The 57,671-nt window shown below is 46.0% G+C and carries 45 protein-coding genes, 4 tRNA genes, 1 rRNA gene and 1 pseudogene (1 of these 51 running past the window's edge); 33 read left to right on the plus strand and 18 right to left on the minus strand.

Annotated elements, in window-relative coordinates; all coding sequences use genetic code 11:
• Both rrf and DRW07_RS00010 read left to right on the plus strand, forming a co-directional pair.
• Window positions 1-96: ribosomal RNA gene (gene rrf, locus DRW07_RS00005) — 5S ribosomal RNA — on the plus strand; the annotation flags it as partial.
• Between the two features lie 254 nt (window positions 97-350).
• Complete coding sequence (locus DRW07_RS00010) at window positions 351-746, plus strand: DUF3718 domain-containing protein (protein ID WP_124025841.1); 396 nt, start codon at window positions 351-353, stop codon at window positions 744-746.
• Between the two features lie 85 nt (window positions 747-831).
• Here DRW07_RS00010 and DRW07_RS00015 read toward each other — a convergent pair whose 3' ends face one another.
• The 4 genes from DRW07_RS00015 to DRW07_RS00030 all read right to left on the minus strand — a co-directional run bounded on the left by DRW07_RS00015 (window position 832) and on the right by DRW07_RS00030 (window position 4,880).
• Complete coding sequence (locus DRW07_RS00015; RefSeq protein ID WP_124025842.1) at window positions 832-1,809, minus strand: bifunctional helix-turn-helix transcriptional regulator/GNAT family N-acetyltransferase; 978 nt, start codon at window positions 1,807-1,809, stop codon at window positions 832-834.
• Window positions 1,810-1,909: 100 nt separating this feature from the next.
• Window positions 1,910-2,914, minus strand: coding sequence for a cytochrome d ubiquinol oxidase subunit II (cydB, locus tag DRW07_RS00020; RefSeq protein WP_124025843.1), 1,005 nt, complete (start codon window positions 2,912-2,914; stop codon window positions 1,910-1,912).
• Entirely contained in the window at window positions 2,911-4,278 is a 1,368-nt protein-coding gene (locus tag DRW07_RS00025; RefSeq protein WP_124025844.1) for a cytochrome ubiquinol oxidase subunit I, read from the minus strand. Before DRW07_RS00025 ends, cydB begins: the two co-directional genes overlap by 4 nt.
• Window positions 4,279-4,331: 53 nt before the next feature.
• Complete coding sequence (locus DRW07_RS00030; RefSeq protein WP_124025845.1) at window positions 4,332-4,880, minus strand: GbsR/MarR family transcriptional regulator; 549 nt, start codon at window positions 4,878-4,880, stop codon at window positions 4,332-4,334.
• A gap of 357 nt (window positions 4,881-5,237) precedes the next feature.
• Between DRW07_RS00030 and DRW07_RS00035 the strand changes: the two genes are divergently transcribed.
• The 27 genes and pseudogenes from DRW07_RS00035 to DRW07_RS00165 all read left to right on the plus strand — a co-directional run bounded on the left by DRW07_RS00035 (window position 5,238) and on the right by DRW07_RS00165 (window position 34,073).
• Entirely contained in the window at window positions 5,238-6,434 is a 1,197-nt protein-coding gene (locus DRW07_RS00035; protein WP_124025846.1) for a tetratricopeptide repeat protein, read from the plus strand.
• Window positions 6,435-6,633: 199 nt separating this feature from the next.
• The gene (locus tag DRW07_RS00040; protein WP_124025847.1) at window positions 6,634-7,302 is read left to right on the plus strand and encodes an ABC transporter ATP-binding protein; all 669 of its coding nucleotides are present in this window, start codon (window positions 6,634-6,636) and stop codon (window positions 7,300-7,302) included.
• A complete protein-coding gene (locus DRW07_RS00045) occupies window positions 7,292-8,254 on the plus strand; it encodes an HlyD family secretion protein (RefSeq protein WP_124025848.1) in 963 nt (320 codons plus the stop codon). Before DRW07_RS00040 ends, DRW07_RS00045 begins: the two co-directional genes overlap by 11 nt.
• The gene (locus tag DRW07_RS00050; RefSeq protein WP_124025849.1) at window positions 8,247-9,233 is read left to right on the plus strand and encodes an HlyD family secretion protein; all 987 of its coding nucleotides are present in this window, start codon (window positions 8,247-8,249) and stop codon (window positions 9,231-9,233) included. The genes DRW07_RS00045 and DRW07_RS00050 overlap by 8 nt, the downstream gene beginning before the upstream one ends.
• On the plus strand, window positions 9,230-10,432 hold the full coding sequence (locus DRW07_RS00055) for an efflux RND transporter periplasmic adaptor subunit (protein ID WP_124025850.1): 1,203 nt from the start codon (window positions 9,230-9,232) through the stop codon (window positions 10,430-10,432). Before DRW07_RS00050 ends, DRW07_RS00055 begins: the two co-directional genes overlap by 4 nt.
• Window positions 10,429-11,676, plus strand: a complete 1,248-nt coding sequence (locus DRW07_RS00060; RefSeq protein ID WP_240630463.1) for an ABC transporter permease — start codon at window positions 10,429-10,431, stop codon at window positions 11,674-11,676. Before DRW07_RS00055 ends, DRW07_RS00060 begins: the two co-directional genes overlap by 4 nt.
• A gap of 183 nt (window positions 11,677-11,859) precedes the next feature.
• Complete coding sequence (locus DRW07_RS00065; protein WP_124025851.1) at window positions 11,860-13,065, plus strand: polysaccharide biosynthesis protein; 1,206 nt, start codon at window positions 11,860-11,862, stop codon at window positions 13,063-13,065.
• Window positions 13,058-14,269 carry a hypothetical protein gene (locus DRW07_RS00070; RefSeq protein WP_124025852.1) on the plus strand — a complete coding sequence of 404 codons (1,212 nt, stop codon included), beginning with the start codon at window positions 13,058-13,060 and terminating at the stop codon, window positions 14,267-14,269. Before DRW07_RS00065 ends, DRW07_RS00070 begins: the two co-directional genes overlap by 8 nt.
• A 1-nt stretch (window position 14,270) precedes the next feature.
• Window positions 14,271-15,443, plus strand: coding sequence for a glycosyltransferase (locus tag DRW07_RS00075; RefSeq protein WP_124025853.1), 1,173 nt, complete (start codon window positions 14,271-14,273; stop codon window positions 15,441-15,443).
• Window positions 15,440-16,597, plus strand: coding sequence for a glycosyltransferase family 4 protein (locus tag DRW07_RS00080; protein WP_124025854.1), 1,158 nt, complete (start codon window positions 15,440-15,442; stop codon window positions 16,595-16,597). Before DRW07_RS00075 ends, DRW07_RS00080 begins: the two co-directional genes overlap by 4 nt.
• Window positions 16,594-17,193 (plus strand): sugar transferase, encoded by a 600-nt coding sequence (locus tag DRW07_RS00085; protein ID WP_124025855.1) that lies wholly within the window; start codon window positions 16,594-16,596, stop codon window positions 17,191-17,193. Before DRW07_RS00080 ends, DRW07_RS00085 begins: the two co-directional genes overlap by 4 nt.
• Window positions 17,186-17,818 carry an acetyltransferase gene (locus DRW07_RS00090; protein WP_165870348.1) on the plus strand — a complete coding sequence of 211 codons (633 nt, stop codon included), beginning with the start codon at window positions 17,186-17,188 and terminating at the stop codon, window positions 17,816-17,818. Before DRW07_RS00085 ends, DRW07_RS00090 begins: the two co-directional genes overlap by 8 nt.
• Before the next feature lie 10 nt (window positions 17,819-17,828).
• Complete coding sequence (locus DRW07_RS00095; RefSeq protein ID WP_124025857.1) at window positions 17,829-19,025, plus strand: DegT/DnrJ/EryC1/StrS family aminotransferase; 1,197 nt, start codon at window positions 17,829-17,831, stop codon at window positions 19,023-19,025.
• The gene (locus DRW07_RS00100; RefSeq protein ID WP_124025858.1) at window positions 19,000-20,862 is read left to right on the plus strand and encodes a nucleoside-diphosphate sugar epimerase/dehydratase; all 1,863 of its coding nucleotides are present in this window, start codon (window positions 19,000-19,002) and stop codon (window positions 20,860-20,862) included. The genes DRW07_RS00095 and DRW07_RS00100 overlap by 26 nt, the downstream gene beginning before the upstream one ends.
• Window positions 20,859-21,368, plus strand: a complete 510-nt coding sequence (locus tag DRW07_RS00105; protein WP_124025859.1) for a polysaccharide biosynthesis/export family protein — start codon at window positions 20,859-20,861, stop codon at window positions 21,366-21,368. The genes DRW07_RS00100 and DRW07_RS00105 overlap by 4 nt, the downstream gene beginning before the upstream one ends.
• Window positions 21,368-23,428 carry a GumC family protein gene (locus DRW07_RS00110; protein ID WP_124025860.1) on the plus strand — a complete coding sequence of 687 codons (2,061 nt, stop codon included), beginning with the start codon at window positions 21,368-21,370 and terminating at the stop codon, window positions 23,426-23,428. The genes DRW07_RS00105 and DRW07_RS00110 overlap by 1 nt, the downstream gene beginning before the upstream one ends.
• Before the next feature lie 75 nt (window positions 23,429-23,503).
• The gene (murB, locus tag DRW07_RS00115; protein WP_124025861.1) at window positions 23,504-24,490 is read left to right on the plus strand and encodes a UDP-N-acetylmuramate dehydrogenase; all 987 of its coding nucleotides are present in this window, start codon (window positions 23,504-23,506) and stop codon (window positions 24,488-24,490) included.
• Entirely contained in the window at window positions 24,487-25,458 is a 972-nt protein-coding gene (gene birA, locus DRW07_RS00120) for a bifunctional biotin--[acetyl-CoA-carboxylase] ligase/biotin operon repressor BirA (protein ID WP_124025862.1), read from the plus strand. Before murB ends, birA begins: the two co-directional genes overlap by 4 nt.
• Entirely contained in the window at window positions 25,455-26,195 is a 741-nt protein-coding gene (locus tag DRW07_RS00125) for a type III pantothenate kinase (RefSeq protein WP_124025863.1), read from the plus strand. The genes birA and DRW07_RS00125 overlap by 4 nt, the downstream gene beginning before the upstream one ends.
• A gap of 109 nt (window positions 26,196-26,304) precedes the next feature.
• Window positions 26,305-26,380, plus strand: a tRNA-Thr gene (locus DRW07_RS00130).
• A 9-nt stretch (window positions 26,381-26,389) separates the two neighbouring features.
• Window positions 26,390-26,474: transfer RNA gene (locus DRW07_RS00135), tRNA-Tyr, on the plus strand.
• A gap of 31 nt (window positions 26,475-26,505) precedes the next feature.
• Window positions 26,506-26,580, plus strand: a tRNA-Gly gene (locus DRW07_RS00140).
• An 8-nt stretch (window positions 26,581-26,588) separates the two neighbouring features.
• Window positions 26,589-26,664: transfer RNA gene (locus DRW07_RS00145), tRNA-Thr, on the plus strand.
• A gap of 60 nt (window positions 26,665-26,724) precedes the next feature.
• Window positions 26,725-26,886, plus strand: a pseudogene (locus DRW07_RS00150) (GTP-binding protein); the annotation flags it as partial.
• Window positions 26,887-27,211: 325 nt separating this feature from the next.
• On the plus strand, window positions 27,212-30,337 hold the full coding sequence (locus DRW07_RS00155; protein ID WP_124026802.1) for an efflux RND transporter permease subunit: 3,126 nt from the start codon (window positions 27,212-27,214) through the stop codon (window positions 30,335-30,337).
• A 13-nt stretch (window positions 30,338-30,350) separates the two neighbouring features.
• Window positions 30,351-31,445, plus strand: a complete 1,095-nt coding sequence (locus DRW07_RS00160; protein ID WP_124025865.1) for an efflux RND transporter periplasmic adaptor subunit — start codon at window positions 30,351-30,353, stop codon at window positions 31,443-31,445.
• Between the two features lie 144 nt (window positions 31,446-31,589).
• The gene (locus tag DRW07_RS00165) at window positions 31,590-34,073 is read left to right on the plus strand and encodes a GGDEF domain-containing protein (RefSeq protein ID WP_124025866.1); all 2,484 of its coding nucleotides are present in this window, start codon (window positions 31,590-31,592) and stop codon (window positions 34,071-34,073) included.
• 19 nt (window positions 34,074-34,092) lie between these two features.
• Here the strand turns inward: DRW07_RS00165 and DRW07_RS00170 are convergent, their stop codons facing one another.
• From DRW07_RS00170 to DRW07_RS00180, 3 genes are read right to left on the minus strand one after another with little or no spacing between them, the layout of a single operon-like run.
• Window positions 34,093-36,456: a DNA polymerase II gene (locus DRW07_RS00170; RefSeq protein WP_240630464.1), complete on the minus strand. Its 2,364-nt coding sequence runs from the start codon at window positions 36,454-36,456 to the stop codon at window positions 34,093-34,095.
• A complete protein-coding gene (locus tag DRW07_RS00175) occupies window positions 36,443-36,916 on the minus strand; it encodes an Lrp/AsnC family transcriptional regulator (RefSeq protein WP_124025867.1) in 474 nt (157 codons plus the stop codon). The genes DRW07_RS00170 and DRW07_RS00175 overlap by 14 nt, the downstream gene beginning before the upstream one ends.
• A gap of 6 nt (window positions 36,917-36,922) precedes the next feature.
• Window positions 36,923-38,254, minus strand: coding sequence for an OapA family protein (locus tag DRW07_RS00180; protein ID WP_124025868.1), 1,332 nt, complete (start codon window positions 38,252-38,254; stop codon window positions 36,923-36,925).
• Between the two features lie 153 nt (window positions 38,255-38,407).
• On the opposite strand from DRW07_RS00180, the gene tyrS reads away from it, so the two are divergent.
• A complete protein-coding gene (gene tyrS, locus DRW07_RS00185; RefSeq protein ID WP_124025869.1) occupies window positions 38,408-39,610 on the plus strand; it encodes a tyrosine--tRNA ligase in 1,203 nt (400 codons plus the stop codon).
• A 27-nt stretch (window positions 39,611-39,637) separates the two neighbouring features.
• Here tyrS and DRW07_RS00190 read toward each other — a convergent pair whose 3' ends face one another.
• The 9 genes from DRW07_RS00190 to gltB form a co-directional block, all read right to left on the minus strand.
• Window positions 39,638-40,021 (minus strand): rhodanese-like domain-containing protein, encoded by a 384-nt coding sequence (locus DRW07_RS00190; protein ID WP_124025870.1) that lies wholly within the window; start codon window positions 40,019-40,021, stop codon window positions 39,638-39,640.
• Window positions 40,022-40,040: 19 nt separating this feature from the next.
• Entirely contained in the window at window positions 40,041-41,444 is a 1,404-nt protein-coding gene (gene ahcY / locus DRW07_RS00195; protein ID WP_124025871.1) for an adenosylhomocysteinase, read from the minus strand.
• A 153-nt stretch (window positions 41,445-41,597) separates the two neighbouring features.
• Complete coding sequence (locus tag DRW07_RS00200; RefSeq protein ID WP_240630465.1) at window positions 41,598-42,413, minus strand: helical backbone metal receptor; 816 nt, start codon at window positions 42,411-42,413, stop codon at window positions 41,598-41,600.
• An 11-nt stretch (window positions 42,414-42,424) separates the two neighbouring features.
• Window positions 42,425-43,411, minus strand: coding sequence for a cobalamin biosynthesis protein (locus DRW07_RS00205; RefSeq protein ID WP_165870349.1), 987 nt, complete (start codon window positions 43,409-43,411; stop codon window positions 42,425-42,427).
• 4 nt (window positions 43,412-43,415) lie between these two features.
• Window positions 43,416-44,126 carry a 5'-methylthioadenosine/adenosylhomocysteine nucleosidase gene (locus DRW07_RS00210; RefSeq protein ID WP_205665358.1) on the minus strand — a complete coding sequence of 237 codons (711 nt, stop codon included), beginning with the start codon at window positions 44,124-44,126 and terminating at the stop codon, window positions 43,416-43,418.
• Window positions 44,127-44,255: 129 nt separating this feature from the next.
• Window positions 44,256-44,837, minus strand: a complete 582-nt coding sequence (locus tag DRW07_RS00215) for a DUF2726 domain-containing protein (RefSeq protein ID WP_124025875.1) — start codon at window positions 44,835-44,837, stop codon at window positions 44,256-44,258.
• Window positions 44,838-44,944: 107 nt separating this feature from the next.
• A complete protein-coding gene (locus DRW07_RS00220; protein ID WP_124025876.1) occupies window positions 44,945-45,286 on the minus strand; it encodes a hypothetical protein in 342 nt (113 codons plus the stop codon).
• A gap of 109 nt (window positions 45,287-45,395) precedes the next feature.
• Window positions 45,396-46,811 carry an FAD-dependent oxidoreductase gene (locus DRW07_RS00225; RefSeq protein WP_124025877.1) on the minus strand — a complete coding sequence of 472 codons (1,416 nt, stop codon included), beginning with the start codon at window positions 46,809-46,811 and terminating at the stop codon, window positions 45,396-45,398.
• Between the two features lie 20 nt (window positions 46,812-46,831).
• The gene (gltB, locus tag DRW07_RS00230; RefSeq protein WP_124025878.1) at window positions 46,832-51,298 is read right to left on the minus strand and encodes a glutamate synthase large subunit; all 4,467 of its coding nucleotides are present in this window, start codon (window positions 51,296-51,298) and stop codon (window positions 46,832-46,834) included.
• Between the two features lie 487 nt (window positions 51,299-51,785).
• On the opposite strand from gltB, the gene arcB reads away from it, so the two are divergent.
• The 3 genes from arcB to DRW07_RS00245 are packed head-to-tail and all read left to right on the plus strand — an operon-like array spanning window position 51,786 to window position 56,209.
• Window positions 51,786-54,140, plus strand: a complete 2,355-nt coding sequence (arcB, locus tag DRW07_RS00235) for an aerobic respiration two-component sensor histidine kinase ArcB (protein ID WP_124025879.1) — start codon at window positions 51,786-51,788, stop codon at window positions 54,138-54,140.
• Window positions 54,133-54,657: a PH domain-containing protein gene (locus tag DRW07_RS00240; protein WP_124025880.1), complete on the plus strand. Its 525-nt coding sequence runs from the start codon at window positions 54,133-54,135 to the stop codon at window positions 54,655-54,657. Before arcB ends, DRW07_RS00240 begins: the two co-directional genes overlap by 8 nt.
• A 1-nt stretch (window position 54,658) precedes the next feature.
• Window positions 54,659-56,209 carry a PH domain-containing protein gene (locus tag DRW07_RS00245; RefSeq protein ID WP_124025881.1) on the plus strand — a complete coding sequence of 517 codons (1,551 nt, stop codon included), beginning with the start codon at window positions 54,659-54,661 and terminating at the stop codon, window positions 56,207-56,209.
• A 48-nt stretch (window positions 56,210-56,257) separates the two neighbouring features.
• Here the strand turns inward: DRW07_RS00245 and prpF are convergent, their stop codons facing one another.
• Both prpF and acnD read right to left on the minus strand, forming a co-directional pair.
• Window positions 56,258-57,400, minus strand: coding sequence for a 2-methylaconitate cis-trans isomerase PrpF (gene prpF / locus DRW07_RS00250; protein ID WP_124025882.1), 1,143 nt, complete (start codon window positions 57,398-57,400; stop codon window positions 56,258-56,260).
• Window positions 57,397-57,671, minus strand: the 3' end of a protein-coding gene (acnD, locus tag DRW07_RS00255) for a Fe/S-dependent 2-methylisocitrate dehydratase AcnD (protein ID WP_124025883.1). 2,329 nt of this gene lie beyond the right edge of the window; 275 of the gene's 2,604 nt are visible here — the last part of the coding sequence; its start codon lies off the right edge, out of view; the stop codon is at window positions 57,397-57,399. The genes prpF and acnD overlap by 4 nt, the downstream gene beginning before the upstream one ends.

Below are 57,671 nucleotides of genomic sequence, written 5' to 3' on the forward strand. Positions count from 1 at the left end.
GGTACCACCTGACTCCATTCCGAACTCAGAAGTGAAACACGTTAGCGGCGATGGTAGTGTGGGGTTTCCCCATGTGAGAGTAGCACATCGCCAGACTCCTATTCGAAGAACCCCGGTCTCAAGGCCGGGGTTTTTTACTTTCTGGCTACCCGCGTCGTACAGGGTTTCCTCTTGTGCGAGTAGGACATTGTCCCTGCCGGCTACGGGCGTCTTATTAAGTTATCATTCCACATACCTAAGTATTACCTCTGCTGTTTTTTTAGTCACCTCTGTGCGCTTTAATGCATCCAACGACAACGCACACAGCGTTACCAAATTTAACTTAATTAACTACTACAGAGGACTTAACCATGTTGAAAATAGTTAAAGCTTCACTAATCGTTACCGCCGCTACTGTTGGATTCGCTATGCCTGCACAAGCAGACATCAACGAGGCCCGTGCTAACATCTGCACCATTGTACAAGCTGATGACAAAGGCGAGCTTCGCAAGAAAATGCGTACAGTACAGTCAGACTATAGAATGAAATTACGCGACTACTACGACGGTATCACGTGTAACGGTCAAAGCCTTATCCGCACAGCGCTACTGAGCAACGCGGTAGAAACCGGCACCTTGATGGTGAAGAAAATGCCTAGCAGAACACTCAGTAGCCCAGAGCAAGACGGCAAAACCTTAAGTGCCTGGATTGCTGAGCAAGGCCTAGATTCAAGTCCAATCGCTGCTGAACTTCAAGAGCGTTTGTAATAGAACTGACAACAACCAGTTCAACATGGTTGCAGAGTCAACACTCTGCTACAAAAGGCGGCCCTCGCGGGCCGCTTTTTTACTTTTATCTTTCGATTCCTGTTAAATTCATGGCTACATTGCATCTCTCGTAGTGGCTACCGTACTTGCGCATAATCTCTTTGCTATGGATAAAGCCTAGTTTTTCATATAAGTGAATAGCGGCTTCACACTTTCTATTAGTAAGCAGGTAGATGCTATCGGCGTTGAGTGTCTTAGTGGCAAAATGTAGAACATGAATAAGTAATGCTTCTCCTATTTTTAACCCTCTTACTGTTGAAAGCACTCCCATTTTTGTGAGCTCATATTCGTTTTCTCCACTTTTTAGTAACGCACATGCGCCCACAATTCCATACAAGGGATGTTTGGCAAACCAAATATGCCCGCCCGGTTCAATAATAAACTGCTTTGGGTTGCGCAGTACCTGCTTGTCTATTTCCTCCAGGGTGAACATAGATTCAATCCACTCGGTGTTAATAACATCAAAATAGGGTGCATAGTTATCTTGAAAGGGGATAAACTCCACTTGTTGTCCATCCGTTATTAATGCTAAGTGGCTTTGACTTCTTTCGAGAAGGCTCTGACGGCTCAGAGCATGTTCGAACTTAACTAGTGACTGATAAAAATCATTATCAGCCTCCTTACAGAGATCTTGCGCCGCACGCTCAATCCCTTTCCAGGTAATATGCAGGTTGCTGATAGTCACCCAGCCTTTGGGAGTAAGCGCGATGATGCGTTTTCTTGAGTCTTTTTTATCTGAGTGAAATTCAGCCAGCCCCTCCGCAATGAGTTGCTTGCAGAATTGACTCAGCGCGGGTTGCGAGAGTTGTAAGCTGTCTGCAGCTTCAACAACACTGATACGTTCTTTTTTATATAACAATGCCAGTAGAGAAAACCACTTTGGCTGAACAGGGATGTTGAGATTTTTATAAACACTTTGTGCTTCTGCGTACATGCGATCACTCAATCGCTTCAAACGACTTCCAAGTGCTAGCTCTTCCAGTTCATCAAAAAAGTCTTCCATTGGTGATCCTATAAGCAGAAATATAAGTGCTAATGTAAAGATTAAAAGAAAAAAGGCGTAGAGTAAATATTTTTACTTTGATGCCTTTTTCTTCTTTTCTCTAGTAATAGCGTAAGTTATCCGCTTTTCCCCTGAATGCGTAATAAGCAACAAAGGTGTAAGCGGTAATAACGGGAATGACAAATACCGATCCTACAAACATGATCATTAATGAATCTCTGGCACTCGCCGCATCATAGAGGGTAATTTGGTTTGGTACGACAAATGGATAAAAGCTCACAGCTAGTCCAAAGAAACACATACAAAAAATCACTATAGTCATTACAAACGGTAACCAAGCTCCTTTGTCATCTTCCAATGGTAGGCGCTTTAAAACTTGGTAACCCAATACAAACATAGCGAAGCACACTAGTGGTATAGCTGCAAATAAAGAGGCGAAGGGTGGCGTACTCCAGATTTCGTACACATTAGTGTTAACCAGCGGATTAACCAGGCAAACAGCCAAAATACCACCAAAGGTAATTGTTCCAGCCTGTTTACTCCGTCTAATTGCAAACAGTTGTAAGGCGTTACTCGTTTTCATGATGAGCCAGTTATTGCCAATTAAAGCGTATGCGGCTACCACACAAACTCCACTAAAACAGGCAAACAGTAGGCTTACTGATGTGTATTCGAGTCCCATTATATAAATGCCTAACATGAAGCCCTGACTGAACGCGGCCAAAATAGAGCCCATTTTAAAACACCAATCCCAGCGTATTTTTTGGTGGGCCTTTACTTTGGCCCTAAAGTCAAAGGCAACACCGCGAAGAATAAGGCCGATCAGCAATACAGCAACAGGTAGATAAAGTGCCTTGAGAATTGCGCTATGTGCAGAGGGGAAAGCAACTAGGAGTAAGCCAACTGCCAACACCAGCCAAGTTTCATTGGCGTCCCAGAAAGGACCAATAGAGGCAATCGCCGTATCTCGCCATTCTTCGTTATGCATGGGCAGAGTGATTCCAACCCCTAAGTCATAGCCATCTAATATGGCGTAAAGCAAAACAGCGAACGCGGTTAGACCTGCAAAGATAAGTGCTAGGTTCTCGTGTGTAAACCAGTTCATGCTTTTGCCTCCTTACCTGTATAAGTCGCTTTCCTCTCCGGTAGGCCGGGCAAGGTTAAGTCGTACTCTTCGACGTCTACCGCTTTCTTTGCCAAGCCAAACAAGGTTTTGATATAAGCGACTAGCAAGACTGCATAAATAGTTAGATAGGCAGCAAGGGTAATTGCTACATTTTCACTGGCAATAGTGGTAACAGCGTCGGCGGTCTTTAGTACACCATGGACTAAATAAGGTTGGCGACCAATTTCAGTAACATACCAGCCAGCCAACGTGGCAACCCATCCTGAAAACGTCATAGCCATTAACGCTTTAAGCTGCAGGTTTGACAGTCGACCTTTACGTTTTAATGTCAGGCTACACCACCAGGCTATAGCAATCATTAACAGTCCAACGCCAACCATCACACGAAAGCTAAAAAATACCGGCGCAACGGGAGGATGGGATTCGAAATCGTTTACTCCCTTTAGCTCACCGTTAAGATCATGGGTAAGGATGAGACTTGCCAGTTTTGGTATTTCAATAGCGTAATGGTTTGTTCGCGCTTCTTCATCAGGAATGCCAAACAAGATTAATGGTGCGCCGTTGTTGGTCTCCCATGCCCCTTCCATTGCCGCTACTTTTGCGGGTTGATGCTCAAGGGTATTTAGCCCGTGAAGGTCACCAACAAACGCTTGCAAGGGGGCCAGCAAAGCGGCACTGAACAAGGCGGTTTTCATTGTAAGTATGGGCGCTTTTTTGTCATCTCCACGCCAAATGCGGTATGACGAGATCCCCGCTACTAAGAAACAAACGGTCAATGCAGACGACATCAAGGTATGTGAGAAGCGATAGGGAAAAGAGGGGTTGAAGATAATGGCAAACCAATCTGTTGCATGCGCAACACCCTCCCGCATTTCAAAGCCGACGGGTGTTTGCATCCAAGAGTTGAGCACTAGTATCCAAAAGGCTGACATGGTCGTACCAAAGGCCACCAAAAATGTCGCCGAGGTATGTAGCCAGCCGGGTACCTTATGAAACCCAAACAACATAATGCCTAACAAGGTAGCTTCCAGAAAGAACGCGGTTAAGATTTCATAGGCGAGTAAAGGCCCTGCTATATTGCCGATGGTTTCCATAAAACCTGGCCAGTTGGTTCCAAATTGAAATGACATGGTGATACCGCTCACCACGCCAAGGGCAAAGGTCAATGCAAACACTTTTACCCAAAAGCGATAAGCGCGCATCCAAACTGGATGTTTAGAAAAGTCATACCTAACTTTAAAGTAAAACAATAACCACCCTAGGGCGATCGTGATGGTGGGAAAGAGAATATGAAAGCTGATATTCGCAGCAAATTGAATGCGTGACAGCAACAACACATCCATGGCTTACTCCTTAAGTTTTTTTTAAAATCGATGCATAAACCACTCGCTTACATTTATTGTTGTTTTTGTAACAGCTTGTCTTTTATGTCTAATACTTTGCCAACACCCGAACCCAACTTCATGAGTGTGTCTAATTTCTCTGGTGACAATGACTGAAGACTTTGTGCCCACTGAGTAATGTTTTCTAGCAGGCGATATATTTCGTCAATTCTGACTTGTGCATATTTTTCTGCGTCGTTACCCGGATTATCCAAAAGAATATCTCTGAGCAGCGACAGTGTTGGGTCGATCTCTCGTTTTCTGCGTTCTTCAAATACGCGATTAGCCATGTCCCAAATACTGCCGTTGGTATGGTAGTAGTCTTTTCTGTCGCCGGGTTTGTGAAGCGTGTGAACCAACTGCCAGCTACTTAGCTCTTTTAAGCCCATGCTCACGTTGCCACGGGAAATATTCAAACATTCACCAATTTCATTGGCACTGATGGGCTCTTCAGTAATTACGAGAAGGGCATATATCTGGCCAACGGTGCGGTTAAACCCCCATCGACTACCCATTTCGCCAAAGTGAAATACAAATGATTCGAGCATTGGGGTCATTTTCATTGTTCTAATTTTACTAAAGGTTCAGAAATTTCTGAAACTTTAGTATATTGCTTGACGCAGATCAAGAAAACGTTGGCAATAAGAACTCAGTTTCTACTTTACGCAGCCTATGTTTTCTTTCTATTAGTGATGAAGGGTAGCGAGTGTTCGATGGGTTTATCATTGGTTAGGGCTGTTACAGGCGTGAGCAAGTACACGAAAAGGTGCTATCCAGATGTATCTCTGAAATGTGCCATATACACACGCCGACTCAAGGGTAATGTAAGTGTTTGAATGTCACTTCCGTAATGACCTTTGTGTATATTCGGCGTAGGATACATAAGCTATTGTCTAAAAAACGAGATAAGTAGAGGCAAGATGGTTTTCAAAATTCGGCAGCCATTTTACATAAAGGTCTTTATACTACTTGTTGTTATGATGCTAACAGGCTGCGCCAGCAAGCCAAATAGCAATCAAGTTACCGCGTATAAACCTACTCCACCTCCTCCATTAAGAGGGGAGTTGCCAACGCACCTGAACAAAAGTAATCCGGAAGGCCTGTTTTCATTAAATGAATTGCAGCGCAGTCAGTTTCACGCTTTCTTTTACGATGAGGATAATACAGACATTGCTCCTCATAAGCGGTTGGCGCACTACTTGGAATCTCAAATGAGTAGCTTTGATTACAAAGGACGCACATTAAAGGCAAGTCAGGCTATGGATGAGATGGAGGGCAATTGCCTTTCGCTGGCAATCGTGACTGCGGGATTGGCGCAAAGTGTTGGGTTAAAAGTACAATACCGCAGAGTAAACACACCACCTATCTATCAAAGAAAAAATAATATACTCACACTCTCCTCTCATGTTCAGACGCGTGTCTTTTCTCCAAACGTACCTCCTCACTCCGATTTCGCGAATATCATATTAGGTAGCTATGCGGTTATTGATTACTTTCCCAGTAGTGAGTACGTAGTTGGGAAAAGAGTTGCACAAAAGGACGCAATAGCAATGTATTACCAGAACTTAGCCGCTGAGAAAATGATGAAGAACCAAATGCAGGAAGCATTAGCGTATTTGTACAAAGGGCTTAGTATTGCACCTCAAAATGCAAGTTTGCTAAATGCTGTTGCTGTTGTTTATAAGAGACAAGGCTTCCTAAAAGATGCACTAAACGTATTTGCCTATGGGGTTGAGTACTCAGGAGGTTCCCTTGTGTTGTTTGAAAACTATGCTCAACTACTTGCATCAATAGGTCGCGTAGAAGAGGCCGAGGAAATTGCAGATAAGTATTCATTTGTAGATGATGACAACCCTTTTGTTTGGTTAGATTTAGCTGCTGAAAAGGAGAAAAAGGGGAATTGGCGCAAAGCATCGGCTTATTATCGAAAAGCCGTTGAAATGGGCCCCTATTTGCATGAGAGTCATTTTGGGCTCGCAAAGTCTTATTCTGCACTTGGCAAAGAAGCGGCGGCCTTGCGTCACATGAAAAAAGCGACTGCGTTGGCGCGTTACGAAGAGGAGCAACCTCTGTATTCCAAGAAGCTAGTCATGATGAAGCATCTACACAGAGGTTAGAGATTAAGCTAAACCTAACTTCATATAACTAAGAGGAAGCCGCTCGAATCAGGTATTAACAAACACTTACAAATTAGTTCACACTTGAGCGCTTTGTGCTTGTCTTCCCAAAAACGCAGGGTTACTGTCTATCAGAATTGACATGACAGAGTAGTGATAAACGCAGGCTGTCATATTGCCGGGTCAAAAAAGGAACCAAATGCTGGAATTACAGAACATTGTTAAGTCATTTCAAAACGGCGAAGAGATTGTTACCGCAATCAACAATGTCAGTTTAACGATCGAACAAAATGAATTTGTCGCTATTATGGGTAGCTCAGGCTCAGGTAAATCAACCTTAATGAATGTGCTGGGCTGTCTGGACACACCAAACTCTGGGACTTACCGGCTGGACAATAAAGATGTTGCCTCGCTCAGTGATGACGAGCTGTCTAAAATTCGCAATGAACACATTGGCTTCATCTTTCAGACGTTTCATCTGCTGCCTAAATTGGATGTTGTGGGCAATGTCAGTTTGCCACTTCGCTATTCAGATGTGCCAGCCGCCGAAGCCGAAGAAAGAGCGTTGTCACTGATTGATAAAGTGGGTTTAACACACCGGAAGCATCATAAGCCTTTTGAAATGTCGGGAGGACAGCGTCAGCGTGTAGCGATTGCCCGCGCCCTTATAAATCGGCCATCAGTTATACTTGCCGATGAGCCTACAGGCAATCTAGACAGCAAAACGTCATATGAAATCATGCAGTTACTCACAGAGTTGCACAAACAGGGGCAGACAATTGTGATGGTAACCCATGAAGATGACATCGCGGAGTATGCGCAACGCGTGATTCATATGAAAGACGGGGTGATTATCAATGATAAATAACAAAGTCCTCCTCGCACTGAGTCTACTTGTATCACTGAATACTCAGGCTGAAGAGTTACTGCTCACTGGCAGTATTAGTTCCTCGGCCAAACAAGTTGTAGTTGCGCCACAGGCGAGTCGTTGGCAAATCCAAATTCAGTGGATGGAAGAAGAAGGCAAAATTGTGCAAAAAGGCGAACCGGTTGTGGTGTTCGATGGTGCGTCTGAGCAAACCCAACTGCTAACACAGCAGGAAAATCTAGACCGACTAGAACTTGAGCTAAAGCAACTGGTGATTGAACAGGAACAGAATGTCATTGATGCCAAGGGTAGTTTGACCGTAGCGAAAATGCGAGTCGACAAAGCACGTATCGAAGCCTCTGTGCCAGACTCAGAGGTCAGTGCCTATGACAAAGGGCAATATGAATTGGCTTTGCAACGGGCGTTGCTCGAGCAGGTAAAGGCAGAAGAGGCCTATGCCAGAGCTAAGCAGGAACAAAAGGCAGAGCTGACAAAAAAAGAAGTCGATATTCTTAAAACCAAAGAAGAAATTGCGTATCTCAATAATATTCTTGGTCAACTTCGGGTTATTTCAGAATACACCGGACCCGTTAGCTATGCCATTCACCCCTGGTTTGGTGAAAAGGTGGCGCCTGGCATGAACGTCAGGCCAAGCTGGAATGTGGTTGATGTGCAATCAACAGAAAAGTTTCAAATTGAAACTTGGGTGCACGAATTAGACGCGATAGGCTTGTCAAAAGATACAACTGTTGAAATCGTGTTAGATGCCTATCCGGATAGAACATTCAACGGCACTATCGTATCGCTGAGCCCGCAAAGCGAAACCCGGCCACAGTGGAGTAAGAGTGCCTATTTCCCCGCTATTGTCCAATTTGATGGTTTGCCCGATGTTAAATTACAGCCAGGAATGAGCGTGCGAATTCATGTTAACAAGGAGGTTATAGATGCGTAGCCTTGTTTTAGTCTTGTCACTATTGGTAATGGCAGCTTGCTCAGAGCAAGCAGCAGAAAAGGCGGTAGAAAGCACACTGAAAAAAGGGGTTTATGCACCTGCCGAGTTAGTATCTTTGCAGGAAATATCATTGACGCCGCCCAATATTCCCCGTACTTGGGAATATAAAATTGAATTTCTGGCTCGGGAGAATGATCTGGTCAAAGAAGGCGATTTGCTAATTCGATTTGACGGGCAGCGTTTGCGAACGCAACTCCTTGAGCGTCAAAGTGAGCTCAATGCAGAGAAAAAAGAAGCTGAAAATAAAAAGCTGTCGAATGAAGCCAAGCTGGAACAGCTCATTCTTGATATGGCAGAAGCAAAGAAAAATCAGGATATAGCACGCAGAAAGGTTGAAATTACCGACGTGTCCCGTTCAGAAATAGAGAGGCGAAAGCAGCAGTCTGAATTTGTTATTGCTACAGAGCTTTATGAACAGGCCGTCGCTCGAGTAGAAAAACACAAACAAATCATGGTATTGGACGAGCAGGTTCAGCAAGCCAAAATTGATAAAGCACAAAGCCGGGTTGATCAGATCAATGACAGCATCGCCAAGCTAAGTGTCACCGCACCCAAAGCGGGTATGGTGACATTAATTCCCAATGGTGACGGTGATAAACCCGCTGTGGGCGACACGGTTTTCATGGGCGCGCGAATTCTGGCTTTACCTTCTTTAGAGATGATTGCTGTGAAGGTGGAGTTTGATGAATCCACCACGTCACAGGTGAATCTGGGTGATACGGTCAGAGTGACCTTAGACGGTTATCCAGAACGGCCCTTTGCTGGCCAGATTAGTGAAATTGGCCAATCTTACAGACAAAAATCCACCAATAATCAAAAAGTAGTATTTGATGCATGGGTAGAGTTAGAGCAAATGGATTTAAACATTATGCGGCCAGGCATGAAGGCCACAGTGGAATTGGCAAAGGTGGCGTCATGAGGTACGTTTTACTTCCTATTGCTTTGCTGTTTATCTCGGCTTGTGGTGAGCAAACTACGCAAACGACCCCGGTATTTGAAGTTGAAGCCTCAGACTTTGGTATTCAGGTAAGTGGTTTTGGTGAAATAGAAGCGGCGCAGTCTCAAAAGATATTTTCTCCCGGACGTCGCCCAATGACACTGGCTTGGCTAAAAGAAGAAAACAGCTATGTAGAAGCAGGAGACGTCATTGCACGCTTTGATGCCCAGCGTATCCAAAAGGACAGTCGCGCAGAAGAGCTGGAGCTATTGCGATTAGAGCAGGAAATTTTAAAAAGTGTGGCGCAACAGCGTGAGCAAAAACAAGAAGTCGAATCAGACCAAATATTCGTAGACCATGAATTTGACTTTGTAGAGCGTTTTGCCATTGACGATATCAACGTATATTCACAGCTGGAAATCATTGATACCTTTGCCAATAGGGATTTTTTGGAAGCTAAAGACGGGTTTCTCAACTGGAAAGAGAGCAGTATCGACCAGCAGCACGATAGTCAAATTGCCGTACTCGATATCCGCAAGTCAGGTGTAGGCAGCAAATTTGAACAGCTTCAACAAGCGTTATCTAGCCTCGAAGTGGTATCACCTTTCTCCGGTTTGTTGGTGTTCGAAAAAGACAGGCGGGGGGAGAAACCTGCAGTTGGTCAAACCATCTTCCCTGGAAGGCCAATCGCACAAATTCCTAACCTAGATAACATGCAAGCCAAAGTGTTTGTGCAGGCCAATGATGCGATAGATCTCGCGGAGGGGCAGTCCGTTGATATCGTTCTGGATGCATTTCCAGGTAAGGTTTTCTCTGGTGAAGTTAAACAAGTTTCTGGCTTCCCTCGCAGTATAGAACGTGGAAATCCTGTGACCTATTTTGAGTTGATCGTCACTTTGTTAGAGCAGGATAAAAACATGATGCAACCAGGTAGAAAGCTTAGTGCATCGATAAAAGTAAAAGCGCCCACGCCAACACTCGTGGTGCCGCTGCAAACACTGCACCACGAAGACGGCAATTCCTATGTGTTTTTACAGCAAGGAGACCGCTTTATTAAACGTCAGGTAACCAGCGGCAGGAAAAACCTTCACCTTGTTGAGGTGACCAGTGGTTTGGAAAGCGGAGACCTTATCGCGTTGGCTCAGCCGGCTAATTCAACGGTTGAAGGAGATGAAGGTTGAATCAGTATATCGTTTTAATTGGCGACGCCATTCATGAACTGTCGTCACAAAAGCTGCGTACATTCCTTACCTTACTGGGTATGATCTTCGGGGTCGGCGCGGTTATTGCCATGCTGAACATTGGTGAAGGTGCGGAAAAAGAGGCACTAAAGCTAATTGATTCGATGGGTGTTAACAACATTATTGTCAATGCTAGGTCATATGAAAAAGACGAGCTCAAAGAAATTCGCGAAGAATCGCTCGGGCTCAATATGGGAGATGTGGATGCCGCTCTCGCGACCTTGCCTTTTGTAGATGATTACAGCGCGTCGAAAAATATAGAATTACACGATGTATACAGTGACTATGCAAAGAGTGATGCGCAGGCCTGGGGAGTGACGATTAGTTACTTCGGACACGGCAATTTGCGTTTGGCGGCAGGGCGTTTTATCTCTACGCAGGACGAAAATGCGCTGGCACAAGTTGCAGTGTTGGGGGCCGATGCTGCTACTGAGTTGTTTCCAGCCAAAGACGCCGACGAGATGATTGGACAGTTTGTAAAAGTGAACCATGTTTGGTTAAAAGTCATTGGCGTATTGCAGGCACCTGAGGGGAGCAAAAATGAATTTCAGGGCGTGCAAATTGGCGGAGATCGCTATCGCATATTTGTGCCCTTGAGTACCAGTATCAATAAGTTTGCCAGTGATGTATTGGCCAGTCAGTTAGACAGTATTAAGCTGAATATTGCGAAAGGCACCGACCCCGTCATTGCTGCCCAGGCTATCGACAGCCTCATAGCAATGCGCCATGGAAGTCTCGACGATTACGAGTTGATTATTCCTGCTGCGTTATTAGAACAGCAAAAGCAGACGCAACAAATATTTAATATTGTTATGGCTTGTGTTGCTGGTATCTCGCTACTAGTCGGCGGTATTGGCATTATGAACATAATGCTGGCCAACGTGATGGAGCGTACAAAAGAAATCGGGTTGTTGCGAGCTGTTGGCGCGACGCAAAAAAATATTCGTCTTCAATTTATTGCTGAGAGCTTTACTATTTCTATATTGGGTGGCTTGTTAGGTATCTTTTTTGGATTGGTTCTCTCGGAGGTCATTGGTTTCTATTCTGGCTGGGCAGTAAGTTGGTCCTTGCCGGCAATCTTTTTGTCATTGACCATTTGTATGGTAGTGGGAGTTGGTTTTGGCGTGTTTCCCGCGGTTAAAGCGTCCAAACTAAATCCCATCGATGCACTTCACAGCGATTAACCCGTTTATTGTTTCTCAAAGAAAAAACGCCCCAATAGAGGCGTTTTTTGCATTTTTATTGTCGAATTTTTGACACAAAGTGTAGGAAAATCGTCAAAATTCCATTATTGTTCTGTTTGGAATAATAAAAATGTTGCATGGATGTAAAAAAATATTACAGCTTTTTGGGATCAATAATAATAAATGCGCTATACCCAGCTGTTTGATCGAACCGTTGGGCGGTTCGGCTCGACGGTTTCTTTGCTTGTCTTTCAGGCTACGGCATTCCTTGTGCCGTGGTTCGCTGTGTTGTGGCTGAGTCATACGGCCAGTATTAACAGTGTCGCAGATTTCAGTCTGCTTTTAGCCATCGTTGCGCCTTTGTGTTTGTTATTAGCCACGCCGTCCAGAAATTTCTTACTGAGTGGTGATGAAGATGTCAGTCACCATACTGTTGTTATTCGGTTCGCTTTTTCACTGCTTGGCATCAGTGTTATAGCGGCAATTGGACACTGGCAGGGTGCCTTACTGCTTGCTGTTGCGCTATTTGTCTGTAAAAACGGTGAGTTTTATTACGACATAGCGATTGCTGACCTTATCAAGAAAAATGCTAAGCGCGCTTTATTTTTAAGGGCTATCAGAAAAGCCGGGTTTACCCTGCTTGGCGTTGTGATCACGTTTTGGTCTGCTTCACTTATCATTGGTCTCAGTGTGCTTGGTGTCTTGTTTGTCCTCGATGCGCTTTTTGAAACACAACAAAAACGCACCATGGGTAAATCGCTCAGTGTCGCTGCCCAAGCATTACCACTTTCGCTTAATGCGCTTGTATTCTCTGTTTATTTTTACATTCCTCGGTATGTACTAGGTGGTGACAGTCATGTGCAGGAACTGGCGGTGTTTACTGTTAGCAGCTTTTTGATCATGGTCGCCCTTATTGTTAGCAATGCCTACTGTCAGTCTCAGTTGGCGCACTGGCGCAAGCAGGTTGCGAGTGAGCGGAACGCCATTTTCATGCAAAGCCTCTACAAAACAATGGGCTTGCTCGCGCTCTTATATATCGCTCTGCAGGTATTTCACCTTCCGCTGCTGGCGTCTCCATTTTGGCAAGCTCACAATAATATCAACTTGTTGCAAGTCGACTTAATGGCGGTATATCACCAAACGCTGTGGTTTGCCGTTGGCCCAATTCTTTTCTCTTTTGCTAATTATTTGCTGATCGTAACGCACAATCACCGGTTTTTACTTGTATTAACTTTGCTTAACACGGGACTCTGCTCAGTGTTGGGTTGGTTGGGGTTTTACGCGTTTGGGTTTTCTGGTCTGATCGCAATCGTCGCCTGTTGTGGGGGGCTGCAATTCCTGTGTTGCTTCAGGAAAATGAAGATGCATTTGGCAGGTGAACATGTTTGAGCATCTGTTTTTCACATTATCAGTCATACTGGTATTTGCCAGAATATTGTGGGAGTTTTTCGTCAATAAAGGCAAAATTTCTCCATTGGCTATTTATTCGTTCTGTTATCTGTATTTTTGTTTTGGCCCTTATCTGGCCGATGTTTTAGGGTTTGGGATTTATAGTGGTATACAGCGCGACTACATGGACGAAGCCGCGTTTGTTTTCTTTCTGGCCATTGCCACACTCGCACTTTTTCCATCAAATTTTGTGGCAAAACTCGATATGCCCTATCGCCTGGTAATCAAAGAGCCTGTCTTGGTTAAACAAATTACCCGCCTCTTACTCACTGTACCTGTTGCGCTTCTCTTTGCGCTTGCACTGGCTAAAATAGGCTTTGCACCCTTGGACAAGGTGCAGCGTATTGCTGCGGTCGGCATATTCCACTACGTCATTTTAACGCTGTGGCCGTTGTGTTTGTTCTGCTACCTTACCGTTGCTCCAAAACACGCGCTAAGTCGCGGTGAAGCGTGGTCATTTGCCGCTATCATACTGCTTTATTTTAGCTATTGCTTTTACATGGGTGAGCGGGATTTTGCGCTTATCGGTGTGCCCTTGGTATTTTGGTTTTATAAAGACAAGCCTCTGCCCTTGTGGAAGCTTAGTGTGGGGGTTGTGGTTGCCGCGGTGGGTTTTACCCTCATGTCAGCGGGCCGCTCTTCAGAGTTCGACGGAGGTGGACTAGCGTCTTTCTTAAACCAGGGCAGCAATCTGATGGTGACAACCAACATCATTCTGTGGCTGGAGCAAGGCCAGTTAGTGAGCTGGGGGGCATCATACTTTTCTAGCTTTATTAATATGCTTACATTAGGCGCAATAAAGCTCACCACGCCCCTCTCTATTTGGTTTAGCCGCGAATATTCACCGGCCGCCAATGATGGCGCATTTGGCTTTTCCATTGAAGGAGAGGCACTGATTAACTTTGGCATTGCGGGCATTCCCTTCTTGTTTGCTTTCATCGCCTTCTTTTTGGCGTGGACTTATCGCGGCTTTCTGCAAAATCGGCCGATGGGCGTGCTATTAACATACTATGCACTCTTTTATTTTGTGTATGCGATTCGGGGTGAATCTCTTATTTTGTTTAAAGCCTTTATTTACAGCGTGATCATTTTTGTTGGCTTGCTGTTTATATCGCAACGCGGGAGGCTGTACTTTCAGGTTTAACATGCTTGTTGACATCGTAATTGAAAAGCGATTTTTTCGCTGTAGAGAAGGTCACATTTGGACCGAAAATGCCTTTCCTTATGCGTTTTGGCAGCGATATCTCGCCGTGTTTTCACAGGTTAATATTGTGGCCCGTGTACATGATGTGAGCGTGGCCCAATCGGGGTGGCGGCAAGTCACCGGACATAATGTTTTAATTACGGCATTACCCGGATACATAGGTCCAATGGGATTACTTAAGGCTTTGCCTAAGACATTGTCTGTGCTCGCGTCTCGGCGCGGCATAGAACGAAGGGTTATTTATCGCGTACCTGGCATATTGGCCTGGCTTTACAGTGTCACAGCGGGTAGCAGGCAATCGGTGTATGGCGCTGAAGTGGTAGGCGATCCTGCAGATACCTTTACACGTGCTGCCAGTAAACATCCGCTTAGACCTTTACTGCGGTATTTCTTTGTTTACTTGCTTAAGCGACAGTGCAAAGGGGCGTATGCGATATCTTATGTTACTGAGTCAGCCTTGCAGCGGCGATATCCCCCTAATAAAGCAGCACTCTTTACCCATTATTCGTCCATCCACTTGTGTGACGAAGATTTTAAAGAGCCAATACAAAGAACATGGTCAACGCCCGTGAAGCTGCTCTGTATCGGTAACTTATCTCAGCCCTATAAAGGCTGTGACTTAATGTTGGACGCCTTGGCTGTACTGAAAAATAGTGGCGTGAACTGTCAGCTCACATGGATTGGTGGAGGGAGTCTACTGGCTAACATGCAGGACTATGCCAGTGCGCTCAACCTTGATTCGCAGGTACAGTTTGTGGGTAATGTGGCCAACAGAAACGACATGCGTCAATACATTGATAACGCCGACTGCTTTGTCTTGCCCTCGCGACAGGAAGGATTACCACGGGTTTTGATAGAAGCTATGGCCAGAGGCAAGTTTTGTATCGCGACCGACGTAGGGGGTGTGAATGAACTTTTGCCCCCTTCCTGGGTAATAGCACCACATTCTTCAGAGCTGTTGGTCAGTGCTATAACCCGCGCCATAACACTCGATTTATCCAGCAGACACAAGCTCTGTGAACGTCACTATCATCGCGCAATGGACTTTCATGATAAGCAATTACAAATTCGCAGAGAAGCCCTGTACAAACATCTATTAGAGGCCCCCTTATGAGAGTGCTGCACTTAATTAAAACCGCTGTAGGTGCAACATGGGCACTTCGTCAAACTAAAGAATTGGTAGCCCAGGGCATTGAGGTGCATATTGCCATGCCAGAGGGCCCTATGACTGAAAAGTATCGGCTGGCAGGTATGACAGTGCATGAGTTTGATCCCTCATTGGCGCTCACAGCATGGTGGAAAAACCGTGCGAAAGCACGGGCGTTGGCGCAGTTGGTCGAGCAGGTTCAACCAGATATAGTGCACAGTCACTTTGTCACTTCCACTTTGCTGATGCGTTTGGCTCTCAGGCACCACAGCATTCCAAAAGTTTTTCACATTCCAGGTCCTCTGCACTTAGAACATGTGCTTTATCGTTATATGGATTTACGCTCAGCAAATCAGCACGACTACTACCTCGCTTCTTGTAAATGGACGCGTGATGCCCTAAATAAGTTTGGTGTTAATAAAAACAAAATTGGTCTGGCCTACTACGGTGTCAATGCTGAAGACTTTTTACATGCAAAGCCAAGTCATACAGATTTGCGTGGGTTGATTGGGGCAGACAACAACACCTTCGTCGTGGGTATGGTGGCTTATTTTTATGCACCAAAACGCTTTCTAGGACAAACCCGCGGTCTAAAAGGTCATGAAGACCTGATCGAAGCATTGGCTATCGTCTTAAAAAAGTATCCCTTTGTACGTTGCGTCATGATCGGTGGTCCGTGGGGTAAAGCAGACCGTTACTTTGAATCAGTGAAGCGATTTGCCCACAAGAAAGTGGGCGATGCTTGTGTCTTTTTGGGTACAAGACAAGATGTACCCTCACTGTACCCTCAATTCGATTTAGCCGTACACCCGTCTCACTCAGAAAATGTGGGGGGCGCGGTAGAGTCTATGTATTCCAAAATCCCCACACTGACAACAAACGTTGGTGGTTTCCCAGATCTTATTGAGCCTGGCGTGACCGGCTATATGGCCAAGGCAAAAGATCCTGTCTCATTGGCTGCCCAGATTTGTCAGGCCATCGAACAAAAAGCGCAGTCAGAGGCGTTGGTAGAACGTGGGCTTGAAAAAGTCTCAAGTGTGATGAATGTAAAAAAGAATGCATTGGAGGTGTCTCACTTCTACCAGCATGTGTTAGCCGACCACAAGGGGCGTACCGCATGAAACGCTGTCTAGACATTCTGATATCGGCGATAGCACTGCTGTTGTTAATGCCCTTGTTCTTTATTCTTTATTTGCTTGTTGCTGCCAATTTGGGGCGCCCGGTATTTTTCAAGCAAACGCGACCCGGTCGCAATAGTGAACTCTTTGAAATGGTTAAGTTTCGCAGCATGACGGATGCGCGTGATGAAAGTGGAAATTTGCTCTGTGATGACAAGCGGTTAACCCGTTTCGGTCGTTGGCTGAGAAGTACCAGTCTCGACGAATTACCTGAGCTCATCAATGTACTTAAAGGGGACATGAGCTTGGTTGGTCCCCGTCCTTTGTTACCTGAATATCTCGCTTTGTATAACCCGCAGCAGCATCGGCGGCATGAAGTGAGGCCGGGTATTACAGGCTGGTCGCAGGTTAATGGCAGAAACGCCTTGTCATGGGAAAAGAAGTTTTCACTAGATGTATGGTACGTCGACAATCAATCTACCTGGCTGGATATGAAAATTTTGGTGCTTACTTTGTTCAAAGTGCTTAAACGAGAGGGAATAAGCGGCGCTGAGAGTGCCACAATGAAGCCGTTTGAAGGGAGTAAATCCAGTGATTAGTGAGCGAACTGAACTGGTCATAATCGGGGCTGGTGGTCATGCCAAAGTGGTTATCGAAACAGCATGCGCAATGGGCTATCAGACTATCTGGGTGTTTGATGATAATCCCGAAGGCTCCAAACCTTTGGGATATCACATTCAGGGAACCTGTGAGCAGGCAATTGAGGCGACTAACAAGGCGGCGTATTTTGTGGCAATTGGTGCAAACGCTGTGCGTTTGCGTTTGTTGAATGCGCTCATTGAGCGAAAAAAATCGCTTGCCACCTTGGTGCACCCCTCGGCAGTGGTTAGCCCGTCAGCCAAGATTGGTAAAGCAAGTCTGGTAGTGGCAAAGGCGGTGATCAACGCAGACGCAAGTTTGGGCCTAGGTTGCATTGTTAATACAGCTGCTACCGTCGATCACGATTGTGTTGTGGCCGACGGCGCGCATATTGCGCCCGGGGCCAATCTGTGTGGCGGTGTCACAGTGGGTAAAGAAACGTTAATTGGGGCAGGAAGCGCTATCCTGCCACAGAAAAAAATTGGTGATAAATGCATCGTGGGTGCGGGGTCGACAGTGATTAGCGATATACCTGAAGGGCATTCTGCTGTCGGTTCACCAGCAAAAATAATGATAAAAAACTAGGGGAAAAACCATGTTGAATGGACCTTTTTCGCCATGGCCGTGCTATGACGAAACAGAGCAACAAGCGGTCCTGAAGGTAATGCAAAGCAATCGCGTTAACTACTGGACGGGTACGGAAGGTCGGGAATTCGAAAAAGAGTTTGCTGAATTCGCCGATTGCAAACACGCCATTGCGGTAGCCAATGGCACTGTCGCTCTTGATCTGGCATGGCAGGCGCTTAACCTGCCCAAAGGCAGTGAAGTGGTTGTTACGTCACGTTCTTTTATCGCGTCTGTGTCAACCATAGTGTTGGCAGGGCTTGTACCGGTTTTTGCCGACGTTGACAAAGCGTCGCAAAATATCTCTGCAGAGACCATTTCTGCTGTGCTCAGTGATAAAACAAGCGCCATACTTTGTGTGCACCTAGCGGGGTGGCCATGTGATATGTCGCCAATTTTAGCGCTGGCAGAACAGCACAATTTAAAGGTGGTAGAGGATTGTGCTCAGGCGCATGGTGCTAAGTACAAAGGCCGCTCAGTGGGAAGTTGGGGACATATTGCGGCCTGGTCATTTTGTCAGGACAAAATTATGACCACAGCCGGTGAGGGCGGCATGGTAACCACGAATGATGAGCAATTGTGGTCAAAAGCCTGGTCTTTCAAGGATCATGGTAAAAGCTATGATGCTGTGTATAACAAACAGCACCCGCCTGGCTTTCGCTGGCTTCACGAATCATTCGGTACCAATTGGCGATTAACCGAAATGCAGTCTGCAGTGGGACGAATTCAACTGAAAAAAATGCCACAGTGGCAAGCTCAGCGGGCCCAAAATGCGCAGGCTTTGGCAGAAGCCTGTCGTCAATATCTTGCTCTTGAAGTCCCAGAAATACCCGCAGATATTGAACATGCACACTATAAATTCTATGCCTATGTAAACCCGGAATATCTGACGAAAGGCTGGACTAGAGAGCGCATTATCGATGCAATTAATGCCCTGGGAGTACCTTGCTTTTCCGGCTCTTGCTCTGAAATGTATAGGGAAAAAGCGTTCGACGGTACAGACTTCAGGCCTAAGGCCGCATTGAAAAACGCACAAGAGCTGGCAGACATCAGCTTGATGTTTTTAGTCCATCCAACACTTACAGACGACGAGATAGCTTTGACGCAGCAAGCGATTCATTCTGTCATGATGGAGGCTAGTCATGCGACTACTCAACGCGCTATTTAGTTGGCCCCAATGGGCGAAGGTGGGGGTTCAGTATGTCTGGGATGCTGGTGTAATCTGTTTTTCCTTCCTATTTGCCTACATGGTAAGAGTGGGGCTATCGGCTTACCCAGTAGGCCAAGCTGAGCTTGTTTTGTTATTAGGTATCTCAGTTTTTACTCTGACAGCATTACAGCTGCTCGGCCACTACAGGCAGATATTGCGTTACTTGGCTCCTCGTTCTTTCTTGCCTCTGGCAGTAAGCCTTATCGTGTCTGTCACCTTGTTATACATTGCTGGCGCAGGCGGCGCAGTGTTTATGCCTATGAGCGTACCCATTTTGTTCCTGGCCTTTGCGGGGATAGGAATGGGCGGGCCGAGGCTGCTTATTATGTTGACCACGCAATGGGAAAAATACGGTCAAAAAGAAAAGTGTCTGATCTTTGGTGCTGAGCACGCGGGCCGCTCATTAGCTATGGCGCTGAACCAGGGCTTTGAACTTCAGCCTGTGGCATTTGTCGATGCGAAACAAAAGTATCTGGGCAGCTCAGTGATGGGGCTACCCGTAGTAGACAAAGCACAGATCCCTAAGCTGGTGACAAAGTATAACATCAGCAAGATTCTATTAGCGGTAAACAATACATCAGCCAAACGCAGAAAAGAGTTACTGGCAGAGCTTGAACCGTTTGCTCTTGAGCTGTTAACGGTACCTGATGTCACAGAGGTCGCCTCTGGCAAGCGGAAAATTAGTGAGCTAAGAGAAGTCAAAATCGAAGAGTTGCTGGGCAGAGAGCCCGTGCCGCCTATTGCCGATTTGCTTAGCCAAAATATTGCCGGTAAACATGTAATGGTCACTGGGGCAGGGGGATCAATAGGCAGCGAATTATGTCGTCAAATTGCAAGAGGAAAACCCGCATCACTGACCTTGTATGAGCTGAGTGAATTCAACCTTTACCAGATTGAGCACGAACTCAAAGGACAGTACCCCAATTTGGTGTTGCACCCTGTATTAGCCTCTATTCAGGATAATGATGTATTACGCAGTACCATAGAGTGCTTTAACATTCAGACGATATACCACGCTGCTGCCTATAAGCACGTGCCTATGGTAGAACACAATATAACCGCAGGTATTCGCAATAATATTTTTGGTACCGCTAATACCGCCTTAGTAGCCGCTGAGTATCAAGTGGAAAAGTTTGTTTTGGTGTCAACCGACAAAGCAGTCCGTCCTACCAATATCATGGGCGCAACGAAACGCTTTGCTGAGCTCTTTGTACAGGGGCTGGCGGAACTAAACTCAGAAACAGAGTTTGCGATTGTCCGGTTTGGCAATGTACTAGGCTCATCAGGATCGGTTGTCCCGGTTTTTGACCGCCAGATACGACAAGGGGGCCCGATAACGGTGACTCACCCTGACATCATTCGCTACTTTATGACGATCCCGGAAGCGGCTCAACTAGTCATACAGGCAGGTGCCATGGGCAGTGATGGCGAAGTGTTTGTACTGGATATGGGCCCGCCGGTAAAAATCACTGATCTTGCAGTAAAAATGGCCCATCTTATGGGATTAACGGTGAAACGTGGAAAAGACGATGAGGGTGACATTGAGTTAGTGTTCTCAGGACTACGCCCGGGTGAAAAGCTGTATGAAGAATTACTGATTGATGATGCTGAAACGCAAACTGCTCACCCAAGAATAATGGGTGCCAATGAGGTACGTATTCCGTTTTCTGACGTGGTGATGCTAATGGACAGGATAAACTATGCCCTCACTCAGAACAATGAGAGTGAAGCGCGCGATTTACTACTCGAAGCGCCTCTGGCTTATGCACCGACGGAGCATAAACTGGCTTCATGAACAGGTTGATCGCTTTTATCTCTATGCTGTTGATTGTGCTGCCACTGAATGCGCAGGTCTTACCGATTGGCGTAGGTGATCACATTCATGTGGTGGTTCACAATGAGCCTGACCTGACAGTCAAGGAAAAAGTGGGTACCCACGGCACGATCAATATGCCCCTTGTAGGCGTTGTTACTGTGGTAGGAAAAACCCCCGATGAAATCTCAAAAGCGATCATGGCCGCTCTAGATGATGGCTACCTGGTTGAACCTCAAGTGCGCGTGGCTATTGATAGGTACCGACCTTTTTATATTCGCGGAAAGGTGGAATCGGCAGGAGCTTATGAATATGTGATTGGTCTGACTGTCAGTCAGGCCATCGCGATAGCTGGCGGGCTGACGCCACGGGCATCAAATAGCGGTTGGTACTTAACACGCGGTCCAAATAAAACGCGACATGACGTCACCGCTGAATCTAAGGTTTTGCCCGGAGACGTGATTGAAATTCCGGAGAGCTTCTTCTGATGCGTGACAATCATGCTTACCGCGTCGCGTCTGCACCTCAAGAAGTGTCCTTTGATTTAGGTGATTTGTTCGCATTTTTGTGGAATACCAAATGGGCGATCATACTGACAACTACATTGCTTACCTGCTTGGGATATATGTACGTTCAGAATATGCCTCGGCTTTATTCTGCATCGGCAGTGGTTCAGCTCACCGCGCCTGCGTCTTCACTAAAATTGTCTGGATTTTCTGGTCTTACAGGCAGTAATGACAGTAATTTGGACGCGCATATTGAAATGCTCAAATCCAGAAAGTTCTTAAAGGCATTAGTTACAGAGCTGAACCTTCATTTTGAGCAGGAGTTTCTGGCGCCTAGCGACCAGGGAAACGCTTTCCCCTCTGTTGATCATGCGGTAAATGTGCTTCGAGAGGACTTGCGGGTTTCTGTGGTGGCGAACACCGACATGTTAACCCTGACCTATGTTGCACGATCCCCCGAATTGGCGGCGAGCATTGTTAATACCATGGGCCCTTTGTTTTTCAATTATCTGTCATCGAAAGAGCAGGCAAATGCAGAAAGTGCTTCTTCGTGGTTAACTGACCAAATCAGTGTTATTCGCCAAGGGCTAGATGCCTCAGAAGCAGCACTTCAACAATTTATGGTGGGAAATAACATCATAGACGTGAAAAGCGAGATGGACCTGCTTCAAAGCGAAATCGTGGCGCTAATGCATCAAAAATTAGCCGCGGATAAAACACTCAGCGAGCTTTTAGCCAATAAAACGCAGCTCGACCTGACCAACGGCAATCTCAATAGTCAGCTGCAAGTCCCCTTTATTGCTAATAATGACTTTATCCGAACATTAAGAACGAACATCCAGCACAAACTCACTGAATTTGAAGAAGTTAAAAAGCGCTATAAAGAAAAACATGTGCGGTATAAGGCTGCTGCGGCATCGGTTGATGAATGGCAACGTAAACTCGTAGAAACGGTGGAGGAAATTGGACTGGCACTGACTGAAAAGATAGAAGCCACCCGTTTGCGCCAGCAAAACCTGAGTGAGCAAATTGGCCAGGCCAGAGCGCAACACAGTGAACTAGGGCAACTGGAAATTCAGCTTACACGCTTACGGCGCGATGTAGAAACCAATCAGCAATTATATTCCGTATTTCTAGCACGGTTACAGGACGCCGAGGTGTTTCAGGATGCCACTGAACAACCACAGTATGCAGTGGTTGATGAGGCGCAGATACCGACAATTCCAGTGTCACCTCGCGTGGCCCTTACCATGGCTGTAATCGTGATATTGTCCACCTTGTTCAGTATTGGCTTATTCCTTGTTTTGCACCTAGTCAGTGATAAGCGAAGCCGTTACAAAAGGGTAGTAGGCCGATTTCGCTTGTCTATTATCGCCGAAGTGCCAAAACAACCGTTTCGATTTTTTATGGGCAAACAGAGTCATGCACAAGGGCGCTATGAAGAAGCGATTCGCACTTTGCGCACCGCGATAATCGTAATGGAAAGAGGTGAGCCTAATCGCGTAGTGGGCATAACGGGTGTGGAGCACTACCGCCAAAATACTGAGCTTACGTTAAAACTCGCTGAGTCTTACAGTCAGGTAGAAAAAACCCTTCTTGTGGATGCTAACCTCAGAACCGCAGGCGTATCAGCGTCTCTTTCTTTAGACCAAGACCACCTAGGCATTACTGACATTGTCAACGACAAGGTAAAATTTAGTGCCAGCTCCCACCGGATTGAACAGTCTCAATTAACCGTGTTACCCGCGGGTAAACAGACTCAAGACCCTATTGCAACGTTGTCGAAACCGCGCTTTGGATCTTTCATTCAAAAGCTAAGCGTGTTCTATGATCGACTCATAGTATCTGTGCCGCCGGTACAAGGGTTTAGTGATGCCGCTATGCTTTCAAGACATGCAGATGCTTTAGTACTCCTGTGTGATGTGACCAAAACAGAACCGGTTCAACTATCAGAAGCGCTAGAGAAATTGACAGAAGCAGGCTCGCCCGTACTGGGTGTTGTTCTGTTGAATGTGAAGCATCTGCGCAGGCAGCGGTTCTGACACCGCAATAATGACCTTTTAATTCGACCTTATATACCCTACCATCTGAGCTAATTTTTCTAGCTAGATGGCGTTATGGTTTCTCTTTCTTCTTATCACACCTTTGGTCTTTCAGCGCGTTGCCGTGCGCTATATCTGCTAGAAAGAGAAGAGCAAGTCGCCCAGTATATCGCGCAGGAAGGGCCTAAATACCTCATCGGTGAAGGTAGCAATACAATTTTTCTTGAGGACTTTGACGGCACTGTTGCCATCAATCAATTGAAGGGGGTCGAGTACAAAGAGAAAAAACATCACCATGAGATTTCGGTTAAAGCGGGCGAAAACTGGCATAATTTTGTCACCTCTTGTATGCACAACGGGTGGCACGGCCTTGAGAATCTCGCGCTAATTCCGGGCTCTGTGGGGGCTGCCCCTATCCAAAATATTGGAGCCTATGGCGTTGAAGCAGAAACATTCATTAACCGTGTCTTAGCCGTGAATACGGTTACCGGTGACTATTGCGAATTTACGCATTCTGAGTGCGAGTTCGCCTACCGGGACAGCGTGTTTAAGCGAGCGCCAGAGTGGCTGGTCACTCAGGTTGTCTTTCATTTACCCAAGGACGCAAGCCTAAATGTGTCGTACAAAGACATAGCCCAGTTAAATCCAAAGACACCGCAGGCGCTCTATGAGCATGTTGTTAATATCAGAAGAACGAAACTTCCAGACCCTAATGTGGTCGGAAATGCAGGCAGCTTTTTTAAGAACCCTGTTATAGATAAAGAACACTGGTTAACGCTTAAAAGCAATTTTCCGACTATGGTCGGCTTTCCCGTTGAAGGGAATAGAGTTAAAGTAGCGGCGGCTTGGCTAATTGACTCTTTGGGGTTTAAGCAAAAAAGTGCAGGTGGTATTCGGTGTCATCCTAACCAACCATTGGTACTCATTAATGCCAACCAAGGTACGGGAGCAGAGTTAATCTCCTTTTCACAGTCAATTATGACTGAGGTATTCAATGTTTATAACATACAGTTAGAGCCTGAAGCTCGACTGATTGGCAAACAAGGATTGATTTGTTTATGAAAAAACAAGAACGTTTAGAGCGTATCATCAAAATATTAGCTCCTGGTGATTTTGTCTCAGGCGAAGAACTTGCCTCTGAGTTTGAAGTAAGCCGGGCGTCTATCGCGACTGACATTAGAAAGCTTGCATCCTGGGGAGCTGATATCTTTTCTGTGAAAGGTCGCGGGTATAAGCTTGCCCATGCTTTTACGCCGTTGGATAAAGACAAGATAGAAGCCGCTTTTACGTCAGCAACACTCGCGCCCATTCGTATTCATACCTGCTTGGAATCTACAAACGCTTCTATGAAAAGTGCGCATGACTGGCAGCAAGGTGAAGTTTTACTGGCAGATATTCAAACGCATGGTCGAGGTCGTAGAGGGCGAGACTGGGTAGCGCCTGTGGGGAGTGGTTTAACCTTCTCTATGTTCTGGCGATTCGACCAAGGGCATCAGAGTCTTACTGGCTTATCATTGGTGGTAGGCGTAGCAATATGCCGGGCATTACACCGCTTGGGGGTTGTTGATGTAGGCGTGAAGTGGCCTAACGACATTTACAGCGGCATGTCAAAACTAGGGGGGGTGCTGGTAGAGCTGGAAGGACAGTTGGGTAGCTCTGCGGCATGTATTATCGGCGTTGGGTTGAACATTAATCTGGAAAACCAGAATTTGTATGTTGACCAGCCCGTCATAGACATTGCTTCGATCCTCAACGAAGAGCCCGACAGAAATAAATTTGCAGGTGTCATCGTGAGTACCATGTGGGAAACACTTCAAGAATTTGAAGCAAAAGGCTTTTCTGCCTTTCAACAAGAGTGGCAATCCTATGATGTGTTTCAGGGTAAACGCATTGCATTGTCTATGGGAGAACGGCAGGTGGTTGGAACGGGCAATGGCGTCGACAAAAGCGGTGCCTTGCTGCTTGCCACCGACTCAGGGGTCGAATCATTCCATGGTGGGGAAGTTAGCCTTAGGGGATTTGCTGAGTGAAGCAAAGCGAGATCTTGCTAATTGATGCGGGTAATTCTCGCATCAAAGTCTCCTCTCTCGCCAACCCCGCAACAATAATATTCAATACAGCGTCTAACAGCGCATTTCATGAATGGCTTCAGCATCAAACGTGTAGAGCGGTTTGGTTGGCCAGCGTAAGACGCGATGCTGCGTTTCATGATGTCATCACACATTTAAACGAAAAACAGATCACCGTTCACACCATCGAAACTGAGTCAAATGCCTTAGGCTTAAAAAATGCTTACGAGGATGTCTCCACCATGGGGGTAGACCGATGGCTTGCTATGCTTGCTGTAGCAGAAAAGACTGACTTGCCGTTTGCGGTCCTCATGTTTGGTACTGCAATAACGTGTGACATCGTCAACGAAGGGAAGCATGTGGGCGGCTGGATTATACCGGGGCGGCAATTAATGCAGGATGCACTTACACAGAACACCGCCCGCGTGTTTGCCGACAACCGCATGGTCGAGCAACTGGCACTTGGTCAGTCTACACCAGAATGCGTTGGCTACGGTTGTTTTGCTGCGGCATTAGGTGCGGTAGAGATGGCAAAAATGGTATTGCGCCGAAAATTTCAGCAATATTGCATTTTTTTGACAGGTGGTGACGATAAAGTGCTGACATCTGTAAAAGGGAGTGGTATTCTCCGCGCCGAAAATTTGGTGCTTCAGGGTTTAGCCCGCTATGCCCAGCAAGGTGAATTGAGTAAAAAGTAGCCGGATTGAGAGATAAGTAATCAAACAATCCAAAAAAGTGAATTTTTTCAAAAAAGCCTATTGCACCATCTAAAGCATTCATCTAGAATGCGCACCCACTTGATGCAGTGCCGGCTTAGCTCAGTTGGTAGAGCAACTGACTTGTAATCAGTAGGTCGCCAGTTCGATTCCGGCAGCCGGCACCATCAATCTCTGGAGGGGTACCCAAGCGGTCAACGGGAGCAGACTGTAAATCTGCCGGCTCAGCCTTCGCAGGTTCGAATCCTGCCCCCTCCACCACTTTCTATGACGTGGCCAGAGAATGGGATTTGCGGGCATCGTATAATGGCTATTACCTCAGCCTTCCAAGCTGATGATGCGGGTTCGACTCCCGCTGCCCGCTCCAGATTCTATGCTGATATAGCTCAGTTGGTAGAGCGCACCCTTGGTAAGGGTGAGGTCGGCAGTTCAAATCTGCCTATCAGCACCATTCTTCCCCACCTCATGTTTAGAAACCACAATTTAACGTAACTTTGCTAGGAATAGAGAAATGGCAAAAGAAAAGTTTGAACGTACGAAACCGCACGTCAACGTTGGTACAATCGGTCACGTTGACCACGGTAAAACTACACTAACTGCAGCAATCACTACAGTACTTGCAAAGACTTACGNGAGTGCTTGGATTGCTGAGCAAGGCCTAGATTCAAGTCCAATCGCTGCTGAACTTCAAGAGCGTTTGTAATAGAACTGACAACAACCAGTTCAACATGGTTGCAGAGTGAACACTCTGCTACAAAAGGCGGCCCTCGCGGGCCGCTTTTTTACTTTTTCTGACATATCTTCTTTTTTAAAACGTCAATCGTAAGATGAATGGCAGTTATTAGGGGTGATTAATCTTCGTAAAATGCTGTTTATCTCAATGTAAAGAAAAGGTTACTTTTCATCGCAGATTACCGGCAATCCGCGGAAATAAACTTTTTTGAAAGATTAATCGACCTATAGTCATCGGCATACATAAAAGCATATCGAGTATGGCTATGGACATTACCCGTACAGCAATAAAAAACGCATCTGGTGTAGGGATCGCTGTAATCATCGTTGCCATACTAGGCATTTTTAGTTTATTAAAATTACCGGTTCAATTATTTCCGGATATTGAGCGTCCCACTATATCCATTCAAACAGCTTGGCGAGCCGCCTCTCCACAAGAAATCGAATCCGAAATACTGGAACCTCAGGAAGAGGTCTTGCAAGGCATACCCGGTCTACATTCTATGCAAGCATGGGCGAATCAGGGCGGAGCGTGGATAAACCTCCGTTTTGGTTTGGAAACGGATATGCAGAAAACACTGATAGAAGTGATTAGTAGAATGAACCGCATCCCACCACTGCCGAGGGATGCGTTATCGCCGAACATAATGATGGGTGGCGGTGGAGGTGATACCCCTGCGCTTACCTATTTCTTCTTACAACAGTTACCTGAAAACCCAACCGCCATCGATCAGTATGTTACTTATTTTGATGATGTAATTAGACCTAGAATTGAATCTATTCCCGGTGTAGCTAGAGCACAAGTGCAAAATGGAGCAAGTGGTCAAGAGGAGTTTCAAATTATATTTGACCCCTTTAGAGCTGCAGAGCTAGGCATAGATATTACAAATATTGCTGCTATGTTGGGAACTGCCAATGATGTATCAGGGGGCTTTGTCGAAGTAGGGCGGCGCCGTTATACCTTGCGCTTTGAAGGGAAATACGAGCCACTAGAAATGGGTAGCATGATCCTAGAATGGCGGGAAGGTAGCCCAATTTATCTAAGGGACATCGCTGAAATAAAAATACAGCGGCCGGAGGGTGCCGATTTTAATGTACAAAATGGTAATCCTGCATTATCCATTAGAATAGACAGAGAAAATAACGCGAATGTATTGGCCACGCTAACAGCAGTAAAGGAGCGCGTTTCAGAACTGAATAATGGGGTGTTAGCCGATCAGCAGTTAACTATGGTTCAGTCCTTTGATGCGTCTGTGTTTATTAAAAGGGCCGTTAGCCTGGTAACAAATAATTTGTTTTTAGGCGTAGCGCTATCCATCGGAATACTGTGGTTGTTTATGCGCCAAGCTAGAGCCACAGTTATCGTAGCACTGGCGATTCCGATTTCACTATTAAGTACCTTCGTTGTTTTGCAGCTCACTGGTCGTTCACTGAATATTATCTCTCTCGCCGGGTTAGCATTTGCTGTAGGAATGGTCTTGGATGCTGCCATTGTGGTGCTAGAGAATATTGTTCGATACCAAGCAACCAATAATGACAAAAAAGAAAATGCCTATAAGGCAACCAAGGAAGTTATTGGGGCGCTAATGGCATCGACGGCAACGACGGTAGCGATTTTCGTACCTGTAATGTTCCTAAATGACGTTGAAGGACAATTGTTCGCGGACTTGGCATTGACTATTGCTATAGCGGTAACAATATCCTTAATTGTTGCCGTTACCGTTCTTCCCGTCGTAGCCAGTCGTTATCTCTCAAACAATTTGCCTTCAGACAATTTGCAATGGCTATGGAAACGCATAGCGGCTCGGGTAATGTTTCTTTCAGGCACGCAAAAACGAAGAATTGCCATGACGGTGTTGTTAATGGGACTACCATTGGCTGGTACTTACCTACTAATGCCAAAAATGGACTATTTACCCCCTGTGAAGCGTGACGCGGTTGATGCATGGTTTAATTTACCGGCAGGTGCAGGTAACGAGTTTGTTGAAAAAGAAGTGATGTCACTGGTTGTGGAGAGATTGCAGCCTTATATGGATGGCGAAAAGCATCCAGTGCTGAAAAATTATTACATACTCACTTGGCCCAATGGCGGCACTTTGGGCGTAAGAGCACAGGATCAGGGCAAAGTACGAGAACTTGAGCGTTTAGTAAGAGAAGAGATACTAAAAGATCTTCCAGATACCCGTACTTTTGCTATGCAGGGCAACTTGTTTGGCGGTTTTGGTAATGGGAGATCAATTGCAGTGCACCTTCAGGCAACGGATCAGGAAGGTTTAGTCAACGCTGCAAGAATAGGGCAGGATCTGCTCGAAGAAACCTTCCCCGGAGCCAATATTAGAGCTAATCCCCCGCTAGAACAGGCGGAGCCTGAATTACAGTTTTATCCCAACGATGCCCGTATTATGGAGGTTGGCTATAGCCGTAACCGAACAGCCAACCTCGTTCGTGCAATGGGTAATGGTTTATATGTGGGGGAGTATTTTGACGGGGTAAAACGCCTGAATATCATTCTCAAAGCACAGCCCTGGGACGACCCAGAGCAGCTCAGCTCACTGCCCATCATGCCACCCAGTGGAGAGATGGTACAGCTGGGCGAGCTGGTAGAGATACAAAGATCGGTCGGACCATCACGTATCCAAAGGGTAGATCGCAGGAGAACCTTGACACTTAACGTTAATCCACCAGAAGACATGACACTTGAAGAAGCGATAGCACTGATTCAGGAGGAGGTTGAACCTAGGCTGTTAGAGGTGATGCCAAGTGATGGTGCGATTAACTACGGTGGAAGTGCTGACAGCCTAAAAGCCGCAATCTCGACCATGAGCCAGAACTTTATTTTTGCGATGGGACTTTTGTTGTTGCTAATGGCCGGACTGTTTAAGTCGTTTAAAGACAGTGTGCTGGTTGTTCTGGCTTTGCCTCTGGCGATTGTCGGCGGTGTGGCGTCAATTCAAATCATGAATTTGTTCATCTTTCAGCCTATGGACCTACTTACCATGATAGGGTTTATCATCTTACTCGGGCTCGTTGTAAACAATGCCATACTGCTTGTGCATCAAACGCGTATAGGCGAAAGCCGAGGACTAAACCGAACACAAGCGGTACATCAGGCGATTGAGTTAAGACTACGACCCATATTCATGAGCACACTTACCTCAATCTTTGGAATGTTACCCCTGCTACTGCTGCCTGGCGCAGGCAGTGTTATTTACCGAGGTCTTGCCGCTGTTATTGTTGGTGGCATGTCGGTAAGTACAATTTTTACCTTGTTGCTATTACCCACCTTGCTGCAAATGAAATGGGGGAGAACCAAAGAGGCTGATCAGGCTACACCGCGAGTTAGCGGAAGCCTGCTTACGGCAAGACAGCACCCAAACAAAGAATCATTTTAGAGGATACGCCACCATGTTAACGCGAAATATTATTATTCCTTTGCTGATCACCCTTGATTTATTTGTCCCTGGACTGGCGATTGCTCAAGACAACAATGAACCTCCCGCACAACTAGTCGAGGTTGATTCAGTTAATGCAGAAATGATAACAGCACGTATTTGGGTGCCAGGTACTGTGCTCAGTGTCACCGACAGCGAATTGTCATCAGAAGTATCTGGGCGGATAACCTGGATGGCAAATGTGGGGGAGCGTATTCAAGCAGGACAGCCTGTGGTTAAGTTGGACAGTCAACGTCTTGAGATCACACGTAATCAGGATCAGGCCAATATCGAAAAGTGGCAAGCTAGAGTAAACTTATTGTCTGCCCGTGTAGACCGTTTTGACAGTATGGCTGCGAAGCAGAATATGTCTGAAGATCAGATGGATGAGATTCGTGCTGAGCTAACCATTGCCAGACAGGAACTGGTGCAAGCCCGTGCAAATCTTGAGTTAACAGAATACCAAATCGTGCAAAGTCAGGTTACTGCCCCTTTTGATATATTGGTAGTGGAGCGACTGCAATCGCCAGGCGAATTTACTTCTGTCGGTCAAGTGCTGCTCCGAGTAGTGGACCCAACAAAAGTCGAAGCCAGTGTTCGGGCGCCGCTCAGCGTAATCCCTTTTATTAATAAGGGTATGGCAGTTCCTGTGTCCGATTCTAGGCTGCAAGTAACGCAAACGGTTCGCTCAATTGTACCTGTCGGCAACGCGCGGTCTCGTATGATGGAAATTCGGATTACACTTGATCCCAACGATTTTATCATTGGCGGCGCCGTAAGAGTCGGTTTACCAAATAGTGCGGCGCATGAGGGACATACCGTACCAAGAGACGCGTTAGTCTTGCGCAAATCTGGCACCTACATTTACCAAGTAGATGCGAACAATAAAGCGCAGCAAATTCCCGTTACTACGGGGGCTGGGTTAGGTGAACGCATTGAAGTTAAAGGTAAGTTGCTGGCCGATGGACCTGTAGTTATTCGCGGCGCAGAACGCCTTAAAGATGGCGACAAAGTAAGAATGAGTAGTGCTACTGAAACATCAGAAGAGCTTGTGGCGGCAGCACTATAACGAACTAGTTGATGTTCATAATGTGTATCGGCGGAGCCTGGCTTACTGTTTAGTGTGCAGGATGAAAGTAAACATATTCTCTGGACAACACCTCAGGTAAGGGTCTAGATTCAAAAGGACTGAAAGCGTAACGAAAGACTTGCTATGGAAATGTTCTACACAGCATTGATGACAATTAATGCTATGTGTGCAGTGCTTATTTTAATCTCAGGCATTCAACACAAGCGCCCTTACTTGTTAACACTGGCGCTACTAAACGTGATGTTATTTTTGTTTCATGCAGTGTCTGTGATCTTACTAGCAGAATCAAACGTGGTGTCTGCAATTACCTTAAGTCGTTATCACATGGCTATCGTGATATTTAGCTATCCGCTGTTATTTTACTCTGTAGCCGCTTGGACAGGCTTTAGGCAAACCAAAACATTCACACTTGGTTTTATTGTTGTGTCAGTTGTGATGCTCATTGTTAATGCGGCGTCAGACATGCCGTTGCGCTATGGCGAGAACGTATCAACCTTTGCCTATCAAACTATGTTCGGTGACAGCGCCTATCTGTTAGTCGGAGAAAGTGGCGCTCTGTTTCCATTATTTCACCTAATATATGGCGTGATTTGCTTATTCTTATGTTATTGCGCCTACAGATTCTATCAACGCAAACACTCCTGGATGTCTTTGATTTTAGTTGTCACTGTACTGATGCAAATTGCTAGTGGATTCATTGGATATCAATTAGACAGCAACCGTTCGTTTTGGGTTTATATGGGCGGCGTTCCCCCGACATTTTTGTCATTGGGGGTTTTGTTTTCAATCGTATATGGGTTTAAGCAAAAATCACAGGAGTTAGATGAAGCCTTACAAGCCAGTAAATCAATGCGTGAGTTGTTCGCTGACTTGGCCAAGATATCTAATGAACCCGGTGAATCAGAATTTTACCTCGAAACGATGCGACTGTTGGCTGATTTTAGTCGCGCTGATTTTGCCCTTCTGGGATTAGTAGACACTGCAAATATAGACCAAATTAGAACAAGAGTTGCGCTAAAAAATGCCCTACCCATTGGCAATTTCAGTTATCAGCGGCGCGGTACACCCTGTGAAAATGTCTTGTCGATTGATGCCTGTGTGTATCAGCAGGGCGTAGCAGACATTTTTCCCACAGATCTCATGCTCAAAGAGGAAAAGATTGAGTCGTATATTGGTTACCCGGTGGTAGATGCTGATAACCAACCCATAGGTTTATTGGTGTTGTTATTTACTACACCGCTTCATCACGAAGCTATGTTGCGTACCATAGTCGATATTTTTGCTACGCGTATTAGTGCTGAGTTGAGACGAGAGAAGTTACAAGAAGAACTAAAGGCCACGGCATATACTGACTATTTGACGCGTTTGCCTAACCGAACCAAATTACTCCAGCACATTAATCGATTAAGTCAGTCGGGACAGGATTCGATGTTAATGCAATTCGATCTCGACCATTTTGGCGAGGTAAACCAGCGTTATGGTTATGATGTTGGTGATCAAATCATCCGGATTATAGGTGAACGGCTATCGAGTTATGCCTCGGATGGCGTCTTTGTTTCGCGGAACGGAGGAGACGAATTTGCAGTAGTGCTGCCAAATGTTCGAAACGGTATCAGTTCTATGTTGGAGGTTCACTGGACCGCCATACAAGCTATTATCACGCGGACGTGTTACGTGGGGCATCGACGAATTCACCTTGATTGCAGTATGGGCGCTGTTGTCTTTCCCTCTCAGCTACACTCGCACTTTGATGTCATTGGTGCTGCAGAGCATGCTTTAGCTAGGGCAAAGGAAGAAGGACGCGGTCGCAGTGCGTTGTTTAATCCTTCTTTGTTAGCACACTTTGAATATACCCGGGACATCGAGCAATCGTTGGTGGAAGCCGTTGAGAAGAACAAAGGATTATCGGTTTTCTATCAGCCTAAGGTCGACAAAGAGGGAAGCTTGCTTGGTGCGGAGGCACTTCTGCGTTGGCATAGCGAGGAGCGTGGTTTCATTTCTCCCGCTGAGTTTATCCCTATCGCTGAAGAAACCGGCGCCATACATGCACTTGGTTTATGGGTAATACAAACCGTGTTTACCCATATTCAACAATGGCAAGAACAAGGCAAGCGCATTGTGCCAATATCAATTAATGTTACGGCATCACAGTTTGATGATGAGAGTTTTCTGTCAACATTACTCGAGCAGCTGATACGCTTTCACATACCCAAAGGGGCAGTGGAGCTTGAACTCACCGAGTCTGGCTTGCTTAGAGACAAGAAGAGCGCAATCAAGACACTTGCCGAACTTAGAGCAAAAGGTATTGGCGTGGCGTTAGATGATTTTGGCACCGGCTATTCGTCATTGTCTTATCTAAGCGAGTTGCCAATAAATGTGCTCAAAATTGACAAATCTTTTGTCGATCGCATCAATGATGAAAAGGGCAAGGAACTCATCAGGGCGATTATTGCAATCAGCCAAACTTTAGGACTCGACAACGTCGCTGAGGGAACGGAAACACTTGAACAAGTCGAACTATTATCAGCAATGGGGTGTTCGGTTTTCCAAGGGTACTATTTCAGCAAACCCATTGACGAGGCAAGCTTCTCCACATGGTTAACGTAGAGAAACGATGCAGGAAGCGTTACTCAAACAACCGCAATTGCGCTGCAGTCATTGCATCAAACGACAACCCAAGATGAGGCAGAATGCTGTCTGCGATAGGTTTAAGCTGCTTATCAATATAATGTGTGTAGTCGAGAGGAACGTTTGTGCCAACCGGTACCGGTCCATTCGTCGATATAACGTACTGAACTGAACTTTTATTGGGGTAGGGAATAGGTTTACCCGCACTTTTAGCTTCATCATTGGCGATGATGGCAGCTTTTACGTGTGGTGGTCGGGTTTTAATGTAAGCGTCAACGGGTTTTCTTAACCGTTTTTGATAAATCAACTTAGCATCTAACAGACCTTCAGATACCTGACTAACTGTATGCTTAATGTAGTCTTCGACGGGTTCTTGTTTAAATACCTTTTGGTACAGGGTTGTTTGAAACTCTTTGGCAAGTTGTGTCCAGTCTGAACGCACACTCTCAAGCCCTTTAAATATCAGCTTTTCGCCATGATAAGGCCCTGTCATACCTGCATAGCGCTTTTTACTTCCCAGTTCTGAGTGTCGGATAGTAGGCATAAAAAATCGAGCGAAGTGAGTTTCAAATTCAATTTCTAAGAAGCATTCGGTGTTGTATACAGCGTTAATATGATGCTTCCATTTCGCATTAATATGGGAGGCGACTTGCCGACCAATATTATTGACTTCAATGGCGTCATTACAGCCTTTTATCCATACAAAAGTTGAGTCAGTATCGCCATAGATTACGGTGTAGCCCATTTCTTCTATCCAAGCTTTAGTGGTCTGCATGATTTCATGGCCACGCAGTGTGATTGAGCTGGCGAGGCGAGTATCGTAAAACGGGCAGCCGCCCGAGCCCAACACGCCGTAGAAGGAGTTCATAATGATTTTGATAGCCCTTGATCTGGCTTCGTCACCGTCTTTTTTGGCTTCATCACGTTGTTGCCACAACTGATCAATGATGTCTGGGAGAAAATGCTTATCCCTCGAGAAAAACGCGTCTTTGAAACCAGGTATGCTATCTTCCGGGCATTTTAAACCCTCCACCAAGCCGACAGGGTCAATCAAAAAGGTGCGGATAATAGAAGGGTAGAGGCTTTTAAAATCCAGTACCAAAATATGCTCATACATTCCAGGTGAGGAAGTCATAACGTACCCGCCAGGACTTGCCAATCCGCCATCATGTGGTCTATTAGGGGATACATAGCCAGCGCGGTGAACGTGTGGGAGGTAATTATTGATAAAGGCTGCAACAGAACCTCCCGGCCGTGAGAGTGGCAAGCCAGTCAAGCAACTACGTAACACCAAAAAGTTTATTAGGTTGGTTTTTTCAATGATTCTGGCAACAAGACGGCAGTCCATCCAGTTATAGCGCGCCAGTGTGGGCTTATCATGTATAAAAAGATGTTTGATGCGACCTAGCTGATCATCATCATGTATGAGTTTTTGCTCTCCAAGTAGTTGCTCAGCAACATAATTTAGCGTGAAGCTCGAAAAATGAAACGTCATCGTTTTTAACGACTCTATGCCGTCAACAACGGCACGACCTGGCACTTCAACCCAGTATTGCTCATTGGTCGTTTTCCTGACCGTCATCGCCTGCCCATCTCTGCCTATATTCAGTGAAATACCGCATAGACTTGCACGCTCAGTCAGGACTCTACAGTCAAATTGCTTAACATTCCAACCGGTTATTACATCAGGGTCATACTGACGGATAAAGTCTACCCACGCCTTCAGCAGGTGCAATTCACTGGCGACGTTCAGGTAGGTAAACTCGTTGCTTTTAAACGTCTCTGGCGCATCATCACGCATCCAGACCCAACCATTTTTTCCATCATCACAACCAATGGAGTAGAGTTGTCCGTTTTCATCACACTCTATATCGACAACAATGTATCGCAGCGATGGACGGTATGTACCAGGGCGAATTTTTAGCTCTGGTAAGCTGCGATATTGCACACTGCCGTAAACAAAGCGCTCCATGATATAACGGTCGGCGGGCTTTATATCTGCTTCGAAGATTTCAATACCAGCGTCGCGACATATCACCTCAAAAGACCTCAACTGCTTCTGTGTGTTGGCTTTGAGCACTGCAACAGGTTTGTTTTTAAACGTATGTAAATGTGAATCTATGAACTGGATATCATGTGAGTCGTTAGACAGTGTCATGGCTTCTAGCAGGTTCTCACGTTCGATAAACGCGATGGCAGACTGAGGGGGAGAATCCAGACTGATAGTGCCCTGCTGACCAGTGATCCAGAGTCTAACGCGCTCTTGTCCTTTCTGATGAACAACTTGTGTATTTATGATGAATCCATCCTGCCAGTCCTTTGAAGTGGAGGTGATATGCCTGACAGAATTAGCTGTTTTCAAAATGCGGGAGCTGGTTACTTATCTTATGATCGTATATCAGTGAGGTTTCAACGTGAGTAACGTCGTTGCGCGAGGTGATCTGATCAAACACGAAATCTCTGAGATGTGGTGCATCACTGACAGTAACATGTAAGAGCACATCATTTTCACCGCCAGTATGAAATAGCTGCAGGACTTCTGCTGAATTCAGTAATGCACTCTGAAAATCTTTGAACGTATTTCTGTCATGCGACGCTAGCCGAACTGCAACCATTGCCTGAATATGCCCACCCAAGGGGGTGAGATTTAGCTGTGCGTAAAAGCCTTTTATTACCCCATCCACCTTCAGCCTTCGCGTTCTTTCTAAACAAGAAGAAGGAGCAATACCCACGGCTTCGGCAATCGCTTTATTTGACGTTTGCGGATCGCTGTAAAGAGCGGCAAGAATAGCTAAGTCAGCAGTATCGAGTTTACGCGCCATTAATGATTATTCACTGATGTTTGCGCGGTCGTTTAGCTTTTGATTCATAGCAATCATGATGCGCTTAGATGCATTGAGTTTCTTCAGGCTTGCCGCTGCAATCGCTTCAAAACTTTCTCTTTCTTCGTTGGCTATCGGCATAGCCTTGGGGAGTGACACCGTTCTTGGGTTGCGGTGCACGCCATCAACCAAGAATTCATAATGCAGATGCGCACCTGTGACTCTGCCAGTGGCACCCAGATAGCCTATTGTTTGGCCCTGTTTAACAATTTCACCCTTTTTAACGGCTCTACTTTTAAAGTGAAGGTACTTTGTAGTGTACTTTTCACCGTGCTGAATAAATACATGGTGGCCATTGAGTTTGTCGTAGCTTGATTTAATGACCTTTCCGTCACCGGCAGCCATAACTGGGGTGCCCACTCTGGCAACGTAATCGACGCCCCTGTGTGCTTTCCATCTCTTCAGCACTGGGTGAAAGCGCCTAGGGTTAAAGTTTGAACTTACGTATTTGAAATTGATTGGCGCGCGCAAAAAGCTCTTACGCATGCTTCTGCCTTCCGGCGTGTAATAATTACCATCAGAATGAAGAATAGCCTGGAACTGCTCTCCCTGATTAACGAATTCGGCTGCGATAATATCACCGTGCCCAATGAATTCCCCGTCTAAGTATTTTTCTTCAAATACCACATTGAATGTATCGCCTTCACGAATTTCCATTGCAAAGTCGATATCCCAGCCAAATATGCTTGCAAGACGCATAATTTGATTATCTGACAAACCTGCTCTAGATGCTGCATTCCAAAAATTGCTGGTAATTTCCCCTTGTGCAAAATGTGCACGCACTTCGACTGGCTGTTCTTCCACGCGCGATGTGAGCTCACCGTCCTCGGAGGCTTCAATAATCAGTGTTTTTGTCGCTGAAAGTGCGTATTGAAGCGCGGCAAATCCGCCTTCTTCATTACTGCGATAGCGAAGTTCATCGCCGGGCAGCAAAGTAACCAGGGTTTTTGCCGGTTCTCCTGCGCGGCTTACTCTGTGTGTATCTCTGGGCGAAAAACCAATACGTTGGAAAATCTTAGCGAGTGTGTCTCCGCGTTTAACCGTCACACTTTCCCAAGACTCTTCGAGCAATGCAGCAGGGACAACGTTTTCAACAGCTGAATAAGATAAAGCCAGTGGGTAGCGTTGCCCTACTTCCAAAATCGTTGACTCTGTGTGTCTGCTGGCTGTGGCAGGATCGCTGGGGAGTAACAATAAAAAACACATAAAACCCGTCACCATGGTAATACTAATCTGGTGGGCCTTGGGTAGGGAAGAAAACAACTTAACTGGACGCATAACTCACTCTTTTTACAAGACCTGTTGAGAATACTGGTTTTAGCGGTGCAATTTCAAGTTAAACCTAGTCGCAAAAGGGCATTTTACGTAGCATTTTTAGGCATATCGTATAAAATGCTCGACCCACTTTGAATAACGATAAACGAGTATGCCATGACCGACTGGATGACCGCGTTAGCAGAAATAAAACGTGGTACTGATGAAATACTTCCAGAACAAGAGCTGGTTGAGAAACTTAAAACAGGCAAACCCCTTACGATCAAAGCCGGGTTTGATCCCACTGCACCTGATTTGCATTTAGGACACACGGTTCTAATTAACAAGCTGAGAACTTTTCAGCAATTAGGCCACAATGTTGTTTTCCTCATCGGTGATTTCACCGGTATGATAGGCGACCCCACCGGGAAAAATGTTACCCGCAAGCCGCTTACTCGCGACGATGTAATGCGCAATGCAAAAACCTATCAGGAGCAGGTATTCAAAATTCTCGATCCAGAGAAGACGGCGATACGGTTCAATTCTGAATGGATGGAGAAACTGGGCGCAAGCGGCATGATTAAATTGGCGGCCAGCCAAACAGTTGCCCGTATGTTAGAACGTGATGACTTTAAGAAGCGCTATGCTAACGAGCAGCCTATCGCTATTCATGAGTTCCTGTATCCGTTGGCTCAAGGGTGGGACTCTGTTGCTCTAGAGGCCGACGTGGAGCTTGGAGGAACGGATCAGCGGTTTAATTTGCTGATGGGAAGAGAGCTCCAGAAAAGTCAGGGGCAAGCCCAGCAGGCTATCTTGATGATGCCTCTATTAGAAGGCTTGGACGGCGTACAAAAAATGTCAAAATCGCTGAACAATTACATTGGTATCACAGATGCACCCAATGACATGTTTGGCAAAATAATGTCTATCTCTGACGACTTAATGTGGCGATACTATGACCTGCTCAGTTTTAAACCCTTGGAAGAGATTGCAAAGCTCAAAGACAGCGTTGCGGCGGGTGCTAATCCAAGAGACGTTAAAATTGAACTAGCCAAGGAAATTATTGCGCGATTCCACTCTGAGGAAGCAGCTGAAGCAGCTTATCAGGATTTTGTGCAGCGCTTTCAGAAAAATGCTATTCCAGATGATATGCCTGAAGTGTCTATTTCGTTCAATGAGGAAGGTATTGGCATTGCAAGCTTACTGAAAGAAGCCGAGCTAGTGGCTTCAACATCAGACGCTATGCGCATGATTAAGCAGGGAGCAGTGAAAATAGACGGCGGAAAAGTCGATGACACCCGGCTAAAGTTGAATGAAGAAGGAACACACGTTTATCAGGTGGGCAAACGCAAATTTGCCCGTGTAACCCTGAAAAAATAAGAAGGTACAAGTTTCGCCGTGACGATGTCACGGCGTTTCGATTGGCAATTCAGCGGCAAACCAAGCCTTCATGTCACCTTCCATATGCGTCAGGTTAGACATGCCCGCATCCTTTAACTTTTCGATAGCATAGCCCGCTCTTTTGCCGCTTCGGCAAAAGAGTATTAACCCTTCTTTTTCCAAAGGGCTCAAGGTGGCCAAATGCGCCTCAATGTCTTTGTGAGGAATATTGATCGCACCAGGGATGTGACCTGCAGCAAACTCCTCAGGTGTACGAACGTCTACCAGAGTGCCTTTAATGCCCTGTTCACTTATCAGTGCCTGATGTACCTCTTGCACAGAAATGGTTTGGGTTTCTGCCCATAACTGCATAGGCAGACTTAGCAATAAAACGAGAAAGAATTTTTTCATTATGCTGTATCCAAATTAATTAATACTTGTATTCGTCGGCCTTGAATGGACCATCTACAGATACGTGAATATAGTCGGCCTGTTGCTGAGTGAGCTTGGTGATAACGCCACCGAAACCTTCAACCATGTACCGAGCTACTTCTTCATCAAGTTGTTTGGGCAATACTTCCACTCGTAAGGCCGTTTGTTTGTCCGCATCAGACAGATCGGCAAACTTCTCTTTAAATAAGTGAATTTGTGCCAGAACCTGATTGGCAAAAGAACCGTCCATAATGCGCGAAGGGTGGCCAGTTGCATTGCCAAGGTTTACTAAGCGGCCTTCCGACAATAGGATAAGATGGTCTGTTTCATCTTCGCTTCTATAGACTTTATGTACCTGAGCTTTGATTTCCTCCCAGCGCCAGTTTTTACGCATATAAGCAGTATCAATTTCGTTGTCAAAGTGACCGATATTACACACCACAGCACCAGGTTTGATAGCTTGCAGCATCGCACTGTTACAGACATCATAATTACCTGTTGTGGTAACTAATAAATCAGTGTTTTGTAACAAAGTTGCATCAACATCTTCGATTTTGCCGGTATTTACGCCATTTTTGAAAGGCGACACGACTTCAAATCCATCCATGCAAGCCTGCATCGCACAGATAGGATCCACTTCAGTCACCTTAACGATCATCCCTTCCTGACGCAGCGATTGTGCTGAGCCTTTACCCACGTCGCCGTACCCTATTACAAGGGCTTTTTTACCCATCAACAAGTGGTCAGTGGCGCGCTTAATTGCATCACTTAGGCTGTGTCTACATCCATACTTATTGTCATTCTTCGACTTTGTAACTGAGTCGTTCACATTGATAGCCGGTACTTTGAGCTCGCCCGCTTTCAGCATTTCATACAGACGGTGTACGCCTGTCGTAGTTTCTTCTGTAATACCATGAACAGCCTCTAGTACTTGGGGGTACTTATCGTGCAGCATAGCGGTCAGATCGCCACCGTCGTCCAGGACCATATTCGCTTCCCAAGGCTGACCGTCTTTTAAAATAGTTTGTTCCAGGCACCATTCATATTCTTCTTCGGTTTCACCCTTCCAGGCATAAACAGGCACGCCTGCGGCTACCATCGCCGCAGCAGCATGATCTTGCGTAGAAAAAATGTTGCATGATGACCACCGCACTTCTGCGCCAAGTTCCACCAGTGTTTCTATCAGTACACCGGTTTGGATTGTCATGTGAATACAACCCAATATTTTTGCACCCGCCAAGGGCTGCTCGTCTTTGTATTTTGCTCTGATAGCCATTAGCGCAGGCATTTCACTTTCTGCAATGGTCAGTTCTTTGCGTCCATAATCCGCTAATGCGATATCTGCAACCTTGTAGTCGCCGGTGGATAGTACGGAGTTGGTTACTGTGTCGTTTTTTGCCATTTTCGTGTTCCTGCTTATATGACTAATTATGTTGGTGACTCTTGTACGGCAAACCTATAAGAGGCGGTTCATCTTGTCCAGCAGACTTTTTGATTATCGTGCCTTTGTACATACTATCTGTTTACTTATATATCGGTAGGAAGAGATGCAATCTTAATGTGTCTTGTCTTCATCATTATTGATAGAGGTACATAGACGCGTTAGTTCTGGTGCGAGTCGCAGCGTGTAACGGCTCATTATATCGGGGTTGGTTCGAATGTAACGGGCGTTGAGAAAGGCATGGTGTTTCTCCCAATATTGACGAACTTCTTCAATAGGTTTGTCAGAAATACTTAGGATAATTTCAGGCTGTTTAAGGAGCACTTGTTGTGCACTGACTGTGGGATAGTCCACTGGGCTATCTGAGAAAATCGTTTCTGCGCCACACACTTTGAGCAACTGATTGCCCCACGCCTCTTTTCCTATTGTCATGATGGGGTTATGCCATGAGTAATAGAAAATGGGAATTTTCTGTTGTTTGGCATATTTCAGGCGCAGTGTATTAAGCGTCTTGCTGAATGGCTCAACAAGTTTTTGAGCCTGATGAGATTTGTTTAATAATGTACCCAATTCAAGTAACTCAGTGACAATGTCTTCGGGTACCTGTGGTCGAGACAAAAACACGTTTATACCCAGCGATTTAATTCTGGCAATGTCCTGAGGCTTGTTACCGCCTTCCCAGGCCAGAACAAGATCGGGTTTTAAGTGTAAAAGGGCCGCTATGTTGACACCCTGATAATCTGCAATGATGGGTTTTGACAATGCTGACTCAGGGTAGTCTGAATAGGCACTGACACCGACAAGGTTATCCTCTTCCTGAAGAGAGTAAACCCACTCTGTAAGGTGTGGTGCCAAAGTAACGATGCGTAATTCGCCAGCATTCAATGTACTGGTAGTCAGTAATGCCAAAAACGCGACTGCTATTCGCAAACAAAAGCTCCTTATTTTGTCAGATATAAAGAAAACGCTATCAATACTATCAGTAAACAGCTCATGACAAGGGAAAGTAATTCAATGATAGTCTCTGTCGCTTTCATGTCGCTCAGTCGAACCTGAAAGGGCATACCCAATCGGGGAAGATTGACCTTTATTTTCTGGTAATACATGGGGCCCGATAAGGCTATGGCAAGCTTGCAGGAAAAAGTGCGAATAATCAGTGGTGCTAAGTGCCAGAAGCCAATCTTTGGTGGTGAAACGCGCACTGGCTCTCGACCTTTTTGATGGTTGAGCTTTGGCCATATCACAAGCTTTAATAGTAATGTCATGATCGCGCAGGGCAGCCATTGACAAAGGCGGCAAAAAAAGGTGACCGGGACCACAAAGAAGTCACTGCCCGCCTGGGGACGTTTCCATTGCCAGCGGCACTCTAATGCGCATCGATAAGTCATAGCCAAAACAATGCCGCCAACCATAAAAAGAAAAATAACCGTGACGTACTGATAAAAAAAGCGCAGTAAAAGCGATTCCATTGCGGCTTTACCCACGCCAATATCTGAGAGCGATGATGTGTCGCGTTTCACGGTTTGACTCAGCCATTCTCTCGCCAGTGTTTTTTGTTTTTTTGCGAGCGCTGTGATTACGCGGGTATACACCTTTCTGACTTGGGCGAAGCCAAGCGTCAAATAAAGCAAAAGGCCCTCAAAGAAGCTTTTGTAGGCCGCGAATTCAAGTAGTAAGGCCATCAATATAAGCAAAGGACCAAACAGTACTAAATAAGCCAAAGTGCCTGAAATGACGTGTTGTTGAGCAACAGCGTCAACGGGTGTCTGCACTTTTATCGCCATGCGTCTGGCAAGTAGCTGTACCAATGTTAGCGGATGCCACTTTGCGGGCCAGCACCACAAACGGTCTGCTGCGATAGCTACCAGGGCGAGGGTTGCAGAAGTCAGTGCCCCCCCTTGTGCAAACTGTGTAAGGAAGTTGTCCAAACGCCTATAAATCTTTTTCTGATAAACTCTTTACCATACCCATGACAAGCTCTGCCGAATGCTTAGCGGCTGTTTCAAGGTATGATTTGAACGACACTGTCGAGGTGACGCCTGCGATATCAGAGAGCGAACGAATAACCAAAAAAGGTGTGTCCAGCATAAAACAAGTTTGGCCAATGGCTGCACCTTCCATTTCTACAGCTGCCATAGCCGGAATAAGGTTGCGCAGCCTTTCTGCGGCTTCATCACAACCAATAAACTGATCACCCGTACAGATTAGCCCGCGCTTGGACGTGACATGTAATACGTCTTCGGCGGCTTCTTCGGCTGCAATGATAAGTCGTTCATCACAAGGATAAATGTCAGGCATTCCATAGACCTGCCCCAAGGCATAACCAAAGTGAGTGACATCTACGTCATGGTGTTGTACACCGCTGCCGATGACCAAGTCGCCAATTTGTAAGCTGGTATCAAAGCCGCCTGCAGAGCCCGTATTAACTACAAAATCAGGTGCAAATCTGTCAATCAATACTGTAGTGGCTACGGATGCGGCTACTTTTCCAATACCACATTTTACCACCACCACTTCAACGCCATGTAGTGTGCCTGCGTAGAACGCCAAGTGCGCATATTCGGAGACGGTTACGTTTTCAAGTGATTGTTTAAGCAAAGACACTTCCTGGTCCATTGCACCTAAAATGCCAATTTTCACAATTCTTTCTCCAAATAGGGCGCGAGTGGGAGCGCATTCTACAAGTATTGGTTAAAGTTTAAAACACATTGGGGAATAAACAAAAAAGCCCCTCAGTAGAGGGGCAAACCATTTAATCAATGGCTGGGGATGTCAAGCCGCAACGCGACTGGAACGTAAAGGGCGTGTTGGCTTATTCGGCCTTTCGGGGTTTAGCCTGGACTCGGTGAGTTTTTGCTGACGTCTGCGCATCGGTATTAACTTGGTTTCGATACACTCGCGGATTTCCTCCACCGAGTAGCCTGACTTAACCTTAATCCGTGCATGGGGGATATTGGCCCCATCAAGGGCGTTAGAGACAAAGAGGTCTTTTTGTACCTTGTAGCCGTCTGCACCTTGTTTGTGTACTAGGTCAATTGCCAGCACGGGTTGCATATCGCTTTTATTACACAGCACAAAATCGATGCTTTTTGCAGATGCTCTGCTAAGGGCAGTTGACGCTTGCTTCTTCTTTGTACTTGCAGATACGGTGACAATGTCACTCAGTTTTACTCTGCACATGATACGAAACTCGTTATTTACTGCCTGCTCCAGCAGCTGCAAGAAAGTGTGTTCAACAGGAGTAAACAACTGACCTTTTCGCCTAAATGGATAATGGGTATTTTGCACTGACAATGCCATTGCACCGGCCGATACGACAATCAGTATCATCATTAAAATAATAGCTAATTCCATTCAAATAACCTCACTGCAAACTTACACGTGAAGTGTCAAGTCAATGACACAACAAACTGCTCTGTAGAAACTAGAGCAATTGCAATGCCAACTCGTGAGGTGTCGAATTAATTTGTGGAAATTACCAGAATGTCAATTTGAGTTCCCTTGCCATCGGGCGATATGACAATGCGTTTGCTGTCCTGATTATTACTGATAAGGGTACGTTCACCGACCACAGAACGCACTTCAAATCCGTCTGCTTGCGTGTAATAGGTCACGACCTGGTTGGGAGAAAGCTTAAGGTGATAAACTAACGTTGCAGGTAAACCTTCGTCAAAAATTTGACAAAGTTTAGCGTCCTGATGGAGCGCAATTGAATGGAAATTCTCCGGACAGTTAGCAACGTCTGGCGAACCGGCATAGTTGTCGCTGATCGCCTGTAGAGGTAGCAAGCTTAAAGCCGCCATTACTAAACTTGAACGTTTCATCACGCTTGGATTATCTCAGGTTCCCTAAACTGAAATTCAGTATATGCTGAGTTAAGCACCACTGCAAACCGTGCAGTGGTGCCTAAACTCATACGTTTAGGTAGTCCAGAATACCTTCAGCCGCTTTTCTTCCTTCATCGATGGCGGTAACAACCAAGTCGCTACCACGCACCATATCGCCGCCTGAGAATATTTTAGGGTTGGAAGTCTGGAACGGATATTTGCCCTTGGCAGGCGCACGAACCCGTCCTTTTTCATCCAGGATGATGCCAAAATCAGCAAACCAAGGTGAAGGGCTTGGCTGGAAACCAAACGCAATAATGACGGCATCTGCCTCTAAAATGTGTTCCGACCCTTCAACCTCAACGGGTCGGCGACGCCCTTGTGCATCAGGTTCGCCCATTTGCGTTTTTACCAATCTTACGCCTACGGCATGACCGTTTTCGTCAACGGCAATATCTAAAGGCTGTAGGTTAAACTTAAACTCAACGCCTTCTTCTCTTGCATTGACCACTTCACGTCTTGAGCCAGGCATGCTCTCCTCATCCCGACGGTAGGCACAGATGACCGATTCAGCGCCTTGGCGAATAGAGGTGCGAACGCAATCCATTGTGGTATCACCACCACCGAGTACAACTACCTTTTTACCCTTCATATCGATGTATTCACTGGGGTCTTTTTCAATCCCCATGACGCGATTGGTATTGGCAATGAGAAACGGTAAGGCTTCGTGTACACCAGGCGCTGACTCATGCTCAAACCCACCTTTCATCGCGCGATACGTACCCATACCAAGAAATACAGCATCATAGCCATCCAAAAGGTCCTGAAACGGCAAGTCTTTACCTATTTCGGTATTAAGCACAAACTCTATGCCCATATTCGTGAAAATTTCGCGGCGTAGCTTGATCACGTCTTTTTCAAGCTTAAATGAAGGGATACCAAATGTAAGGAGCCCGCCAATCTCTTCATAGCGGTCATAAACGACGGGTTTCACCCCGTTTCTGACCAAAATATCTGCACAGGCAAGCCCTGCAGGCCCCGCTCCAACAATGGCCACTTTTTTGTCTGTCCAGACCACATCAGACATGTCTGGTCGCCAGCCCATTTTAAAGGCTGTGTCAGTTATGTACTTTTCAATAGAGCCAATGGTCACTGCACCAAAATCATCATTTAGGGTGCATGCCCCTTCACACAACCTATCTTGGGGACACACGCGTCCACACACTTCTGGCAGGCTATTAGTTTTGCTAGATAGCTCTGCAGCTTCAAAAATTTTGCCCTCATTGGCCAGTGCCAACCACTGTGGGATGTAATTGTGAACAGGGCACTTCCATTCGCAATAGGGGTTACCGCAGTCGAGACAGCGATCTGCCTGACCTTGTACCTGAGAATCTGTCATCTCATGATAAATTTCGTCGAAACCTTGCTTCCGCACAACAATCGGTTTTTTTGGCGGGTCAATTCTTTCAACATCTACAAATTGATATACGTTTTTAGCCATTTATACTTCACCTTATCCGATTATTGCGCTTGCACTCGAAGCTCTGCACTAGAGCGACTGATGTGACCCAGAAGATTCTTAACATCACTGGTTTTTGGCTTAATCAATCTGAAATTACCACGCTCTTCCTGAAAGTTGGTGAGTAAATGAAGTGCACGTTCACTGCCTGTTTCTTCGTAGTGTTGATTGATTAAACCACGCAAGTGCTCGGACAAAATGACCTTGTCATCAATAGACATAATGTCGAGTAATTCTGGGTTGACGCGTTGCGCCATATCGCCAGTTTCGTCATAAAGATAGGCAAAGCCGCCGGTCATACCTGCACCAAAGTTCAGCCCTATTTTTCCTAGCACAGCGACGATTCCTCCGGTCATATATTCACAACCGTTATCACCCAGCCCTTCAACAATTGCAATGGCGCCGGAGTTCCTCACGGCAAAACGTTCGCCAGCTCGACCTGCTGCAAACAACTTACCGCCGGTTGCACCATACAAACAGGTATTCCCCACAATGGCACTTTCATGAGCCGTGTATTGCACATCCTCTGGGGGATAAACCACTAATTTACCCCCCGTCATACCTTTTCCGACGTAGTCGTTCGCATCGCCTTTCAAGTACATGTGAAGCCCGCCTGCATTCCATACGCCAAAACTCTGACCCGCAGTACCTTCCAGATTCAAAACCACAGGTTTATCCTCCATATCGTGATTGCCGTGAAGTTGGGCAATCGCACCTGATACCAGTGCGCCGACTGAGCGGTCTGTGTTACGTATGGTATAGCTTAATTGTTTACCTGTTTTTGCTGCGATGGCGTCCTTAACATCAGCAAGGATAGCGGCATTTAATTCGCCCGTATCTAAAGGCGCATTGGTAGTCTCTGAACAGAACAGTCGGGTGTGGGCGCCTGCCGTGGGTTTTTTCAATATTGGACTTAAATCCAGCTTGGACTGCTTGGCAGTGATGCCATCGAGCACTTTCAGTAACTCTGTTTGACCAATAAGGTCGTCAAACTTCCTTATTCCCAATAACGCCATTAATTCACGCACTTCCTGGGCTACAAAGCGGAAGTAATTCATGACCATTTCAGGCAAACCAATAAAATAGTTGTCTCTGAGCTTTTCATCCTGAGTGGCAACACCGGTAGCACAGTTATTGAGATGGCAAATACGCAAGTATTTGCAGCCAAGAGCGACCATAGGTCCGGTTCCGAAGCCAAAACTCTCCGCACCCAAAATCCCCGCTTTTACAACGTCTAAACCGGTTTTTAAGCCGCCATCTGTTTGCAGACGTACTTTGTGGCGTAGCCCATTTTCTACCAGCGCTTGTTGAGTTTCAGCCAGTCCCAGTTCAAAGGGGCAACCTGCGTATTTAACCGAGGTGAGTGGACTTGCACCCGTACCACCGTCGTAGCCGGACACTGTGATCAAATCCGCGTAGGCTTTTGCCACACCTGTGGCTATGGTGCCAACGCCGGGTTCTGAAACCAGTTTAACTGAAATCAGCGCCTTTGGATTTACCTGCTTCAAGTCGAAGATAAGCTGTGCTAAGTCTTCAATTGAATAAATATCATGGTGAGGTGGCGGTGATATCAGGGTTACACCAGGCACAGAAAAGCGCAACTGAGCGATGTATTTATTGACTTTATCACCGGGTAGCTGTCCGCCTTCACCCGGCTTCGCACCTTGAGCGACTTTAATTTGGATTACACTGGCATTGGTCAAGTAATGAGGGGTGACACCAAATCTGCCTGACGCGACTTGTTTTATTTTGGAATTCTTTTCCGTGTTAAAACGCGCCGGATCTTCGCCGCCCTCTCCTGAGTTAGACTGACCACCCAAACGGTTCATCGCGATCGCCAGTGCTTCATGCGCTTCAGGACTTAGCGCGCCAATTGACATGGCGGCAGTATCAAAGCGTGGATACAGGCTTTCGGCGGGTTCCACCTCATTTATATCGATGGGCTCTGCATGTGGATTCAAGCCCAACAAATCACGTATGTGGGCTGGTGCACGGTCATTAACCAGTGTCGAAAATTGTTGATAGTCCTCATACTTTCCGCTTACTACAGCGGTTTGCAGGGTTTTTACGACATCCGGATTGTAGGCGTGATATTCCCCATCATGAACATATTTGAGCAATCCACCATGGCTGATGGTTTTTCGCTTAATCCAAGCTACACGGGAAAGATTCAGCAGATCCTGTTCAAAGTCAGCAAAACCGGCGCCCTGAATGCGCGAGGTCACACCAGTAAAGCACTGCTGCATGACTTCATCGTTTATGCCTATCGCCTCGAATAACTTAGAACTGCGATAGCTCGCTACTGTACTGATGCCCATCTTAGACATAATTTTGTACAGGCCTTTATTGATACCTTTGCGATAGTTGAGTACTGCTTGCATGATCGGAACATCGATAGCGCCAGACTCGGCAAGTTGCTCAATGGTTTCGTAAGCGAGAAACGGATAAATGGCAGTTGCACCCAGCCCCAATAGCACAGCAAAGTGGTGGGGATCTCTGGCAGACGCTGTCTCAACAACAATATTGGCATCACAGCGAAGTGCTTTTTCAATCAAACGACGTTGAACGGCACCTACAGCCATGGGCGCAGGAATGGGTAAGCGGTTGGGCTTTATATTTCTGTCAGACAGTACGACAAAGGCTGCACGTTTTTGTTTGACTAGATACTCAACTTCATTACAAATACGTTCGATGGCACGTTTGAGGCCCTCTTCCTGTGCGAATTGAAGCTCTACCACTTCTGAATAATAGTTCTCAGGATTAAACTCTCGTAGTTGCTTTAGGTCGGTATACATAAGTACGGGGCTGTCAAACAACACCCGGTCGGCGTAACCACTTGTCTCGCTAAACACGTTTTGCTCACGACCAATACAGGTAGCTAGTGACATAACATGACTTTCTCGGAGAGGATCAATGGGCGGATTCGTCACTTGGGCAAACTGCTGGCGGAAATAATCGTAAAGCGTTCTTTGCTTAGTCGACATAACTGCCATAGGGGTGTCATCACCCATTGAGCCTACCGCTTCCTGACCATCCTTTGCCAACACCTTGATAATTTGATGTATTTCTTCATAACTGTAATTAAACAGTTTGTGGTAAGTTGACATGGTATCGTCGTCAAATACCCGGTGGCCAATTTCCGATGCGTCTAATTTTTCGATAGGGGTTAGTCGGCGAATATTGTTCTCGAGCCATTCAGCATAGGGGTGGCGATCTTTAAGGTCTTCATCAATTTCATTTGAACGCCAAATTTTACCTGTGTAAGTGTCTACAGCCAGCATTTCGCCAGGCCCTACACGGCCTTTTTCTATAACGTCTTCAGGTTTGTAATCCCAAATACCGACTTCAGAGGCCAGTGTGATAAAACCGTCGTTGGTTAACACATAACGAGCAGGGCGCAGACCGTTTCTATCCAGGTTGCAGGCCACGTGTCTGCCATTGGTCAACACTATGCCTGCAGGGCCATCCCAAGGCTCCATATGCATAGAATTAAACTCGTAAAAGGCACGCAAATCCTCATCCATGGTGGCATCATTCTGATAGGCTGGCGGCACTAAAAGACGCATGGCCCGGAATAAATCCATACCGCCCGCAAGAAAGAGCTCAAGCATATTATCCAGTGACGAGGAATCTGACCCTTCGGTATTAACGAAAGGCGCCGCGTCTTTCAAATCAGGCAAAAGCGGCGTGGCAAACTTGGCTTCCCGCGCCATAGCCCAATCACGGTTACCCTTAATAGTATTTATTTCGCCATTGTGAGCGAGGAAACGAAATGGTTGTGCTAGCGGCCATTTAGGTAGCGTATTGGTAGAAAAACGCTGGTGGAAAACACAAATGGCGCTTTGCATGCGCGGGTCTGCCAGATCAGTATAGAATCTGGGTAAATCCTTGGGCATTACCAGGCCTTTGTAAACGGTGACTAAACCCGATAGACAGGCAACATAAAAGTCAGGATCGTTCACGAGTTGCTTTTCGGCTCGTCTTCGCACCATAAATAAACGGCGCTCTACGTCCTTCTTACGCCATCCAGCAGGGGCGTTGATAAATACTTGCTTTATCTGGGGGACGCCAGTCAGCGCTAGCTCACCTAGAATCGATTCGTCTACCGGCACATCTCGCCACCCAACTACACCTAGTGTTTCTTGGGCCAATTCGCGATTTAATACTTCGATAGATTGATTGGCCAGCGCGTCGTCTTTGCTTAGAAAGATCATGCCTACAGCATATTTTTTGCCCAGCTTCCAACCATTTTCTTCAGCAATTGCCCTGAAGAAGCTGTCTGGCTTTTGCAGCAATAGGCCACACCCATCACCGGTAACACCATCTGCGGCAATACCACCGCGATGTTGCATTCTGTCCAACCCTGTAATCGCTGTTTGAACTAGCTTATGGCTGGGGCTACCTGTGGTGTGCGCGATCAGGCCAAAACCACAATTATCACGAGCATCATTAGGATGATACAAACTCATATTTTTCTCCTACACCTTGGACTGGTCAAGGCACACACTATGTTACTTATTGCTCACTGAGGGTGATTATTGTCGTTATTATTTGTTGTTTTTATAGGGTTGGTTACGATACTGATATCGTTACCTTTTTTGAGCCAGTCTTGCCCGCATGATTATGCATATTGAATACACGGGTCGTACAAAATACCGATAGTCGAAAACAAAATCAAACAGTATTCTCTTTTCGACTGTGAAAATTTTGTTTCACTGTTGCTGTAGCCCTTTAATAATCTATCATTGGGAGGTGGGTGAGGTAGCGATCATGTTGTCTTCGCTATTTTGGTTTACGTGAACGTTAAGGTAAAGCCCGCGTTTGCGTGATTCGCAAGGTTTGCATGAAATTCTGGTCTACATAGCATAAAAATTCATTTTGAGCGCTATTGCTAATGGTTTGCGACTAATCGTGTAAATGATAGGATTAGGTATCCTTACGTTCAGTTTATCTATTATGCATTCAGACCCTTCCCGTGACGCTTGGGCAATCCGATTTGCGCAGTTTGTTCAACGCTTTGGCACAGTCAAAATCAGTATTATTTTTGTCATTCTCACGTTGGTAGCTACTTTAGGTGGGTCTTACGCGATTCGAGTCAGTATGAATAGTGACATTGAGCTTGATGACTTCGTGAGTGCATTTTTGCTGACGTTATTATCTGCCCCTTGGGTGTTGTACTTTTTCAGTGAGCTGGTGCGTCATCTGGAAAACTCTCGGGCAAACTTAAAAGAGGTTGTCTCCCAGTTGGAGCGTCTGCGTGAAGAAGACGTATTTCTCAACCGAGAATTGCAAACCAACATTCGCCAACTAAACCATGAAATTGAACAGCGTCGTCAAGCGCAGGAAGAGAGAGAGACCGTTTTTAAAGAGTTAGAAAAGGAAATTAAACACAAGACTGAACAGGAAATTGAAGCCAGACGCTTGTCCACACTTCTGCGTTCCATCATTGATGCATCACCTGACCTAATTTATTACCGCAATGAAGAGGGGCGGTTTGCAGGGTGCAACCGAGTTGCTGAACAAATGACGGGCAAAACTCAGGAAGAGCTACTCGGGTTAACACCCCATGATGTGTATGAAGAAGATCTCGCTAGGCAGGTGGTAGAAAGTGATCACGAAGTGCTGGAAAGTAATGCCAGTATAACTGAAGAGCTATGGCTGCGTTTTGCCGATGGAAAACACCGGTATTTTGAAATGCGAAAAGTCCCGTTTTTTGATAAGGAAGGTCACAGGCTTGGGCTACTAGCGTTTGGGCGAGATATGACTGAACGCAAACAAGCCGAAAGTGCAGCCGCCAAAGCCAGCAAAGACAAAACCCGCTTTATTGCCACAATCAGTCATGAATTGAGAACGCCATTGAACGGTATTGTGGGGCTTAGCCGAATGTTAAGAGACACCGATCTGTCTCAGGAGCAATTCAATTGGGTAAGTACTATTTATGCCAGTGCAATCACACTGGGCAATATATTTAATGACATTATCGATTTGGATAAGCTCGACAGAGACAAAGTCGAACTGTCGCCTAAAACCATTTCAATTAAAGATTTCACCGAAGAGCTTAGCAGTATCATTCGGCTGCTCGCGGCGGATAAGTCACTCGATTTTATTAGCAAGATAAATGAACCCTTACCGGCGCTGGTTGAGGCAGATGGCACACGTCTTCGCCAAATTTTGTGGAATATTTTGTACAACGCCGTGAAGTTTACTCAAAAAGGCACGGTCTCATTGAATGTTAGTGCATCTAAGCCGGTTGAAGGGGTGTCAGAAGTCACCTTTGTTATGAAAGATACTGGGGTTGGCATACCTGAGGAGGAAATAGACAAAATTTTTGCCATGTATTATCAGGTCGATCACCCAGACCACCAAACTGCCACCGGCACGGGTATTGGTCTAGCCATTTGTAAGCAGATGGTAGCGCTTATGAACGGCAGTATTGACGTGACTAGTACAGTTGGCAAGGGGACAACATTCACCGTGCGTTTGCCGTTACCTCTTTCCCAGCAACCTATGCAGGTACAAGAGTTAAAGGTGTCTGACCTAAGTATTCTGTTGGTCGAAGACATTGAGCTTAACGTCATGGTAGCCAAAGCGCTATTGGAAAAAATGGGACAAAAAGTCGATGTGGCGATGACAGGACAGGAGGCCATCGACAAGGCCAGGACTGAGCATTACGATTTGGTTTTATTAGATATACAGCTACCTGATATGAGTGGCTTTGATGTAGCCGCAATCCTGCATGAGGAGGATCTATGCGCTGGTACGCCTATAGTGGCATTAACGGCAAATGTAATTAAAAAACGTGAAGAGTACCTGCAAAACGGCATGGACGATGTTATTGCCAAACCCATTAAGAAAAGTCGGGTGATAGAAGTATTCAATGATTTGTTCTGCGAGCCATTACGTGAACCTGTCGAGAAGCAGACTTTGCAACAGGACAATACGCAAAAAGCCTTAAGCAGTATGTTGGACCTCGAATTATTGCATATGCTGATTGATACCATTGGTGTTGACATGGTTCGGGAAAGTGTGAAGGTATTTCACGAAAAAATGCCTGAATATATGGAGATACTGCAATTGAGTTTGAGCGCAGATGAAAAAGATGAGGTATGCTCTGAGGCTCATAAAATTAAAGGCGCGGCAGGCTCAGTGGGGTTGGCAAGGGTGCAGCGTATCGCCAATCAAATTCAGCAAGGTGATCACCCTGCATGGTGGCAAAATGTACATGATTGGGTGGAAGAGCTGCATATGGCCGTAGATCACGACACGCAGGCACTCAACGATTGGCTAAAGTCGCAGGTAATAGATGATTAGCGAAAACGTAATGGAAGACAAAGCTATGTTTACTGACACAGATACACTTCCTGTAAGTCCTGAATACAGGCGATTAAATATCAGCATAAGTATTGTGGTTTCGGCTGTACTGTTGTTGATTTTTGCCGGTATTGCACATCAGCCCTTATTTGCGTTACCCGAGAGCTTGCTGGCGTTTGAGTGGGTCGCTTATGGCATTATCGTTTTCTTTTCTGTTTGGTCGGTTACCTACCATTGGTTTGCTGATCCAAAAATACGTTATGTTGCCAGAGAACAGGATGTAGTATTGCACAAAGGGTTGATTTTCCGCTCTATTACCTGCCAGCCTGTTAAGCGTATTCAGCATGTAGAAATTAAGCAAGGCCCTTTTGAGCGCATGCGTAATTTGGCAAATTTGAATATCTACTCAGCGGGTGGTGTTGCGCATACCTTCGCGATTCCGGGTTTATCCGTCGAGTCTGCCGAGCAGTTACGCGAGTTCATTATGGCGCACAAAGATACAAATTCGGACCAGTAGATTGAAGGCCGTTAAGGAACAACGCGAACTAGCCCAAGCCCTGTCTTTTGAAATGGACAAGTGGCACAGGCTGTCACTCTTTGCCGTCATGTACTACTTTTTTCAGAATGTCCTTAACATAGGACGCAGCGCATTCTATTTAATCCCTGTTTTAGCGTTGAATTTGGATAAGGTGAAAGCGCATCTAGCCATTCTATTACCGGCTGTACTCGCCCTGCTATGTCTGGTGTTATGTTGGAGCATTGCTTATTACTTAAAGTTTACATTTAAGCTTACTCATCAAAAGCTTATTATTAAGTCTGGGGTGTTTAAGCGAAATACCCTTGATCTGCCTTTCGAACGCATTCAAAGCGTGAAAATTGTTCAGCCATTTTTTTTCCGTTTTACCGGGCATGCTGCCGCAACGCTTGACTCTGCGGGCTCTGCACAAAACGAGGCTGTGCTAGCGGCGCTGGTGCTACATGATGCGGAAGCAATTAAAGAGCATGTGATGAAAGTGGCGAAAAAGCCACATGGCGATGAAGAAAGCATCAATCGCCAGCATGACGACGTTCAGATTCTTAATAAACGTCAGCTAAAAGATCTCATTATCCATGGCATATCAAACAATCGTGTATGGTTAATTTTAGGTGGTTTGGCCCCCTTTTTTGATAATTTCTTCGAGGCCGTAGAAGCTTGGTTGACAGCCCAAGGGTTAACACTTAGCCAATTGGTGGGAGATCAGACTATTGCATGGTGGCAGTTCGGTCTGTATGCCATCACGCTCATTGCCATTGCAGGCTTTTTGGTGGCCTTGTTGTCTGTGTTCGGGGCCATCATGGCGTTCCATAATTATGTGTTGCTCAAGCAAGGTGAGCGCTATGTGAGGAAAAGTGGCCTGCTCAGTGTGCAGGAAGTCAGCATGCAGCACAGCCGGCTACAGGTTATAAAGCTCAAACAGGACTGGCTCGACGTTATTCTCAAGCGAATAAATTTCTTTTACTTACAAAATCAAACAGGTTTTGTCGCCGGCGAATCACTTGCTCAAACAAACCAAGTGTTGGTGCCCTCGGTAACTTATCAGGAAGCGCACGCCCTGTTGTCTGAGGCGATGCCCGACAGTCAGGCAGATACGATTGCTTTTCAAAGGGTGAGTGGGTACTACCTGATTAATCGCTGGTTTGTTAGGTTACTTCCTCTCTTTATTTTGACTACCTCCTTATCACTGTTTGCCGATACCTACTCGCCTTTGTTAATTAACTTGGCAGCATTTAGCGGTTTTGTTGGTTTGATCTACCTGCGTTGGTTGCGGTGGGGGGTGGCATGGGACGAGAAATATATTTATGTCCAGAATGGGTTGATTGGCAAAACAGTGCGCTGCTTTGAACGGTACAAAATGCAGCAAGTCAGTCTAAAGCAGAGCTTTTTTATGCGCAGGAATAAGGTAATGAATGTGCAGATTGTATTGGCCAGTGGCGGGATTAGTGTTCCCTTTGTGCCGGAAAATATGGCGAAGCAGTTAGCGCAAGAGACACTAGATATTGCACAAACCACTCAGAAGTCTTGGATGTAACCTCACTCCAGAGTTATGGGGTGTCTAAGACACCCCATTATCAGTACGTTAAACAGGTGGTATGTAAACGTGACCTTTCATCAAAGTACGAGCACTTCGACTCATAGTGACCGAATTGACCAGCCAATCTCCATTAAGCTCCTCAACCTCTGCTCCTACAGTCAAGGTTCCTGATGGGTGCCCAAAAGTGACAGTGCCGTCTACATTCCCCTTGGCTGCCTGATTGAGCAGTGTGCCTGGCATAGCGGCAGCACTGGCAATCGCGACTGCGGCTGTTCCCATCATAGCATGATGTAACTTACCCATAGAGACGGCTCGCACTAGCAAGTCCGTATCTGCCTCACTAATACGCTTCCCACTGGAAGCAGTGTAAGCTTTTGGGGGAGAGACAAAGGCGACTTTAGGAATATGCCCGCTCAAGGGTATTCCCATGGCAGCCGCACCTGCTGCGCGAATTAGCTCAAGCTTTTGTAATGATTCAGGTGAGCTATTAACCACGTCCTGACTTTCCGTACCCATAAAACCTGCATCAGACGCATTAACAAAAACGGTTGGAATGCCAGAGTTAATCATAGTGGCGGATAAGCTTCCTATACCTTCAACAGATAATTCATCCACAGGATTTCCGGTTGGCAGCACATTATTGCCAGCATCAGCGGGCGACATAAAGGTAACTTCTACCTCAGCTGCGGGAAATGTTACTCCGTCGAGCTCAAAGTCTCCAAGCTCAACAGCTTGTCCTTCGCGTAACTGTATTTTTGCCAAAATCACCTTTTGAATGTTTTGTTGCCAGATGCGAACGGTGACGTTATCACCCTTCAAACGCGATGCATCAACAAGACCTTGTTGAATCGCAAACACGCCCACTGCGGCTGTCAAATTTCCACAGTTGCCACTCCAGTCAATAATGGGCCTATCAATGGCGACTTGCCCAAACAGGTAGTTCACATCGCAATCTTCCCGGTCGCTCTTGGACAAAATGACCGTTTTACTGGTACTGGAAGTGGCGCCCCCCATTCCGTCAGTATGCTTACCGTATGGATCGGGACTGCCTATCACCCTAAGCAACAACGAATCACGGTATTCACCAGGCTGCTGAGCCTCGACGGGCAAGTCTTCAAGCCGGAAGAACACACCTTTGCTGGTACCGCCGCGCATGTAAGTTGCAGGGATACTTGTCTGCTGACTCATGATGAGGCCTCTTCTGCTTGCAAAAAGTCTTTGGCAAAGCGCTGTAATACGCCACCCGCACCGTATATAGATACCTCTTCAAGCGTGTCGAGTCGGCACCGAACAGCCACATTTTTAGTCTCACCATTTTGGCGTTTAACGATGAGGGTAAGTGTAGCACCTGGAGCGGGTTCACCTTCCACAGAATAGGTTTCAGTACCGTCAAGGGCTAGCGTTGTTCGGTTTACTCCCTCGACGAACTCAAGGGGAAGCACGCCCATGCCAATCAGAT

It is taken from the genome of Paralteromonas sediminis, assembly GCF_003820355.1.
Classification (GTDB): domain Bacteria; phylum Pseudomonadota; class Gammaproteobacteria; order Enterobacterales; family Alteromonadaceae; genus Alteromonas_F; species Alteromonas_F sediminis.

Coding starts and splice junctions, on each gene's coding strand:
- DRW07_RS00215 (WP_124025875.1), bottom strand. CDS start 44,837: ATGGAATTAGCTATTATTTTAATGATGATACTGATTGTCGTATCGGCC.
- DRW07_RS00110 (WP_124025860.1), top strand. CDS start 21,368: ATGCGTGACAATCATGCTTACCGCGTCGCGTCTGCACCTCAAGAAGTG.
- DRW07_RS00010 (WP_124025841.1), top strand. CDS start 351: ATGTTGAAAATAGTTAAAGCTTCACTAATCGTTACCGCCGCTACTGTT.
- DRW07_RS00035 (WP_124025846.1), top strand. CDS start 5,238: ATGGTTTTCAAAATTCGGCAGCCATTTTACATAAAGGTCTTTATACTA.
- DRW07_RS00190 (WP_124025870.1), bottom strand. CDS start 40,021: ATGAAAAAATTCTTTCTCGTTTTATTGCTAAGTCTGCCTATGCAGTTA.
- ahcY (WP_124025871.1), bottom strand. CDS start 41,444: ATGGCAAAAAACGACACAGTAACCAACTCCGTACTATCCACCGGCGAC.
- DRW07_RS00180 (WP_124025868.1), bottom strand. CDS start 38,254: ATGCGTCCAGTTAAGTTGTTTTCTTCCCTACCCAAGGCCCACCAGATT.
- DRW07_RS00160 (WP_124025865.1), top strand. CDS start 30,351: ATGTTAACGCGAAATATTATTATTCCTTTGCTGATCACCCTTGATTTA.
- DRW07_RS00040 (WP_124025847.1), top strand. CDS start 6,634: ATGCTGGAATTACAGAACATTGTTAAGTCATTTCAAAACGGCGAAGAG.
- DRW07_RS00225 (WP_124025877.1), bottom strand. CDS start 46,811: ATGGCTAAAAACGTATATCAATTTGTAGATGTTGAAAGAATTGACCCG.
- DRW07_RS00030 (WP_124025845.1), bottom strand. CDS start 4,880: ATGAAAATGACCCCAATGCTCGAATCATTTGTATTTCACTTTGGCGAA.
- prpF (WP_124025882.1), bottom strand. CDS start 57,400: ATGAGTCAGCAGACAAGTATCCCTGCAACTTACATGCGCGGCGGTACC.
- DRW07_RS00175 (WP_124025867.1), bottom strand. CDS start 36,916: ATGGCGCGTAAACTCGATACTGCTGACTTAGCTATTCTTGCCGCTCTT.
- DRW07_RS00165 (WP_124025866.1), top strand. CDS start 31,590: ATGGAAATGTTCTACACAGCATTGATGACAATTAATGCTATGTGTGCA.
- DRW07_RS00075 (WP_124025853.1), top strand. CDS start 14,271: ATGCTTGTTGACATCGTAATTGAAAAGCGATTTTTTCGCTGTAGAGAA.
- DRW07_RS00105 (WP_124025859.1), top strand. CDS start 20,859: ATGAACAGGTTGATCGCTTTTATCTCTATGCTGTTGATTGTGCTGCCA.
- murB (WP_124025861.1), top strand. CDS start 23,504: ATGGTTTCTCTTTCTTCTTATCACACCTTTGGTCTTTCAGCGCGTTGC.
- DRW07_RS00065 (WP_124025851.1), top strand. CDS start 11,860: ATGCGCTATACCCAGCTGTTTGATCGAACCGTTGGGCGGTTCGGCTCG.
- DRW07_RS00050 (WP_124025849.1), top strand. CDS start 8,247: ATGCGTAGCCTTGTTTTAGTCTTGTCACTATTGGTAATGGCAGCTTGC.
- DRW07_RS00085 (WP_124025855.1), top strand. CDS start 16,594: ATGAAACGCTGTCTAGACATTCTGATATCGGCGATAGCACTGCTGTTG.
- DRW07_RS00070 (WP_124025852.1), top strand. CDS start 13,058: ATGTTTGAGCATCTGTTTTTCACATTATCAGTCATACTGGTATTTGCC.
- arcB (WP_124025879.1), top strand. CDS start 51,786: ATGCATTCAGACCCTTCCCGTGACGCTTGGGCAATCCGATTTGCGCAG.
- DRW07_RS00045 (WP_124025848.1), top strand. CDS start 7,292: ATGATAAATAACAAAGTCCTCCTCGCACTGAGTCTACTTGTATCACTG.
- DRW07_RS00095 (WP_124025857.1), top strand. CDS start 17,829: ATGTTGAATGGACCTTTTTCGCCATGGCCGTGCTATGACGAAACAGAG.
- DRW07_RS00015 (WP_124025842.1), bottom strand. CDS start 1,809: ATGGAAGACTTTTTTGATGAACTGGAAGAGCTAGCACTTGGAAGTCGT.
- DRW07_RS00055 (WP_124025850.1), top strand. CDS start 9,230: ATGAGGTACGTTTTACTTCCTATTGCTTTGCTGTTTATCTCGGCTTGT.
- cydB (WP_124025843.1), bottom strand. CDS start 2,914: ATGAACTGGTTTACACACGAGAACCTAGCACTTATCTTTGCAGGTCTA.
- tyrS (WP_124025869.1), top strand. CDS start 38,408: ATGACCGACTGGATGACCGCGTTAGCAGAAATAAAACGTGGTACTGAT.
- DRW07_RS00025 (WP_124025844.1), bottom strand. CDS start 4,278: ATGGATGTGTTGTTGCTGTCACGCATTCAATTTGCTGCGAATATCAGC.
- DRW07_RS00100 (WP_124025858.1), top strand. CDS start 19,000: ATGCGACTACTCAACGCGCTATTTAGTTGGCCCCAATGGGCGAAGGTG.
- DRW07_RS00240 (WP_124025880.1), top strand. CDS start 54,133: ATGATTAGCGAAAACGTAATGGAAGACAAAGCTATGTTTACTGACACA.
- gltB (WP_124025878.1), bottom strand. CDS start 51,298: ATGAGTTTGTATCATCCTAATGATGCTCGTGATAATTGTGGTTTTGGC.
- birA (WP_124025862.1), top strand. CDS start 24,487: ATGAAAAAACAAGAACGTTTAGAGCGTATCATCAAAATATTAGCTCCT.
- DRW07_RS00080 (WP_124025854.1), top strand. CDS start 15,440: ATGAGAGTGCTGCACTTAATTAAAACCGCTGTAGGTGCAACATGGGCA.
- DRW07_RS00155 (WP_124026802.1), top strand. CDS start 27,212: ATGGACATTACCCGTACAGCAATAAAAAACGCATCTGGTGTAGGGATC.
- DRW07_RS00220 (WP_124025876.1), bottom strand. CDS start 45,286: ATGGCGGCTTTAAGCTTGCTACCTCTACAGGCGATCAGCGACAACTAT.